The 53,537-nt window shown below is 38.2% G+C and carries 40 protein-coding genes and 2 tRNA genes; 22 read left to right on the forward strand and 20 right to left on the reverse strand.

Features of this window, described 5'->3' with window-relative positions:
• From AB1444_08550 to aat, 4 genes are all read left to right on the forward strand, one after another.
• On the forward strand, positions 1–645 hold a 645-nt coding region (locus AB1444_08550), incomplete at its 5' end, for a transaldolase family protein (protein ID MEW6526700.1).
• A 71-nt stretch (positions 646–716) separates the two neighbouring features.
• Entirely contained in the window at positions 717–1,028 is a 312-nt protein-coding gene (gene clpS / locus AB1444_08555) for an ATP-dependent Clp protease adapter ClpS (protein MEW6526701.1), read from the forward strand.
• Between the two features lie 25 nt (positions 1,029–1,053).
• Positions 1,054–3,282, forward strand: a complete 2,229-nt coding sequence (gene clpA, locus AB1444_08560; GenBank protein ID MEW6526702.1) for an ATP-dependent Clp protease ATP-binding subunit ClpA — start codon at positions 1,054–1,056, stop codon at positions 3,280–3,282.
• 1 nt (position 3,283) lies between these two features.
• Positions 3,284–4,015 (forward strand): leucyl/phenylalanyl-tRNA--protein transferase, encoded by a 732-nt coding sequence (aat, locus tag AB1444_08565; GenBank protein MEW6526703.1) that lies wholly within the window; start codon positions 3,284–3,286, stop codon positions 4,013–4,015.
• Here aat and AB1444_08570 read toward each other — a convergent pair.
• The 6 genes from AB1444_08570 to AB1444_08595 all read right to left on the reverse strand — a co-directional run bounded on the left by AB1444_08570 (position 3,996) and on the right by AB1444_08595 (position 10,611).
• Complete coding sequence (locus AB1444_08570; protein ID MEW6526704.1) at positions 3,996–4,898, reverse strand: DnaJ domain-containing protein; 903 nt, start codon at positions 4,896–4,898, stop codon at positions 3,996–3,998. The genes aat and AB1444_08570 overlap by 20 nt on opposite strands.
• 20 nt (positions 4,899–4,918) lie before the next feature.
• Entirely contained in the window at positions 4,919–5,305 is a 387-nt protein-coding gene (locus AB1444_08575) for an STAS domain-containing protein (protein ID MEW6526705.1), read from the reverse strand.
• Between the two features lie 28 nt (positions 5,306–5,333).
• The gene (locus AB1444_08580) at positions 5,334–5,711 is read right to left on the reverse strand and encodes an STAS domain-containing protein (GenBank protein ID MEW6526706.1); all 378 of its coding nucleotides are present in this window, start codon (positions 5,709–5,711) and stop codon (positions 5,334–5,336) included.
• A gap of 63 nt (positions 5,712–5,774) precedes the next feature.
• The gene (locus tag AB1444_08585; protein MEW6526707.1) at positions 5,775–8,483 is read right to left on the reverse strand and encodes a SpoIIE family protein phosphatase; all 2,709 of its coding nucleotides are present in this window, start codon (positions 8,481–8,483) and stop codon (positions 5,775–5,777) included.
• Position 8,484: 1 nt separating this feature from the next.
• Complete coding sequence (locus tag AB1444_08590; GenBank protein ID MEW6526708.1) at positions 8,485–9,564, reverse strand: hypothetical protein; 1,080 nt, start codon at positions 9,562–9,564, stop codon at positions 8,485–8,487.
• Between the two features lie 36 nt (positions 9,565–9,600).
• A complete protein-coding gene (locus AB1444_08595) occupies positions 9,601–10,611 on the reverse strand; it encodes a hypothetical protein (protein ID MEW6526709.1) in 1,011 nt (336 codons plus the stop codon).
• A gap of 590 nt (positions 10,612–11,201) precedes the next feature.
• Here AB1444_08595 and AB1444_08600 point away from each other — a divergent pair.
• Positions 11,202–11,274 (forward strand) — tRNA-Lys (locus tag AB1444_08600).
• A gap of 56 nt (positions 11,275–11,330) precedes the next feature.
• A tRNA-Glu gene (locus tag AB1444_08605) sits at positions 11,331–11,403 on the forward strand.
• Between the two features lie 283 nt (positions 11,404–11,686).
• Here AB1444_08605 and AB1444_08610 read toward each other — a convergent pair.
• Together AB1444_08610 and AB1444_08615 are read right to left on the reverse strand one after the other, a co-directional pair.
• Positions 11,687–12,145, reverse strand: coding sequence for a thioesterase family protein (locus tag AB1444_08610; GenBank protein MEW6526710.1), 459 nt, complete (start codon positions 12,143–12,145; stop codon positions 11,687–11,689).
• A gap of 147 nt (positions 12,146–12,292) precedes the next feature.
• The gene (locus AB1444_08615; protein ID MEW6526711.1) at positions 12,293–13,351 is read right to left on the reverse strand and encodes a 4Fe-4S binding protein; all 1,059 of its coding nucleotides are present in this window, start codon (positions 13,349–13,351) and stop codon (positions 12,293–12,295) included.
• A 328-nt stretch (positions 13,352–13,679) separates the two neighbouring features.
• On the opposite strand from AB1444_08615, the gene AB1444_08620 reads away from it, so the two are divergent.
• From AB1444_08620 to AB1444_08640, 5 genes are all read left to right on the forward strand, one after another.
• Positions 13,680–14,303: a TetR family transcriptional regulator C-terminal domain-containing protein gene (locus tag AB1444_08620; GenBank protein ID MEW6526712.1), complete on the forward strand. Its 624-nt coding sequence runs from the start codon at positions 13,680–13,682 to the stop codon at positions 14,301–14,303.
• A gap of 44 nt (positions 14,304–14,347) precedes the next feature.
• Entirely contained in the window at positions 14,348–16,588 is a 2,241-nt protein-coding gene (locus AB1444_08625) for a molybdopterin-dependent oxidoreductase (GenBank protein ID MEW6526713.1), read from the forward strand.
• Positions 16,589–16,632: 44 nt separating this feature from the next.
• Positions 16,633–17,202, forward strand: a complete 570-nt coding sequence (locus AB1444_08630) for a formylmethanofuran dehydrogenase subunit E family protein (GenBank protein MEW6526714.1) — start codon at positions 16,633–16,635, stop codon at positions 17,200–17,202.
• Positions 17,192–18,388, forward strand: a complete 1,197-nt coding sequence (locus tag AB1444_08635; protein ID MEW6526715.1) for a putative sulfate/molybdate transporter — start codon at positions 17,192–17,194, stop codon at positions 18,386–18,388. The genes AB1444_08630 and AB1444_08635 overlap by 11 nt, the downstream gene beginning before the upstream one ends.
• Before the next feature lie 154 nt (positions 18,389–18,542).
• Positions 18,543–19,727: an OmpA family protein gene (locus AB1444_08640; protein ID MEW6526716.1), complete on the forward strand. Its 1,185-nt coding sequence runs from the start codon at positions 18,543–18,545 to the stop codon at positions 19,725–19,727.
• Between the two features lies 1 nt (position 19,728).
• Here the strand turns inward: AB1444_08640 and AB1444_08645 are convergent, their stop codons facing one another.
• The 4 genes from AB1444_08645 to AB1444_08660 all read right to left on the reverse strand — a co-directional run bounded on the left by AB1444_08645 (position 19,729) and on the right by AB1444_08660 (position 23,266).
• Positions 19,729–20,472, reverse strand: a complete 744-nt coding sequence (locus AB1444_08645) for a hypothetical protein (GenBank protein MEW6526717.1) — start codon at positions 20,470–20,472, stop codon at positions 19,729–19,731.
• 149 nt (positions 20,473–20,621) lie between these two features.
• A complete protein-coding gene (tsaD, locus tag AB1444_08650; protein MEW6526718.1) occupies positions 20,622–21,617 on the reverse strand; it encodes a tRNA (adenosine(37)-N6)-threonylcarbamoyltransferase complex transferase subunit TsaD in 996 nt (331 codons plus the stop codon).
• Entirely contained in the window at positions 21,610–22,974 is a 1,365-nt protein-coding gene (locus AB1444_08655) for a S41 family peptidase (GenBank protein ID MEW6526719.1), read from the reverse strand. Before AB1444_08655 ends, tsaD begins: the two co-directional genes overlap by 8 nt.
• A gap of 16 nt (positions 22,975–22,990) precedes the next feature.
• Positions 22,991–23,266: a hypothetical protein gene (locus AB1444_08660; protein MEW6526720.1), complete on the reverse strand. Its 276-nt coding sequence runs from the start codon at positions 23,264–23,266 to the stop codon at positions 22,991–22,993.
• A 1,278-nt stretch (positions 23,267–24,544) separates the two neighbouring features.
• Between AB1444_08660 and AB1444_08665 the strand changes: the two genes are divergently transcribed.
• Complete coding sequence (locus tag AB1444_08665) at positions 24,545–25,144, forward strand: transposase (GenBank protein ID MEW6526721.1); 600 nt, start codon at positions 24,545–24,547, stop codon at positions 25,142–25,144.
• A 10-nt stretch (positions 25,145–25,154) separates the two neighbouring features.
• Here the strand turns inward: AB1444_08665 and AB1444_08670 are convergent, their stop codons facing one another.
• Genes AB1444_08670 through hypF form a run of 7 tightly spaced genes read right to left on the reverse strand, consistent with a single transcriptional unit; the run spans position 25,155 to position 31,672 of the window.
• Positions 25,155–25,757, reverse strand: a complete 603-nt coding sequence (locus tag AB1444_08670) for a CoA pyrophosphatase (protein MEW6526722.1) — start codon at positions 25,755–25,757, stop codon at positions 25,155–25,157.
• Complete coding sequence (locus AB1444_08675; protein ID MEW6526723.1) at positions 25,750–26,277, reverse strand: FumA C-terminus/TtdB family hydratase beta subunit; 528 nt, start codon at positions 26,275–26,277, stop codon at positions 25,750–25,752. Before AB1444_08675 ends, AB1444_08670 begins: the two co-directional genes overlap by 8 nt.
• On the reverse strand, positions 26,274–27,110 hold the full coding sequence (locus AB1444_08680; GenBank protein ID MEW6526724.1) for a fumarate hydratase: 837 nt from the start codon (positions 27,108–27,110) through the stop codon (positions 26,274–26,276). The genes AB1444_08675 and AB1444_08680 overlap by 4 nt, the downstream gene beginning before the upstream one ends.
• Positions 27,111–27,344: a HypC/HybG/HupF family hydrogenase formation chaperone gene (locus AB1444_08685; GenBank protein ID MEW6526725.1), complete on the reverse strand. Its 234-nt coding sequence runs from the start codon at positions 27,342–27,344 to the stop codon at positions 27,111–27,113.
• A gap of 17 nt (positions 27,345–27,361) precedes the next feature.
• Entirely contained in the window at positions 27,362–28,360 is a 999-nt protein-coding gene (gene hypE / locus AB1444_08690) for a hydrogenase expression/formation protein HypE (protein MEW6526726.1), read from the reverse strand.
• Complete coding sequence (gene hypD / locus AB1444_08695; protein MEW6526727.1) at positions 28,360–29,421, reverse strand: hydrogenase formation protein HypD; 1,062 nt, start codon at positions 29,419–29,421, stop codon at positions 28,360–28,362. The genes hypE and hypD overlap by 1 nt, the downstream gene beginning before the upstream one ends.
• Positions 29,414–31,672 carry a carbamoyltransferase HypF gene (gene hypF, locus AB1444_08700; protein ID MEW6526728.1) on the reverse strand — a complete coding sequence of 753 codons (2,259 nt, stop codon included), beginning with the start codon at positions 31,670–31,672 and terminating at the stop codon, positions 29,414–29,416. Before hypF ends, hypD begins: the two co-directional genes overlap by 8 nt.
• Before the next feature lie 475 nt (positions 31,673–32,147).
• Between hypF and AB1444_08705 the strand changes: the two genes are divergently transcribed.
• The 7 genes from AB1444_08705 (at position 32,148) to AB1444_08735 (ending at position 42,283) form a co-directional block, all read left to right on the forward strand.
• Positions 32,148–32,552 (forward strand): cytochrome c3 family protein, encoded by a 405-nt coding sequence (locus AB1444_08705; protein MEW6526729.1) that lies wholly within the window; start codon positions 32,148–32,150, stop codon positions 32,550–32,552.
• Positions 32,553–32,574: 22 nt separating this feature from the next.
• Positions 32,575–33,042, forward strand: coding sequence for a HyaD/HybD family hydrogenase maturation endopeptidase (locus AB1444_08710; protein ID MEW6526730.1), 468 nt, complete (start codon positions 32,575–32,577; stop codon positions 33,040–33,042).
• Positions 33,043–33,066: 24 nt separating this feature from the next.
• Positions 33,067–34,071, forward strand: coding sequence for a hydrogenase small subunit (locus AB1444_08715; protein ID MEW6526731.1), 1,005 nt, complete (start codon positions 33,067–33,069; stop codon positions 34,069–34,071).
• On the forward strand, positions 34,064–35,629 hold the full coding sequence (locus AB1444_08720) for a nickel-dependent hydrogenase large subunit (GenBank protein ID MEW6526732.1): 1,566 nt from the start codon (positions 34,064–34,066) through the stop codon (positions 35,627–35,629). The genes AB1444_08715 and AB1444_08720 overlap by 8 nt, the downstream gene beginning before the upstream one ends.
• 597 nt (positions 35,630–36,226) lie before the next feature.
• Complete coding sequence (gene hypB, locus AB1444_08725; GenBank protein ID MEW6526733.1) at positions 36,227–36,895, forward strand: hydrogenase nickel incorporation protein HypB; 669 nt, start codon at positions 36,227–36,229, stop codon at positions 36,893–36,895.
• A 102-nt stretch (positions 36,896–36,997) separates the two neighbouring features.
• Positions 36,998–37,924: a TerC family protein gene (locus tag AB1444_08730; protein ID MEW6526734.1), complete on the forward strand. Its 927-nt coding sequence runs from the start codon at positions 36,998–37,000 to the stop codon at positions 37,922–37,924.
• Between the two features lie 57 nt (positions 37,925–37,981).
• Positions 37,982–42,283: an acyl-CoA dehydratase activase gene (locus AB1444_08735; protein ID MEW6526735.1), complete on the forward strand. Its 4,302-nt coding sequence runs from the start codon at positions 37,982–37,984 to the stop codon at positions 42,281–42,283.
• A 4-nt stretch (positions 42,284–42,287) separates the two neighbouring features.
• On the opposite strand, the gene AB1444_08740 is transcribed toward AB1444_08735, so the two are convergent.
• Positions 42,288–42,662, reverse strand: coding sequence for a hypothetical protein (locus AB1444_08740; protein ID MEW6526736.1), 375 nt, complete (start codon positions 42,660–42,662; stop codon positions 42,288–42,290).
• A 133-nt stretch (positions 42,663–42,795) separates the two neighbouring features.
• On the opposite strand from AB1444_08740, the gene AB1444_08745 reads away from it, so the two are divergent.
• The 3 genes from AB1444_08745 to AB1444_08755 are packed head-to-tail and all read left to right on the forward strand — an operon-like array spanning position 42,796 to position 53,476.
• The gene (locus AB1444_08745; protein ID MEW6526737.1) at positions 42,796–45,519 is read left to right on the forward strand and encodes an AsmA family protein; all 2,724 of its coding nucleotides are present in this window, start codon (positions 42,796–42,798) and stop codon (positions 45,517–45,519) included.
• Positions 45,516–46,112, forward strand: a complete 597-nt coding sequence (locus AB1444_08750) for a DUF1318 domain-containing protein (GenBank protein ID MEW6526738.1) — start codon at positions 45,516–45,518, stop codon at positions 46,110–46,112. Before AB1444_08745 ends, AB1444_08750 begins: the two co-directional genes overlap by 4 nt.
• Entirely contained in the window at positions 46,109–53,476 is a 7,368-nt protein-coding gene (locus AB1444_08755) for a tetratricopeptide repeat protein (GenBank protein MEW6526739.1), read from the forward strand. The genes AB1444_08750 and AB1444_08755 overlap by 4 nt, the downstream gene beginning before the upstream one ends.
• Positions 53,477–53,537 lie beyond the last annotated feature (61 nt).

The raw sequence follows: 53,537 nt of genomic DNA on the forward strand, positions 1-53,537 counted from the left end.
AAACCCAACCCGGTAAGTTTAGAAGTAACCAGGCGAACTGCCAGAGAAATGATAGAGCAGGGACGTAACCTGTATAAGCGCTTCAACAGTGTTGCAAACAATGTTAATATTAAAATTCCGGTTAACCCTGCTTTGAAAACCGATGAGCAGTGCCATTTTGATGGGATTAATGCAGTGAAGGTGTTACAGTCGGAGGGCATTCCGGTTAACTGCACTCTTGTCTTTACTCCTGAGCAGGCTTTACTGGCGGCAAAGGCAGGAGCTGCATACATAAGCCCGTTTGCAGGCCGCATTGATGACCTTATCCGCAGCAGGGCAAATATCAAATTTGGTAAAAGTGATTATTTCCCTGAAGAAGGCATGGAACAGAATGGCGTATTATTGAATGATAATGGCATTATTTCAGGGATTGATCTGGTTTCACAATGTGTGGAAATACTGGGATATTATGACTATCAATCCCAGATAATTGCTGCATCACTGCGCAATCCACGGCAGGTAAGAGAAGCTGCGCTTGCAGGAGCACATATAGCAACAGTACCATTTGGGGTGATAGCTGACATGCTGAAACATGAAAAAACATTTGAAGGTATGCAGAAATTTACTGAAGATATTGTGCCTGAATATGAAAAGCTGATTGGATAAGATAGTTGCCAAATTCTGAATATTTTTTTATATTTTGTATGTTAGCTCTATTATAAACCACGGGGATAACCATGGCACATACATTTGATAATCAAGGTGATCTCCAGGTAAAGAAGGATATAAAAGTTAAAAAGCCCAGGATGTATAAGGTCATACTTCATAATGACCATTATACAACCATGGACTTTGTTGTTGAGGTTTTAGTTAAAATATTCCATAAAAACATTATGGAAGCTACAGAGCTGATGTTACAGGTTCACAGGAATGGTTTTGGTATTTGCGGAGTATATACCTACGACATTGCGCAGACCAAGGCAAACCAGGTTCATTCATTAGCACGGCAACGAGAGTTTCCGCTCAAGTGCACAGTTGAGGAAGCATAATTACAAAGTTTTGAGGCTTTTGCCAATGGAAATAAGCACAGTACTTAATCAGATATTAATGGCTGCCTATAACGAGGCAAAAAACCGTAAGCATGAATATCTTACACCCGAACATGTATTATTTGCATCTTTATACTTCCCGGAAGGCAGGGAGGTAATAGAAGGGTGTGGCGGTAATACAGAGCAGCTCAAACGTAATTTGGATAAACATCTTTCAACACGCATACCGGTTGTTGAAGAAGGTGACCCAATTCAATCTGTTGGGTTACAGCATGTCATTGAACGTGCTATTATGCACATTAATTCTGCTCAAAAAGAGATATTGGACTTTGGCGATATCATCATTGCCATCTATGAGGAAGAGGAGTCGTTTGCATCATATTTTTTAGCTCGGGAAGGGATAACACGGTATGACCTGTTAAATTATATTTCTCACGGGGCACAATTTGATGAAGATGAACTGGAGGACTTTGGCGACGAAATTGAAGAGGATACTGGGAAGAAAAGCAAGGTACTTGAGCAGTTTACCGTTGAATTGACTGAAAAGGCACGTAAAGGTGAGCTTGATCCACTCATTGGTAGAGAGGATATATTGGAGCGAACGATGCAGGTGCTATCGCGCAGGCTTAAAAACAACCCTGTCCATGTTGGTGAACCCGGCGTGGGCAAGACCGCAATTACTGAAGGACTTGCACAGCGGATAGTTGAAGGTACCGTGCCACCTGTTCTTAAAGATGCAAAGATTTACCGGCTTGATATGGGAGCTCTTATAGCTGGTACACGATTCCGTGGTGATTTTGAAGAACGTCTGAAACGGGTAATTGCAGAATTGCAGAAAAAAGAAAAGGTAATCCTTTTCATTGATGAGATACATACCATAGTGGGTGCCGGAGCCGTCAGTGGTGGTTCAATGGATGCTTCTAATATATTAAAGCCTGTGCTTGCTGATGGCAGGATACGGTGCATTGGCACCACCACGTATGATGAATATCGAAAGTACTTTGAAAAGGATGGTGCATTATCGCGGCGTTTCCAGAAGATAGATATTCATGAGCCATCGCATGAAGATACAATACAGATATTGCAGGGGATAAAATCGCGTTACGAAGAGCATCACAGGGTTATCTATACCGATGAAGCATTACAGCAGGCGGTGGAACTTTCAGCACGCTACATTACTGAACGAAAGCTGCCTGATAAAGCTATAGATGTTATAGACGAAGCGGGTGCATTTGCACGGATGTATGCTCATGATGATGAAGAGCCGGTTATAACCGCCCATGACGTTGAACGCGTCATTGCAAAGATGGCCCGCATACCTGAACGTACAGTATCAGCAAGCGAAATTGAAAAGCTTCAGTATCTTGAAGATGAGCTCAAAGCACAGATTTTTGGGCAGGATGGTGCAGTGCAGAAAGTTGTAGAGGCCATCAAGCGATCACGCGCAGGATTCAGGGAAGCCGAAAAGCCCATAGCATCGTTTTTATTTGTTGGGCCAACAGGAGTTGGCAAAACCGAGCTTGCACGGCAGCTATCGCTAATAATGGGCATTGAGCTTATACGTTTTGATATGAGCGAGTATCAGGAAAAACATACTGTGGCACGGCTTATAGGAGCTCCACCGGGATATGTTGGGTATGAGGAAGGTGGGCAGCTGACGGAAGCTATACGCAAACACCCATACTGTGTATTGTTGCTTGATGAGATAGAAAAAGCGCATCCTGATGTATTCAATGCGCTGTTGCAGATAATGGACTATGCAACATTGACGGATAACACAGGACGAAAGACTGATTTCCGCAACACCATTATTATTATGACATCCAATGCAGGTGTGCGCGAAATGAACAAAAGAGTCCTTGGTTTTGAAATGGCCACCTATAATATGGATGCGGTTAACAAAGAGTTAGAGCGCCTGTTTGCGCCAGAGTTTAGAAACCGCCTTGATGCCATAGTGTATTTCAATGGCATCAATAAAGAAATGATGCGCAAGATAGTTATGAAGAAATTAAATGAATTTGCAAAACAGCTTGAAGAAAAAAATGTGCAGCTTGTGTGCACGGATGCATGTATTGACTGGATTTCAGAAAAAGCATATTCTCCTGTATTTGGCGCACGTGAGGTTGCACGCATCATACAGGAGCATATCAAGTCATACTTTGTGGATGCTGTGTTATTTGGTTCACTTAAGAATGGTGGTAAGGCAATAGCTGATGTAGTCAATGATTCGGTATCCATAACTATCGAACAATAATATGTTGTATTACTTAGATAAAGATGTAATCTGGTTCCCGCCTGTAGAAGAAGCCATTGAAGAAGGGTTGCTGGCATTTGGCGGGGATTTGACACCACAGTGGTTGCTTGAGGCCTACAGCAGAGGCATTTTCCCATGGTTTAACAGTGACAACTCTGAGATATTGTGGTGGAGCCCCGATCCGCGTTTTATTTTGTTCCCTCAGGAATTAAAACTACACCGTTCGTTAAAACAGGTAATGAAAAAAAAGATTTTTACGGTAAGTATGGATAAAGCATTCCAGCAGGTTATAGCTGAATGTGCCATGCCCCGTAAAAAAGAATCTGGTACATGGATAACTGAAAGAATGCAAAAAGCATATACCAGGCTTCATACTATGGGTTTTGCACATTCTGTTGAGGTGTGGCATGACGACAGGCTTGTTGGGGGCCTGTATGGAGTGTCACTGGGGAACGCATTCTTTGGAGAATCCATGTTCACCAGTGTTGATAATGCATCAAAGATTGCTCTGGTAACTTTGATTGCAGTTATGCGGCGATTAGGTTTTGCATTTATTGACTGCCAGGTGTATACAGATAATCTGAAACGGTTTGGCGCACGGTTTATTGAGCGAAAAGAATTTATTTCCCTCCTCAATGCTTCTCTGAAATATTCAACACATCAGGGAAGCTGGAGTTCACTGGTACTCAATGGCTATGATTATTTAGAATGCCTCAATGGAGCAGGAGCTTAGACTCAAGTAAATTTTCTTTTGTTGCTTTTATCTTTGTGTAACGGATTTTTGGGTACTCCACTAGTGCGGTTACAAAAACAGAAAACATAAAATATAGTGACAGTGAAACAACTGCAACTGCAATCACACCAATAACAAGAATAATTATTCTGGAATAGGGTACTGAACCAAGAAGGTATACTGAAGCAATAACTGCACCCGCATATCCCAGTAAAAGCATGAATACTGAGGTAAACGTCCCGTAGAATACCATTTTGCCCACCTTCATTGGTATGCCTTTAAGCTGAGCATTCATCCAGGCAGCGCCATTTTTCACATACTGTTTGAAAAGCTCAGCAATAATTTCAACCAGCCGTTTTATCATCAGTGCAGTTATGATTATTCCAGCAATGATTGATGAGTATGATGCTATTGCTATGGCAAAAACAAAAAGAATAAGCAGGGCGATAGATACTGTAATAAGAATGCCTGCCATGACCAGAAGAGGAATGCATATACTGATAACAATTGACTTAAATGAGGCTTTAATCAGTGCGATGGTGCTTTCAAAACGGCTTAAATAATCGTCAGGGTGAAGAACAAAGTATTCCCATTCCTGTGCGTATCGGTCGTCAGGGGGACCAAAATCTTCAAACAGTGTTCCCATTTCTTGATTTTGTGCATGGTATTTCTTCCATACTGTGTCATAGCTTGTACGCTGTGAAGGGTTTGTTAAAATATCGTATGCTTCACGGATAAGAACAAACTGTGCATAATTATTTTCTTTTGTGCTGTCAGGATGGGTTTCCTTTGCTTTTTTTCTGAATGCTGATTTGATAGTATTACTATCTGCATGGGAGGGAATATCAAGAATCTTATAGTAGTCTTTAAATACTATGTTCATAAGCAGCAGGTGATGTTATGTTATATAGTTATATATCTGAAGTACTGAACAGCATCCACATCAGTATTGAATATTTTTATAAAGCTACCAACCCTTACCACATCTAAAATATTCAGGATAGATTCATTAACACGAGCTAGCACCAGGTCGCCATTATTTTTTCTGATTTGTTTTGTAGCCGAAATCAGAGTGCTGATACCACCGCTATCAATTTGAGATACCTTTTTTAAATCAATAATTATTTTTTTTGCACCACCAGTGATCAGGGTGCTTAAAAAAACCCACAATTGCCTTGAAGTTTCAATATCAATTTTTTCAGGGTAGGTCACATAGAAGACAATTGTTTCATAATCAATTTTTTCTTTGTTGATGAACGAGAGGTTCAATATTTCAACTTCAAAACTCATACATTACCACCATTTAATAATATATTAATTAAATATAACGAAAATAATGCAGTGCTTCATCTATTGTATTAAATATCTTCATGAATTTTTGAAGCTGTATTGGTTTAAATACAAGATGAATTCTTTCTGCTACATTTATCAGCACAGCATCTCCATCCTTTTGCTTGCGTAATAATTTGGTAATTTCAATTAATGTTCCCATACCATAACTATCGATAAATTCTACTTCCGCCATATCAAATATAACTTTTTTTAGGCCACCGTTGATCAGGCAGGACAAAAGCATAAATAGATCGTCATTTTTGTCCATATCAGCAACGTCAGCTAATTTGATAATCAGGACAACCCGGTTAAAGTTGATATCCTCGCTTTTTATACCCGGCAATTCACATATTTTGCATTTCATAGATATATTGTGTTAAATTATTATCATAAAAAATCAACAATAAAATAGAATTATCTACCATAATCAGGATAGTTCCGCTAAAATTATAGTAACATCATCATGAAATGAGTCGGATTTATTCATTTCTCCCCATGTATATAATGCATTAATTAGTCCATTGATAAATGTTTGAGGATTTATGAGATAGTTATGGTTAATATATTCTGAAAGCCTCTCAAAGCCAAATATTTTGTTATCTGGATTTCTTGCCTCTATTATTCCATCAGTGTACAGTAAGAATTTATCACCAGGTGAATAGGTAGTGGTTGTTTCTTCATATTTACCATCTTCTACCCATCCAATGGGAAAACCTTTAGCCCAGTTGTTGAATATAGATCCATTTTTTTTAATAAGCAATGGGGACCAGTGACCTGCTGAAGATACTGTTACTGTTTTGTTTTTTGTATCTATGAATGCATATGCAGCAGTGATGTAATTTTCCTTTATGTTATTACATAAATCTTTATTCAGTGTGCTGAGTAACTGCGCCGGATGTTGTGCAAATTCCTTATTGTTAGCAAAAGCCATTTTTAGCATGGCACAGACAAGAGCGGCAGGAATGCCATGACCTGTTACGTCAGCTATCATAATTCCGGTTTTTTCTTCATCAATTTTAATAACATCATAAAAATCACCGCCCATCTCTCTGGTAGGGATGTAAGCGTAGGCAAAGTCCATATGTTTTATCTTGGGTATATCCTGTACTACAACTGAACTGTGTATCTCGTGAGCAAGACGTATTTCATGTTTTATCATGACAAATTCATTATGCTCTTCTACTGATTTTTTCAGTGCAATAAGATTTGTAATCCGTGCAATTAATTCATCTTTGTTGAAGGGTTTGCTGAGATAATCATTTGCACCAATTCTGAAAGCGGTAACTATTTCCTGAGTGCGGTGCTTTGAAGTAATTATAATTATTGGTAGTTCATAGAGCGAATACCGTTTACGTATTTTTTCACAAACCTGAAATGCAGAGGTTCCTGGCAAAATTGTATCCAGCAGTACAATATCCGGCAGCTTATCTTGATGTAAAATAGAAAATAAACCAGAATCTTCATGTGAAAATTCCACATAATAGCCTGCATCTGTCAGCATATCATATAATATTTTGACATTAACAGGATCATCATCAACAATATAAATAAATCCCTGTGATTTTTCAAATTGACTTACCGTATAATGTTCATCGTTGCCTGAAGGCTGTATTGTATATTCAATATATGATTTCGTTGCCGCTAACTCTTTATCAACAATGATTTCATCATAGGGGAAATACAAAGTTACCGTTGACCCTTTGTCAGGTATTGATTCTAATGAAATTGTACCATTATGCAATTCAATAAGTTTTTTTGTAATAACCAGCCCAAGCCCCAATCCTCCATAGGGGGTTTCTTGAAGTTTACTATCGTATCCAAAATCATCAATATGATGAATTAATTGCTCTGGAAATCCTCCCGCACTATCCTGTACTACAATAGCCAGAGTATTGTCATTGTGTTTTTGTGTAGCTATGGATATGGTACCTTTTTGTGAATATTTAACTGCATTGCCAATAATATTTAAGAGTACCTGTTGCAGCCTTTGTTCATCAGCAATAACGTGGGTTGCTTCTTTATCAATATCTAGTGAAATAGACAGGGATTTGCTGCTAATAACCGGCTGTAATATTGATAATACAAAATTAACCACACCTGCTATATCAACAACCTTCTTATTGAGGATAATATCATTATTTTTTAAGCGTGTAAAATCCAGTATGTCATCAATCATATAAGACAATCGTAAGGCACTGTTAGAAATCATTTCCAGCGAACTGGTAATAGCAGCAGTGTCACCGGTAGAGTAGCTGTGGATAATAGAATTGGTTAAATGTGTTATGCTTTCAAGGGGTATTTTAATTTCGTATGAAATATTGGCCAGAAAATCATCTTTGAGTTTATGAAGCCGTAACAATTCCATATTGGTTGAGGTTAATGCCTTTATTTCTAAATTAACCATATCTAACAGGTGCTGAGTTGTAATTGCAAGTTTCCCAATTTCGTCTTTCTGGTTTAATACAGGAATCTGAATGGATGTTGTACCTTCATCAAATTTCTTTAACGCATTGATGATGACCTCAACAGGTTTTGAAAATTTATAACTGAATCCAAGTGCAGTGATATATGCAATAATTATGATGGAAGCAATACTGATAATGAACACCATATAATTGTGATATACAGGCTGTAGCATAACTGATTCATTGTATACTATATGAGTTACACATGCTATTGCACTGTTTGCCAGCGATGTTTGTTCAGTGAATTCAAGCAGTTTTGTTTTCTGTATGGTTGAATAAAACACAGTTGGTTTTTTTTGAATAGTTTGCAAATGTTCGGGTGATATACGTGACAGTGTTTTGCCCTGAGGAATATCAACAAGCAGTATACCATTATATGCTGGATTTGGTGTAATGAGAATAACCTGCAGTGAAACAACCCCTAAGGCAGATAAAGGCTTAAAACTGCTTATATATTCATGGGCATCTATACTTGTCTGTGACACATTGCCACTATTTATTAACAGCATGGAAAGGACTGCATGTGATATCTGTTTTGCTTGTATAGTCCCTTCGGTAATAATATTGGCATGATGTTGTTCAATCTGTCTGTTGAGTATATATATGGGTACAGGAGTGGTAATGGCAATAATGATGATAAATGCAATAAAGAATTTATACCGTATTTTCATGTTATTGCAGCTTCTTTATGGTTTCTTTTATTCGTTTTGACCGTACAATGTATCCTTTAGCAACCGTATTATCAGGATCAATCAAAAGTACTATATTCATTTTTGTTATACATTCGTCATAATCTTTGTTATTAAATGCTTCAATGGCTCTGTTAATGAGATCGGGAATATCGGGTTTATGTTTTTGTTGTAATTGCGTATAGAGTTTTTCTGCATCCATAATGTAGTGTGATGCAGCATTGATTAATGGCAGTGCCTCAAAATCTTTATTGTGCGCTATTAAACGTACAGCACTATCATACTGTTGCATTGCCTGATTAATTGTAGCAACATATTCACGTGATTCCTTATGGTTTGGGTCAAGCGATAGTACCTGGGTAAAATAGCGCAATGCACCGGAAGCATCTTTAGCCTGTATATGTTCAACGCCTTTATTAAAAGATTGCTGTATCTTGTGTTTTATCAGTGCTTCTTTTTCTTTCTCTTTTGCAATATAATACTCAGGTGGATGCAGCGCAAACTGATAACCACATTTGAGTGAAAATGTAACTGTCTGGAATTTTTTGTGTGATAGTTCTGATAAAGCATATCCACATTCTGCAGCAATAAGTGTATGGGTAAATATATTTTTAGAAACACCTGCACGTATAACCAATCCAGCTTTTGCTGTGGAATCAGACTTATCTGTTTTAATTGCAGAAAGCGTATAGTACTGTAATGATATGCCAGTACCTGCATATACTGTGAAGTGGTATGGGAATATATAAAACAAAGAAGGTATTATACTTATACCAAACACCTGCATACTTGAATTACTGCTTTCTGCAAGGGAGAACCTGTTATAGGTGATGCCGCCATGAACCATGCACCAATCACACAAGGGCACAAAAGAAAAAAAACCAGCACCAATTCCATTATTAAGACTATCTGCATAATGGCCGCTAATTATGGAATATTCTGACTGTGCACCTACTGTAGCATACCCTGCAAAATGTTGGGCAAATCCATTGTGCGGGAACAACAGTAAATACACTAGTAGCTCAGTAATGAATACGAATTGTATTGCATAAAAGTTTTTCACAGGGTATCCCTTAATAAAATAATGAAAGTACATCAATCACCAGCAAAGGCCCAAAAGGTGTAAGCTATCCTGGCAATTTCTATCATTACTGTAGATCCATTCATTATTGTACCTGTTATGAGCACCGCTTCTTCCAGTGAGTACTGGTGTTACTGCTAATGTAGTATTTGATGTTGTGGCAGAAGTATGTGTCCAGCCATCACAGGTATAGCCACTATCGCAAGAACCATCCTGTAGACTACCTGACCACCAGTAACCACTACATACCCCTAAAGTATCTAGTGTGTCAATTATTGTGCCATCAAGCAAATCATACCAGTTATATGCAACAAGAGCACCCCCTGGAGAATAAATAGCCCAATCTGTTGGAACGCCATAGTGTTCAGGGAAATTAATAATTGCATCAGTACTGTCAATGCTAATAAAGGCAATATAATTATCCTGTGGTAAAGTAGGATAATCGTTGAGTAACGATTTATGCACAAGATCATTGATTTCCATACGTGCGCTGCTTAGTGATGAAGCCATTGCGCCATTGTATGTAGCAGCGCTAAAGAGAAATATTCTTCCTTTTGTGATAAATGTTGCAGGATAATAAATGGAAATATTATTATCAGGGTCACGTACACAAACATTGACAAAATATTGCTTCCCAAACAGTAAATTTGTTACTATTTGCTCGGTTATAGGCTCATTGGACCATTTATCTTCTTCAAGAAGTCCAGACTGAAGAATTTCTTCCAATGAAAAAAGAGTCAATGTACGGCTAACAACAACCTGGTATTGTAATGATTCAGAGGGAGAGTTGTCAGTTGCTAACGTCCATTGTACTTTTGCTGAATTTTCTGTAATATTCCCTACTATTAAGAGGCCATTATTCCCGGGTATGGGTGCAGTACTATTTGAAAAAGTAGTAGTATAAGCATTTTCCTGATCTATAATAGTATTAAAATTGTCATTTGTACATGAAATAAAATATATAATAGAAATGACCATTAATGCAATAATGGTAATCCTCTTTTTGAAATGTATGAATCTATTTGTCATAAAAATAACATAGTAAAAATTGCAATTAATTTAAAATCACCCCAAACCATATTAAAGTAATAAAATTACCAATATTTTACAACTTTTTTAGAAAATATTTTTAAAAATTTTAAAATTCATAGGTTATTTATATCATAAATATATAAATATAATTTGTAAATGTGTACATTAATGCTTATTGAGGCAGTTTTTTCCTGGTTTCATGGATTAAAAATTATGGGCACCTATTAAAACTGCTTTCGTCGGAAATTATTCATACAACGGAAAACGGTTTTACCATTTATATGGTGACTACAAGGAAACATCCGAAAAAACAATTTTTAGAATTTTCCCTATTTGTTTTAATAAATAAATACATATATCAAATATTATAAAAATTGAATGGAATGTACATGGGGTGTACACTATATTCATTATGAAATTTTTTAAGGAATTATTGCTGAAAAATTTCCAAAATGATGTAATTTTTTGAAAAGTAGGAATAATTGAAGTATTTTTTATTTGACACTAAAATACTATTATTTATATAAGGTTCATTCTTTTTCATTATTTACAGTTTATTGTAATATTTACAAAACCGTTTTTTGCAGGAGTCGCTAGCTCAGTCGGTAGAGCAACTGCCTTTTAAGCAGTGGGTCCGGAGTTCGATTCTCCGGCGACTCAATAAAATAATATTGACAGTTTCAATATTATTTTTTATCTGGTCAGCATAATTAATTGTCCCCGTCGTCTAGGGGTCTAGGACACCGGGTTTTCATCCCGGCAACAGGGGTTCGAATCCCCTCGGGGATGCATAAAAAAGCACCGTTTACAAGCGGTGCTTTTTTGCTATTATGCTGATACTATTCATAAATAAAATGTAATTTCTGGGATGTGATTCAGTTAAAATATAAAATTTATGAACACCTCTAAAAATTGCTTTCTTCCGAAAACATTCATATAATAGAAAGTGGTTTTATCCTTTATATTGTGCTCACAAGGGAATATAAGAAAAAACAGTTTTTGGTAGTTTCCCAATGAATCATTAGATAATAGTTAAAGAGCTAACGTTACCATAGATATGGTTTATTAGTTTTTATACTGGGGAGATTCTTGTCATATGTATATCAGAAAAACTAACTATTTTATTTAAAAATTCTTTTGATATAAATGTGGGTTTTCGATTAGTTCTGTCTATCACCACTGCACCCATTTCTATAATAGCTGCAATGGAATTATCATGACAAACTTTATGGAAAAATCTAAAGCTTTTATTCCCAATTTCACCAATTGCGGTTTCAATTATTATTTCATCATCAAGATGTAATTCCTTCATGAGATTTATAGCAACATCAGCTATAATAAGAGCAGAATTGTTGCCTAAGTCATTTTCATCAAATCCAAGCGAACCAAGTACATCTCTTCGTACTATATGAATTATTGAAATAATTTCTGGGATACCCATATGTCCCCAAAGATTAATGTCATTTACATTAATCTTATAATAATATGAAAAACTGTAAGACTTGAGAGCATTAAGTTGTATTCGTGGCATATAACAACAACCTTACGTTTTATTTTAATTATTTTGTAATAAACCAATTGTTATATATCATTGTCAATAGGAATTTAATCATAATAATAATCATTATGCGTAGTATGAATGTAATGAATACAGTGTATTTTGGTTTTGGGTAATATATTAAAAAGTGCTTCGTGATTTACTTTTTTTCCTGTACCAGTCATCCTGATCCTTTGGTGGCAATGTATCCTGTGATTTGTCTTTATGTATAAGGCTAATTGCATTATTTTGACAGGTAGAAACACAAAGCCCGCATCCAATGCATTTGTCCTGTATAATAGAACGAATTCCATCCGTATTCTGTATAGCCTGAATCTGGCACCGTGTTTCGCAGGTGCCGCATTGAGTACACAATTCAGGATTAATGGCTGCATAATAGTGTGCATTTACTGTCTGTGGCATACCAAACCGGGCAGCAATCAGCTGAACACAACAACAGCCGCAGCAATTGCATATAAAGTAATGCCCTTCCTGTATATTGGCTGTCATATGAACAAGTGCAGCATCCTCTGCCATCTTGAGTATTGATAGCGCTTCCTCTTTGGTAATAATTCTTCCTGCATGTGGGTGATTATCAAAATCATTGGGTAATTGTGAGATAGATAAGCATACTTCTCGTGGCTTATTACATCCTCTGTTAAGAAGGGCCGTCTGCTTTTTGCATATACATTCATTGACCGCAAATGATCTTGAGTTATTAATTATGGCAGATAGCTGCTCATATGGCATGGGTGATGAATGAGATTGCACATGCTGTTCAATGGGGATTACCTGCATTATCTGAGGTTTAGGCGTTAAAAAGTAAGGACCGACAGTTTTTATGTATTTTGCATGAAGGCGTGCAAATTCCTGGTCTATAAACTTTTGCTGCAATTCGTAAATGCCCAGTATCCATGGGACGGCATTATAGGTTTTGATGTTGCCAACAGTATGGCATTCAATAAGCCCACGGTTCCACATACTTTCTAAGTGGTTCGATAGATATTCTTTATTCAGACCGGTACGGGTAGCTATCTGATCTACTGTTTCCTTTTCCAGTGTAAGTTTGCAGAAAAGTTCAGCGTCCTGGGGTGTAAATATTTTCTTCAAAAGCTCAAGTTCAATGCCAGTATCAGTACGGGGGAACCCGTTTGGCATTGAATTGAGATAATCAGCTAATATATGATAACTATCGCTCATAAAAACATCTGAAGCCTGGTAGTAAATTTATAAGACCCATGCATGTAAGTGTTCCATTATTTATAAATAATTACCGGCATAAACAAGAAACACAACGAATAATTTTAAAAAATGCATTGAACAATAAATACAGCAAACTCCATGATCATGATAATGACATGTATAAATTGAAGATAGTGTTGTTTTGGGCATACATTGGTAAAAAGTTGGGAAATGCTATAACGTGAAAATTTTTTTAAAATTTTACAATAGCAGTAGAAAAAATTCTTGACAAGGAAACGACCGGTCTACTATATAATGAATTGGAAACCATTAAAGGATAAGTGCTATGCTTCAAAAACAGAATACAAAACATGATATTGTTGCCATAAGCGCAAGCCTTATGCATTTAAAGGGTTTTAATAATACCGGGATTCAGGAAATACTACAAAAAGCTAATATCCCCAAAGGCTCATTTTATCATTATTTCAAAAATAAAGAGGAATTAGGTCTTCACGTTATTGATTATTATACTAAAATTATTACTTCAATATTTAAACAGTATTTACTGGATACCACCGTTCTGCCGCTTGAAAGACTGGATAATCTCATTACATTTTACGCGCAGCATTTTAAAAAGATGAAATACAAATTGGGCTGTCCCCTTGGCAATTTTTCATTGGAGATGGGCGATCTGAGTGAAGAATTCAGAGTAAAACTGTATGGCTCAATAGATACGCTTATTTCGATCATTGAATCCTGTCTACAGGAAGCACAAACAGGAGGCCAGATTGCTGATACTATTGATACGCGTAAGGCTGCTGAATTTATTTTCCAGAGTTTTGAAGGGGCGTTGCTTCACATGAAGGTTTCTAAAAGTGACAGGCCTTTACTGGTATATAAAGATGCCGTTAAGCTCTATTTACAGGGAAAAAGAGCAATCGTCATCAAGAGCGGTACCGGGTCATCCTGAGCAAAGCGAAGGATCTCTTACTTTTATAGGAGGAGGAGGGAAATATGGGTCAGTGGAAAAAAACAGGTTGCGTGCTATGCCCACAAAACTGCGGGCTTGAGGTTGAAATAGAGAATAACACAATTGTGAAAGTGCGCGGCGATAAAGATAATCCCCGCAGCAAAGGGTATGTGTGCAGGAAAGGAACCAATATAATGTATCATCAACACCATGATGAACGATTGCAATATCCATTAAAACGAACTGATAAAGGTTTTGTGCGTATTTCATGGGATCAGGCAATCGAAGAAATAGCTGCAAAACTAAAAGAAATTATTGCCACCTATGGTCCTAAATCATTTGCATACGTTGGTGGCGGCGGGCAGGGCTGTCATTTTGAGGCAGCCTTTGGTGTTACTTTAATGAGAGCTATCGGCTCTCAGTATTACTACAATGCGCTGGGGCAGGAGCTCACCGGCTTATTCTGGGCATATGGCAGGGTGGCAGGAAAGCAATACAAATTTATGATTCCCGACGAACATAATACCGATGTACTGGTAGCATGGGGATGGAATGGGATGGTAAGCCATCAGATGCCAAGAGCGCCGCTTTTTTTGCGTGAATTTGCAAAAAATCCTGAAAAGCTTCTTGTGGTGATTGATCCACGAAAATCAGAAACCGCAGAAATTGCCGATATTCACTTGCCAATACGGCCCGGTACCGATGCCCTGCTTACCAAAGCCATGATTGGGCTCATACTGCAGGAAGACTGGGTTGACCATGCGTACATTGACAAACACGTAAATGGATTTGAACAGATTACAAAGTGGTTTTCAAATTTTGATGTCAAAAGAGCCATTGAAGCGTGTGGCCTCACGTACGAAGATGTAAAGGAGGTATGCAGGCACATACGGTTTAAAAAGGCATGCGTTCACCCCGACTTAGGTGTGTATATGAATAGACACAGCACGCTGACTACATATTTACAGATAGTGCTATTTGCTATCACCGGAAACCTATGCGTCCCTGGCGGGAATGTAATACCAGGAACGCTGATGCCAATAGTATCGCATAGTGATGAGCGCGATGAAAGAACCTGGCGCACCGTAGCAACCGGATATCCGGCTATTGCTGGGGTGTTCCCACCCAATGTACTCCCGGAAGAAATATTAAACGATAACCCCGAACGAATCAGAGCGGTACTATGCACACAGTGCAATCCGCTGCGCTCGTTTGCCGACACGGCCATGTATGAAAAAGCTTTTAAAAGCCTTGACCTTCTGGTTGTTGCGGAAATTGCGATGACTGAAACGGCAAAGCTGGCTCATTATGTGCTCCCTGCCCGGACGGGATATGAATCGTGGGATGGGACATTTTTCACTTGGACATGGCCGGAAATTTATTTCCAGATGCGGCGTCCGGTTGTTGAGCCTGAGGGTGAGCAGATTGAACTGGGCGAGATTCATTTACGCATTGCCGACAAAATGGGCCTTATACCTGAAATACCTCAATCGCTTCAGGAAGCAGCGGATAAAGATAGACTAACATTTGGCATGGCGCTTATGGAGTATATCAATAAAAATCCACTATCATTGAAGGTTATACCCTTTATAGTTGGGAAAACGCTGGGCAGGGTAATGGGTTCCGTTCATCTTGCTAGTTTGTGGGCGCTTTTAATGAACGCACCAAAAAGCTTTAAACAATGTGCAGCACGCGTGGGGTTTTCAAAGGGGCCGCTTATGGGTGACGATATATTTAAAGCAATCATCGATAATCCACAGGGCTTGTGGATTGGCAAGTCTGATCCTTTAGACAATTTTTTCGATTTAAGTACTGATGATCGAAAATTGCATATCTATATACCGGAGATGGATGATCGGTGCAATGAGGTCACGGTTGAAAATGAAATCAGGGAAATTGAATCCCGAAAAGAATATCCATTTATTCTATCTGCGGGAAGACATTATCCGTATAATGCAAATACATTAATGAGAAATCCCGCATGGAATAAGGGAAAGAGAGTATGTACCTGTATTATGCACCCTGATGATGCAAACGAACTCAATATGAAAGACGGCGATATGGTCAGGGTAATAACCGAAGCGGGTTTTGTTGAACTGGAATTGGAAGTGACCGAGCAAACTGCGCGAAAATACCTAATGATTCCTCATGGGTTTGGGCTTGAGTATGGAGGCAAAACAACAGGAGTTAATGTCAATTCTTTGACCAGAAATACTCACCGCGACAGGTTTGCCGGCACACCGTTTCACCGGTATATTCCGTGCAGGGTGGAAAAAGTTTCATAATAATTTGGGCGATAGTTATGTGGATTATATAATAAGGATTTCTTATGAAAACAATCTGCGGCTACTCAATTGAAACTTACATGTCCATGGTAGAGAAATTTCATGGCAGCGTTTCGCCGGGAATCATTATTGGTGGTTTTATGGTACATACACTATGGCAACACCGCAATCCTGAAAAACTGTACGACTTTCTATGCGAAACATCCGTGTGTCTTCCTGATGCGATACAACTGCTTACTCCCTGCACGTACGGCAACGGATGGCTCAAGGTGGTTCACACGGGCCGCTTTGCCATGGCTATGTTTGATAAGCATACCGGCGCCGGAAGACGGGCATATCTAGACGCACAAAAATTGGAACCGTATGAAGCAATTAAAGACTGGTTTTTTAAATTAAAGCCAAAAAAGATGCAGGATAAAGACCTTCTCATTCATCAAATAATTGACGCAGGGGAAACAATAGTATCGGTACAGGATGTACACATTGGACAGGCTTACCTTGGAAAAGAAAGATTGGGTTCGGTGGGGATATGTCCAGATTGCGGCGAAGCATATCCGCAAAAGGACGGCAACCGGTGCACTGTTTGTCAGGGACTGCCCTTATATGAAAAGTAATAGAACACAATGGCTTGCCACAAAACTCCAATCTATTGTCAAAGATATCTCATTTGATAGAAATGAACTCTCCGGAGCATTTGGCGATATTGGCACAGTTATCCCACTGGTGGTGGGTGTTTTACTGTCAACAGGAATGGATGCTGGTAAGGTGTTTATGGCCTACGGCCTGATGCAATTCATAACTGGATTGTTGTACAAAATACCCATGCCGGTACAGCCGCTCAAGGCAGTGGCACTGATTGTAATAACACAAAAATTAAGTGCTGATATACTACTATGTGGAGGGCTTGTTATTGGCATCTTGATGCTCGTATTTACAGCATCGGGATTGATTGATAGTTTTACAAAAATAATACCAAAGGCAGTTATACGGGGAATTCAATTTGGGCTGGGCTTGCAGCTTGTCATACTGTCATTAAAAGAGTATATCCCCTCAGAAAGGTTTTCGGATTATATACTTGTGGTTATTGCATTTTTAATTGCTATCGCTTTCATGGGCAACAGACATATACCACCGGCACTGGTTCTTATACCTGCGGGCATTTTTTACAGCATGATATTCAATACGGGGATTCATTATCAGAAACTATCACACACTATTACTATTGTTGATGCCCTGACATTTGAGAATATAGTAAATGGCATTGTGATACTTGCATTACCACAAATTCCATTATCATTGGGAAATTCAATTTTTGCAACAAGCCAGTTAAGCCGCGATCTATTCCCTGCAAAAAGCGTACAACCGCGTAAAATTGCTTTCACCTACTCATTAATGAATATTATTAATCCTTTTATTGGTGGGATAGCCGTATGTCATGGTAGCGGAGGCATGGCGGGCCATTATGCATTTGGCGGGCGCACAGGTGGCTCGGTAATTATATGTGGCGTTTTGATGATTATCACCGGTTTTATTTTTGGATCAGATGGTATTTATATTGCACGCTTGTTCCCGTTGCCCCTGCTAGGGGTTATTTTATTTTTTGAAGCACTTACACTTCTGATACTCATTAGTGATGTTATTCATAACAGCTTCGATATGAAAATAGCATTGACAGTGGCAGCATTAATTGTGGCTATTCCCTATGGATATGTAGTTGGGATGGGCATCGGTATATGCGCCTATTACCTGGCTAAATGGAAAAAAGCTGAAAAGCTGGTATCAGTTAATGGTAAGGCATAAAAAAAGAAAAGCCATACCGGCAAACTATGAAACTACCATGTGTAACACCTTTATGAGCACATGACCTTGTGCATTTGTAATCATAAAAAATGTATTGCATGAATTATTGGTATACAGTATTATTTTAGATATACATATTACAAAAGAGGCTGTCATGCGATTACACTATATTATTATAGTAGTTATGGCATTTATATTGTATAAGCTACCCGTGGTTTATGCTATTACCCTTACCTGGGATATACCACAAAATGAAAAGCTTGAGTTTATGTATGATGCCAGTATTGAGTATTTTGAAAATGGCATTCTTCGTAAAATATATAGTGAACGTAACATCATTGATTTATTGTGTTATGAAAAAGACGCTAAAGGCCAGGCAGTCAGGGGATCTTTTTCAGTATATAGAAAGAATATCAATGATTTTGTTTATAGATTGGAAGAACAATATTTTTCTGACTTTTATATTAATAGCAATGGTACTTTTGTTGTGCCTGAAGGCATTTTTATGCCTAACTTACGGCATTTGCCAACATTTCCCCCCGGTGATGTGCATGTTGGAGAAGTGTGGAAAGCACCTGTTAACATAGTATTTAATAATTTTTCAGTCCCTCTCATATTACTACTTGAGGCACAATATACTCTGCTGTTTATAAACAATCAAACCAATGAAGCCTTTATACAGTATTCCATACTTATAGATAAAACATTAAAAGATAAACTGTATCCTGAGGATTTACCCATTAAAATATATGGGCAATATGCAGGCCAGGTAACATGGGATATACAGAAAAATCAGCCAAAAAAATCAATTAATGCATATAACCTGCTATTGATTTTTGGCAGAACCGGGGAGTTAAGCACCATTGAATTCAAGATGTCTATAGATCAAACCAATAAGGCATATCTCCATGTACCAGATGAAGAAAAAAAGAAGCAGCAAAAGGAAATAGAAAAAGCATTACAGCAGGATGGTGTTTCTGTTGATTCTGATTCCCGGGGTATGATTATACGATTTTCGGATATTCTTTTTGATTTTGATAAATATAACCTGAATGCTGATGCACGCAAAGTGCTGGACAAACTGGTTGAAATAATAAAAACAAAATATCCTAACAATGAGATCATCGTGGAAGGGCACACTGACAATATTGGTACTGACGAGTATAACCAGAATCTTTCTGAAAAGCGTGCCCAGACTGTGGCTACCATTCTCAAAAATAAATTAGGGCATGATAAAGTATCCTACCGTGGGATGGGAAAGAGCAAACCTATAGATGACAATTCAACGGCTGCTGGGAGACAACGCAACCGAAGAGTAGAGATTATTATAAAGATGTAAATTATTGCAAAATTCTTTGTGTCCTTCGTGTAAAACGTTTTGCTTCTGTCTTAAAAACTTTTGCAAGTTCTGTCAGCTCATCAAACCTTTTAACAACAAATAAAGATTTCAGCAAGTTTTTAATCTTTGTATCATCATTTAGTTCATGAATCTGTTTATTGGATGCAATAAAAGTTTCATTGCAGAAGTTAAAATTTTTTTCAATAAGCTGACCAACCGGTTCAGATATCTTTGCAAAAGGCATTCCTGTTTTAAGATGAACATTTTTTAGTATAAGTGCTATAAGTGTTTTGATGGTGCGTTCTTTTGTGGCCTGTATATCCTGTTGCATCTTTTGAAATGCATTCAGTACCATCTGGTTTCTTTCTTTTATTAATTTTATAATTTCTCCTTTAATATCAGGTGGCATCTTGGAAAATGTTGGGCTGTGATGTGGAAATGCATATTTAAGGTATGCTGGTTGCAGCATGATACGTGCACACAACGTATCATTGAGATTTTCTCCCTCAACCAATGGTCTAATGTCTTCAGGTGTTAGTTTTAATAGCCCCTTTTGCTTTATAACATCAGGAATAGGCAATTGGTAAATATACCCCGCAATGGCTTTGTTTTCAGATGTTTCCTCAACAAAAAAATATTCACAGAGAAGTCTGGGAAAGCCCTTGGCGGGGTCACGTGAATCGGGATCTTCTTCAATATCAATAATCGCATCAATAAGGTTATGGTATGTAGTATGTGTTTCCATAGTATGATAGTTGACCTGAATGTATTCATCAACATATATTTGTTACTTGAAAAAGGGTAAACATTACAGCTTAACGCAGAGCATACAGAATTTGATATAGTAACTAAAATGAATAGTACAATGATGTAATGAAAAAAGCAATTAAATTTTTAAGGCCTGGCTTTTACATCAATTGATAAAGGGCTGTATATACCCTTTTTATAATACTGATATCCTATCCCTGCAACCATAGCACCATTATCAGTGCATAATATGGGTGATGGGAAAAATATTGTATGGTAATCCTTTTTTTTCTCAATGATTAATTCACGTAAACGTTTGTTGCTTGCAACACCACCTGCTATGACCAGAGTATGTATTTTTAACCGTTTTGATGCATCAAACAGCCTGCGGACCAGTATTTCCAGTGCCCGTTCCTGAAAGCTATAGGCGATTTCACATACATCAGCATCAGGATTATTGTGCATATAGTTAATGACAGCAGTTTTGAGGCCACTATATGAAAAAGAATATGTGTCATTGCTATCGGCAAGAATTTTAGGGAATATGGGTTTTTTTAACGTTGCCTGGCCTGCAAGCTTTTCTATTATTGGCCCTCCAGGATATCCTAATGACAAAAATTTTGCAACTTTATCAAATGCTTCTCCAACGGCGTCATCAGTAGTATTGCCCAAAAGCTCAAAATTTCCGTAATCATGCACACAGTATAAGGCAGTATTGCCACCCGAAACAAGTAATCCAATAAAAGGGAATTCAATACCATGTCCTTCCAGAAACGGGGCATATAAATGCGCTTCTAAATGATGTACGGCAATCAGTGGTATTGACAGTGTATAGCTGATAGCCTTTGCTGATTGCAATGCAACCAGCAATGAACCAACAAGACCTGGCCTGTAGGTGGCAGCAACATATGAAAGATCTTTGAATGTAACCTTTGCTTCTTTAAGGCAATGGTCAATTAAATCATTAATGACCTCCAAATGAGCACGTGATGCAATCTCGGGAACTACTCCATAGTATTCTTTATGAAGATGAATCTGGCTGTAGATTGCATGAGACAATATTGTTTTTCCATCAGCAACTATCGCTACAGCTGTCTCATCACAGGAACTTTCTAACCCTATTCCTAAAATTTTATTACTCATTAATTATTTTTACTGCCTCATTTAACTGATTATCAAATTCAAGGTCATACAGCGGCCGTTTTGTATAACGGTATATTTCTGATTTCAAAATAAAATGTGCTGTTGAATCTGAAAGCTTTATAGAATTCTTTTCTAAAAGTTTTTTAAACTCCAGTTTTGTTGGCTCATCATATTTTGTGTGTGTACTTATAAATTTTTCCAGTATCTTTTCTTTTATCAGTATATTTATCTGCTTTTGTTCGTCTTTGGAGATAGTTGCCATGGGAACTACGTAATCTGGTTGAATTCCTATACCGTGAATTGAAATGCCTGAAGGTGTGTAATATTTAGCGATAGTCAATGTAACGCCTGTATTGTCATCTAAGTTAAAAAATTTTTGCACTGAACCTTTGCCAAATGTTTTTTCACCTACTAGTTTAGCACGGTTGTTATCCTTTAATGCACCAGAAACAATCTCTGAAGCTGAAGCACTCCCTTTGTTGACAAGGATAACGCATTTACCAGTGAATAATGGATTTGAAGATGCACGATATTCTTGCAATGTTTCTTTGCCACCTCTTCCTTTGGTTGATACAATCATTGTTCCTTTGGGTAAGAACATATCACTTATGGTAATAGCCTGGTCCAATAACCCCCCAGGATTCCATCTGAGGTCGATGATACATTTTTTAATATTGTTGTTTTGAAAATACTGTAATGCTTTTTTCACCTCAGTTGCGGTATCTTCACTGAAGACTTTTAGTCTGAGGTAGCCAATGTCGGTGTTATCGATAACAGCATAATTAACTGTTTGAAGCTTAATGGGTAATCGTTCAAGTTCAATATCAATGGGTTCGTCAATACCTTCACGAATAATAGAAAGAATAACTTTTGTATGGGGTTTGCCCCGTATCATGGAAACGATATCATTAATGTTTTTATTCTTTATTGGCTTATTATCAACTTTATAGATAATATCGCCGGGCTGAATACCTGCTTTCATTGCAGGTGTTCCTTCAATAGGCGACACAACAATGATATCACCATTTTTTGCAGAAATTTCAATCCCCACGCCAATAAACTCACCACTGGTTTCTTCTTTTAGCTGGCTGTATTCCTGTTCATCTAAAAAACGTGAAAAAGGGTCATTCAGGGATGCAATCATGCCGCGAATAGCACCATAAAAAAGGGTCTTGGAGTCAGGCTGTTCTACATATTCATTGCTGATAAGCTGGTAAACCTGATGAAAGAAATCTAAATATTTAAATGAAGGTTCCTGCGCAGAAACAGTAAATGCAATATTAACGCCAATAAAAATTCCTGCAAGAAAGGCTATAAAAGCAATATGAAATGACCGTTTGCGTAACCACTGTATCATAGTATCCTCACTTGGTTTAAGGGTTTACATCAAAAAGCTTATATTTATCAGGATGTTTTGTTTTACAGTAACTGTAAAATGCCTGCTGGCTCACTTTAAAATCCTGTAACACCGTATCCATAATTTCACGGCGTTGCTTGGATGATTGTTGTTCGTCAAAACTTTCAATAAATTCGCGTGATAGGTATTCCTGCCATAAAATTGCAAATTCTTCTTCGGATAACTTTTCACCAATACAGGCTGTAAAGTATGCCAGTATAATACAGAGTATAAGGGCAAAAATTTTCTTCATTGTTACAACCCTAATATATAAAATTTGACTTTAAATATTTTCATCATTTCCTATATTACTATACTTTGTATTAAATATGAATTTTATATCACTGTGAACAACTGCAGAATGGTACATGTTTTCATATTTTGTTCATAATAGGATATTTAAGTAAAAATAATAATATAAATTAATTATAATTATAAGTGTTTAAAATTGTAAAGATTTTTATTAAGTAGTTTAAATAAAATCTTTTGATTTTAAAGCTCTGACCCCTTACAATAATATATATCACCCTTTCGGGGTTTTAAAGTGAATAACAGGATGTCATCCTGAACCATCTCCTGAATTTATTTCAGGATTGATTCAGGATCTACTTATTAGGCTCTGACCCTCAAATCCCACTACCTCCCTAATAACTCTGCGTACTCTGCGTGATGCATCAGTTGGTCTCACGCAGAGACCGCAGAGATGGGGAGAGTGTGGCTCTGACCCCTTACAATAATATCACCCCTTCGGGGTTTTATAGTGAATAACAGGTGTCCTCCTGAACGTGATTCAGGATCTACAGTGGTGAGGATAAAGATTCCGTCTCAAGCCCGGAATGACGTATTACTTTGTCATTTCGAAGGAACGTAGTAACTGAGAAATCTTAAAGTGGGAGGCAAAGATTTCTCGCTGCGCTCGAAATGACAAAAAGAGATGACCGGAATGACGTATAGGCAACAAGTCATCCTGAACTTGATTCAGGATCTACTTATTAGGCTCTGACCCTCAAATCCCACTACCTCCCTAATAACTCTGCGTGATGCATCAGTTGGTCTCACGCAGAGACCGCAGAGATGGGGAGAATGTGGCTCTGACCCCTTACAATAATATCACCCCTTCGGGGTTTGCATGATGTTGTGATGGGGTTGAGATAGTATGCTCTGACCCCACTAAGGATCTTACATATCTTCCTATCATTAAGGATTTGCCCCCTCAAAATCCCACTATCTCTCCAATAACTCAGTACACTCTGCGTACTCTGCGTGTTCCATCAGTTTTTTTCACGCAAAGACCGCAGAGATAGGTAGAGCCTGAGCTCTGACCCTCTTACAATAATATCACCTCTTCGGGGTTTAAATGATGTTGTGATGGAGATAGTATGCTCTGACCCCATGGTTTAACAATTTTTCTAACTTTTTTATCAAAAAGTACAAAATTTTTCCCAATTCCTTTTAATTTTTCCCACCAAAAGCGTTGTATACAGTAGAAGCGTAATGTGCATATTACTACTACACTTATAGGAGGAATACTATGGCACGGAAATTGCGGGTACAGCTACCAGGGTTAACCTATCATATCACTTCCCGCTGCATAGAGTGGAAATCTATGTTGCAGGAAGACTTTTTTAAGGCTTGCTTTGTAGAAATACTAAACAAAGCTAAAGCTAAGTATCACTTTAAGCTCATTGCCTTCTGTATTATGGATAACCACATACACTTAGTCATTCATACAGTAGATGATGGTGCACCAATATCCCGTATTGTGCAGTATATTAAGGCACGATTTGCAGAATTGTATAATAAACTAACAGGAAGAACTGGACCATTCTGGAATGAGCGGTATAAGGATAGCATTATACAGTTTGCTAAAGATGGGTTTCACTATTTGTTGTGGTTGTTGTGGTATTTGGCGTATAACCCAATACGCAAAAGATTATGCTCTGACCCCACCAAATACCACTACAGCAGCATACAGGCATATTTAGATGAAAATGCCGATGTAGGAGTTCCCATAGACCATCATGAGTATTTTATAGAGTTAGGGGAAACCTTTGCCAAGAGAGTGGCTGTGTTTATGCGTTATGAGGAATATTATAAAAAGAAGTATTCCATGATATGTGAGTGGGTGTGAAAAAAAAGGGTCAGAGCTTAATACTTCTTATTACTTTCCGTGAAAAATCAGTGAGAATGCGAGCGGTTAAACCCCATATGGTATAGCCATTGTAATGGTAATAATAAATGGCGTATGGTATGCCTTCATAGGTATAATATTTTACATCATCAAATTTTTCTTCTACAAACAATGAAAGGGGCACCTCAGTATATGATTCAATTTCATTGTAGTTAATGGTAAGCTGGTAAGGATACGGTATAATCCCAACAAACGTATATACATGAAAACCATATATTGATATAAAATGGTCAAATTCACCCAATACGGTTACATCATCAGGCTTAATACCAACTTCCTCAAACGTTTCCCGCAGTGCTGTATCAAGTGGTGTAGCATCATCTTCATCAATTCCACCGCCGGGCAATGAAACCTCACCCTTATGAGTGCCAACATTATTTGTACGTTTGGTAACAAGTACATGTGGTTGATTGTCTTTGAAAAGAATAGGAATGAGCACTGCAGCATCCTTTAGACTTTTTCGTTCAATTGACCGGGGCGGGCGCTGGTGCAATACCTGCTTTATCCTGTCACAAAATATCATAAATTCGTTATAATCATTGAAATTAAGCATACAGGTCACCGCCATATGTATCATTGATTACTATAGCAGGAAATTTTTCAACGGTTAATTTATATATGGCTTCAGGGCCAAACTCTTCAAACGCAATTATCTGCGCATCCACAACACATTGATTGAGATAGGCAGCAGCACCTCCAAAGCTTGAGCAATATACCGCTTTATAATTAACAAAAAGTTTTTTAACTTCGCTGCTGCGAGATCCCTTGCCTATAAACATCCTGACGCCTAATGACAGCATGATGTCCGTATAGGCATCCATACGGTATGATGTTGTGGGGCCGATAGCTCCAATAGGCATCCCTGGTGGTGCAGGGCTTGGTCCAGCGTAGTAGAGTACTGCATTGGTAAAATCTATGGGGAGAGATTTTTGCTGTGCTATAAGTTCTGCAATCTTTTTATGAGCTTTGTCACGGGCAGTATAGATGGTACCGGATATGGTTATAAAGTCCCCTGCCTTTAACTGTTGTAAATCATAATCTGAAATAGGTGTATGTAAATCAATAGTTTTCATAGTATTGTGGACCTGTACCGTAGTGAATGGCAGTTAAGGTTGAGTGCAACGGGAAGTGTTGCAATATGAGTAGAGGCTTCTTTTATCCTGACCATAGCAACAGTATGGTTGCCACCAAAACCTAAAGGACCAACACCTGTGTTATTGCACCGTTGTAATATAACCTCTTCTAGTTTACGATATTCTTCTTTGGGATGCGGTTCTTTTTGCAATACAGCCTTTTTTGCATTAAGCATGGCAACATCAGCAGTCCCGCCAATCCCTATGCCTAAAAAAAGTGGCGGACAGGGATTAGGGCCAGCCTGCTTAACAGTTGTCACTATATAATCAATAATTTCTTCACTATCTGCTGTTGGAGTAAACATTTTGATTGAAGACATGTTTTCTGATCCACCACCTTTTATGTATACTGTAATGACAACAGAATTCCCTTCAGCAATTTCGGTGTGGATGAACGCCGGTGTATTAGTTCCGGTGTTGGTTCTGTCAAACAGTGGATCTTTTACTATGGATGGCCGTAAATAGTGACTTTTGTAGGTATCGGCAACTGCTCTGTTTATTATTTCTTCTAGGTTGCCATCAATGGTAACGCCGGTGCCTATCTGCAAAAATACTATAACTGAACCACAGTCCTGACATAAAGGAATATGCTTGGTGGCAGCAATGGTGGCATTTTGTAGCAATATATTCAGGGTTTCTTTTGGTAAAGGTTTTTGTTCACTATTACGCATGTGAGATAGTGCCTGTACTACGTGGTCAGGTAAGTGAAAATTAGCCTGGACTACAAGGTTTGCAACAGCAGTGTAAAGCTCTTCCTGAGAAATGGTGCGCATTTACTTATGTTCTTGCTCCAGCAATGTTGTGTATTCATCCCACGTTGCTTCTATTTCGCGGGCTGCTTGGGGGTCAAGTATTTCTATGATAAAGCCTGCATGGACAATAACTTTATCGTTGATTTTAACGTCAGGGGTCAGAGCAATGTCAACTACCTTCTCAACTCCCATGGATTCAACAATTGCTTTGGTCCCTTCAATTTTTTTTACTGTCATCGGTATTGCAAGACACATGGTATCCTCCTAAAGTTTCAACATATTCGTGGCAGTTGTTCTTCAATTAATACAGGTAGTATTCTTTTTCCACCAATTTTAGTTTGAATATATGTTTTACCGGTAAATTCGTTTGTAATATGACCAATTATGCATGCATCTTTGCCTTCAGGATGCTTTTTCATAATTTCAACAATACCTTGAGTATAACTTTTGTCAGCAATGATTACAACCTTGCCTTCATTTGCAATGTATAAGGGGTCAATGCCTAATATATCTGCAACGCCACGTACTTCATTTTTTACCGGCAGATTATCTTCTATCAGTTTAGCACCAAATGGGGCGTTTTTCGTAATTTCATTGAGTACGGAAGCAACACCACCTCGCGTGGCATCGCGCATAAATTTAATGGCATCAGGATAATAACGTATTACATCCTCAATAAGATGATTGAGTGCAGCACAATCTGATGAAAGGCCTTTTGAAAATGTAAGATTGTTGCGCAGTGCCATTATGGTGGTGCCATGATCGCCAATGCTGCCGTTAATGATAATGGTATCGCCAGGCTTTATCTCTCTTCGCTGGGGTGGATTTGTAAACACTCCTATGCCCGCTGTGTTGATATAAATACGGTCGCCTTTGCCTTTTGGCACAACCTTGGTGTCACCGGTAACTATCGCCACGCCTGCTTTCATGGCTGCTTCTTTCATAGAAACTAGTATGCGTTTGAGTGTTTCTATTTCAAGTCCCTCTTCCAGTATCAGTGCACATGAAATATACTGAGGTGTAGCTCCCAGTACTGCTAAGTCGTTGACGGTGCCGTTTACCGCTAAGCTTCCAATGGTTCCACCGGTAAATTCAATTGGTGTAATAGTATAGCTGTCAGTGGTGAATGCAATGCTGTCTGTAGCAAGTTTAAGATGTGCTGCATCATCTAATTGTATGGTTTCATTGCCAAGAGTAGATTTTATGAGGTTATTGATAAGATCATTCATCAGTTTGCCGCCACTACCGTGGCCGGGAACAATTATATCCATTATTTCCTCCCGTATTTGTAGTATGCTGAGCACGGGCCCTCTGATGAAACCATGCATGGACCAATCGCATGTTCCGGTGAACAAGCTTTGCCAAACAGCGGACAATCAGTTGGTAGTATCACACCGCGCAAAAGCTCGCCACAGCGGCATCCGGGATGTTCTTTGGGCGGAGGCACATCCACAGGGAATTGTCTATATGCGTCAAAATCTGCATATTCTTCTTTTAAATCAAGGCCACTTTCAGGAATGACTCCAATCCCCCGCCAGGTAGCATTGCCTTTTGTAAAAACGCTATACAGTATTTCTAACGCCTTTGGGTTCCCTTCGTTACGTACAACACGGGGATATTCATTCAGCACTCTGGGTGTATTTTCTTTAATAAGATCAAGCAACATGAGTGTTCCGCGGATGAGGTCGTGGTCTTCAAAACCTGCAACAACAGCAGGTTTGCTATAATCGGTAGCAATAAAATCCCACGCATTTTTGCCAATGATAGCGCTCACATGTCCTGGTAGTATAAAACCATCTATGTTTACCTCACCGGAGTCAAGTAACACTTTCACGGCGGGTACCGTTAGTTTGTTGCCAGGTAAAAGAAAGAAATTTTTTACATTTTTCTTTTTTGCTTCAAGCACACAGACAGCCTCAGCAGGTGCAGTGGTTTCAAAGCCAATGCTCAAAAAAATAAATTTTTTATCAGGGTTTTTTTGTGCCATATCAACGGCATCCATGGGGGAATAGACAACCTCAACCTGCAGCCCTTTTGATTTTTCCTTTGCAAGTGAACTGTATGACGAAGGTACTTTCATCATATCGCCAAAAGTGGTAATAACACAGTTATGCTGCCAGCCAATAGCAATAGCGGTATCTAAATAATCATTAGAGGTAACACATACAGGACAACCTGGGCCATCAATAAGTCGTAAATTTTGTGGAAATATGTCCTTAACCCCCGTGCGGAAAAATTCAGTTGTATGTGTGCCACATACTTCCATTATGGCAACAGGTTGGGGCAATGTATACTGTGATAAGATAGCAGCTTCTTTTTTAATATCAGACATGAATATTCTCCCTGGCAATAGCAATCTGTCCTAAGGCAATCCCGCCATCATTACACGGTAGTTTGTGCGGTGTATATACGTCAAATGATTTTTTTTGTAGTCCCTGTACTATAAGGTGAAGCAATATTCTATTGTGAAACACGCCCCCTGAAAGGGCAACCTTATTTATTGAATAGCGTTCCCTGAGTTTACATGCAGTAGCAATAGTAACTTCAGCTATTGCTCTGTGAAAACGCATGGCAATGGCAGCCACGGGGATACGTAGTTCTATCATATTTACAATTTCCTTAATAATATGAGTAGTGTCAATGACAAGCCCGTGTCCCTGCTTGATGGGGATTGCAAACGCTGAATTGTCTTCTATTGCTTCCAGTGCTCTTTCCTCTAAAAGCATAGCAGCTTCGGCTTCGGTACTGATGTGATGCGCAATCCCTAAGATAGCTGCAACACCATCAAAGAGCCTTCCAATGCTGCAGGTTACCGGGCAGTTTATGTTTTTATGGACTATCTCTTTTACAAATTCTTTTTCCTGTTTTTGAGTAAAAAAAGTGGAATCATCAATGGATGCTGCCATAAGCAGGGACAGGCCAATCTTCCATGGGTCTTTGATGGCATTTTCACCACCAGGTAGGCCAAAGTAGTCACAATGTGCTGCACGGATAAATTCCTTTGAGTCTGCAATTAAGAATTCGCTTCCCCACAGTGTATGGTCGGTTCCGTATCCAGTACCGTCATAGGCAATGCCAATAACAGGTTCATAAAGCCTGTGTTCTTCGCAAACCGAGGCAATGTGCGCATGATGATGCTGCACTGCAACTGTTTGTATTGTGGTATGCTCCTGTGCAAACATGGTGGTGAAGTAATTGGGGTGCATATCGTGGACAATGAGTTTTGGCTTAATATCAAAAATTTTACAAAAATGGGCGATAGTTTTTTTGTAAAGGTCATTGCCCCACGGAGTGGCAAGGTCGCCCAAAAACTGACTTACGATAGCAACATTATTTCGTGCAACAGCGAAGCTATTTTTTAAATCACCGCCTGTTGCAAGGATATGAAGGGGTGTTTCTTTTATGAAAATAGGTGCAGGGACATAGCCACGAGATCGGCGCACAAAATATGGCTTTTCGTCAATAACATACATTACTGAGTCATCAGTGTGCGATAGTATCTGGCGATTATAGGTGACAAAGTAATCAGTTATTGTGTGTAATCGGTCAAAGGCATCATCGTCATTGTATATAATGGGCTCATCGGATATATTGGCACTGGTCATGACGTATATGCTTTCTTCATTGTTTGAAAAGAGCATATGCTGGAACGGCGTATAGGGAAGCATAACACCGATGTAGGTGAGTCCTGGTGCAACGTATGGGCTTAGAATATTTTTTTGTAATTTTACAAGAACAATGGGGCGCTCTTTACTCTGGAGCAGTTCTTTTTCTTTTTGTGTCACAACACAGAATGTTTCTAAAAATTCTATAGATGATACCATAATGGCAAATGGCTTAAAAGGCCTTTGTTTTCGCTGGCGTAATAGCTCAACACAGTGGTCATTGGTGGCATCGCACGCTAAATGATACCCCCCAACGCTTTTGAGAGCAACAATGTGGTGTTGTAAGATTTTCTGCAACTGGCTGATTATGGCATCAAATTGAGATTGGATTACCTTACCGGAACTATCGCACAATACTATTTGAGGACCACACTGTGGGCAGGCATTGGGCTGTGTATGGAACCTGCGATTGAGCGGATTTGTATATTCCTGGTAGCATTGCGGGCACATGGGAAACGGCTCCATGGCGGTGTTATCCCGGTCATACGGGATGTCGTCAATTATGCTAAAGCGAGGGCCACAGTGCGTGCAGGTGGTAAAGGGATAATGGTAGCGACGGTTGTGCACGTCAAAAAAGTCTTCCAAGCACTCATGGCATATAGCTACATCAGGTGGTATAAATACATCGCGTGTGCCTGTTGTAGTGCTTTGCAGTATCGTAAAGCTTTTAAATCCATTGGGTGGGAGTTGGGTGATTTTGATATCAATAATCTGGGCAAGCGGAGGAGGATTATTCCGTATAATGTCAATGCATTGTTTGATAGCTTCTTCAGGTCCTTCTAAATGGATTGTTACTCCTTCTGTGTCATTTGAAACGCTACCATATAGATTGTGCTCTGTGGCGATAGTATACACAAATGGCCTGAATCCCACGCCCTGGACAATGCCTTTTACCTGTATGTGATAATGATGTGTCATAGTAAGCATTGTAGCACAAAATATTCGGAGCCTGCAATTCATATATAAAAAATTGATCTACAAAAACCTGTAGGCATATAAACAACGTGATTCTTTGGTTATGCTGGTAAAGTACATACTCATCCTTAAGGGAGATTTATTATGGATGCACGATTACTTTATTGCGTTACTCATTTCTATGAAACTATACAATGCAGTGTTGTTTCATGGTTAATGGAAGTTAATAATTTTATATAATTCTAAATTATAGTTGACAAATTAATATATCTGTTATATGATAGCACTATTGATAATTTAATTGCTTGCTGGTCAGGGATGATAGATGTAACAACTATTATAATTTTTTAAAAAATTGATAAATCAATTATTTGGTTGACTTGCTACACATATTAATAAAATCTATATTTTAATTGTTTTTTACGCCTAATCTATAAAATTTATCATTATCAAACTATACAGCGTAAGGAGGTAAAATGTGAGTAAAATCAGGTTGTTTGTGGTTTGTATGGGTATACTTGTCATTGCAGTAATTATTGGTTGCTCTGAGGGAACAACCAATATCAATCCCAGTCCAACTGATGTTGTTACAGTAACAGACATTAATAAGTTTATTACTGAAAAGGACAAGCAAGCTGGGATTGGTGCAACCATGAATGCAATGGATCCTGTTGCAATGCCACATAAAAAGCATGAAGATGCAGGCATTAAGTGTGTAGTATGCCATCATAAAGCTGGCAATGATGACAGGATCAAACAGTGTGCAGAATGCCACAAAGGTGCAAAGGGTGAGGATACCATTCATGGTCTGTGCATTAATTGCCATGCTCAGTCCAAAAAAGGCCCTGTGCTTTGCAATGAGTGTCATATTGCTAAAGAATAAAAGCGTGTAGCTTAAAAGCACAATGAAACGAGGTAAAAAAACATTAATTCTTGGCATAGGAAATCTGCTTCAAAAGGATGATGGTATTGGAGTACATGTGGTGCAGTATATGCAGAAAAATAATGTTACCCTGCCTGATAATGTGGAACTCTTAGATGGTGGAACTGCGGGATTTGATCTCATTCCATACATGATAGATTTTGATAAGCTGATTATTATTGATGCATTAAAAGTACAGGACAGGCCAGGTAGCATTTATAGATTTGATGGAAAGCATTTAAAAGCACAGACGCCTAACGTTTCATTGCATGAAATGGGAATTGCCGAGGTGCTGCGGGTGTTGAAAGTTCAGGGTTACAGTCCTGAGGTGGAAGTTATAGGGATTGTCCCTGAGAATATCAATACACTGGATATTACACCAAGCCCTTCGGTAGCAGAATCAATTCCAAAAGTTGTGGATTTGATTCTTGATAGTGTTACTGCTTATTAACCTGATACATTAGGAGGTTGTTACATGTCGCTAAATAGAAGAGAATTTTTAAAAGTCATGGGTGCTACTACCGCTGCGGTAGCATTCCCAAGTGTACTTATTCAGGGTTGCAAAAGGGCATTACAAAAAGCTTCAGAGCGTACCAATGTAATCTGGATTCAGGCACAGTCATGTTCTGGATGTTCTGTTTCACTTTTGAATAAGCTTGAGCCTGATATTGCAACCGTTATTACCGAATACATAAGCCTGAACTATCACCAGACATTATGCGGTGGTACCGGTCATGCTGCCATACAGGTTCTTGAAAATGCGGTCAAGACAAACCGCAAAGATTTTATATTAATTGTTGAAGGTTCCATACCTACAAAATCTGATGAATACTGTACCATAGGCGAGATGGATGGCAGAATCATTGGTGCACGTGAATGGATTGAAAAATTGGGTAAAAATGCAATAGCACTGGTTGCTGTTGGTTCATGTGCAACATTTGGTGGTATACCTGGCGCAAAGATACGGGCAACAGGCGATAACCCAACAGGTGCTATATCATTACAGAAGATGTTCCCTGATAAGAAGGTAATTAATATCCCTGGATGTCCGCCACATCCAGACTGGATGGTGGGAACACTTTTACATGTATTACTAAAAGGCATGCCAGAGCTTGATGAGTACAACAGGCCACTCATGTATTTTGGAACAACTGTTCATGAAAAATGCTCACGACTTCCCGATTATAAGCGTGGACGTTTTGCAAAACACTGGGGTGAAGAAGGCTGTTTGTATTTATTAGGCTGTTTAGGTATGGATACGGGATGTGATATTCCAACCCGTGGCTGGGTAGGTGGTATGAATACCTGTACTGGCTGTGGTTCAGGATGTATAGGATGTACAGAGCCTCCATTCCCAGATTATGGCAACAGAGGTATTTATAAGCATCTTGTAGCAAGCAATGATGAATTACAAACGCTACATCCTGAAATTGCCAGCACTGTAGTAAAACTTAAGAATGGAGGTGTCATCAATGGCTAAGGTATTATTGGATCCCATTACCAGAATAGAAGGTCATCTTTCTATTGAGATAGATGTTCAGAATGGCAGGGTCGTTGATGCAAAAAGTAAAGGGGACATGTTCCGTGGTTTTGAGATGATCTTAAAAGGGCGAAACCCTGTTGATGCAAATCAGATTACACAGCGTATATGTGGTGTGTGTCCTGTTTCCCACGGTATTGCATCAAGCAAGTGTTTAGATGCAGCATTTGGTATAGTGCCCAATAAAAACGGGCGGTTACTCAGAAATTTAGTTTTTGGTGCCAACTATCTGCAGTCACATATATTGCATTTTTACCATTTAGCTGCATTGGACTATGTAGACATCACCGCTATCCTGAAATACAATGGCTCTGACAAAAAGCTTCTTGCTTTGCGTGACTGGGCCAAGAATGAGCTTGAAGTAAAGAAAGGTCGACAGGATGCTATTACTGCTGTTGCGCCATTTTTACCACGGTATGAAGGTGATTTTTATATCAAAGACCTTGATTTGAATATTGCAGCCATAGCTCATTATGTACAGGCGCTTGATATGAGGATGAAAGCTCATCAGATGGTTGCTCTTTTTGGTGGAAGAGTACCGCATCTTATTGGGCTTGTACCAGGCGGCGTTACTCAGGTTCCTACACGAAGTGCTATACGTCAGTACAGAAAGCTTTTGAAACAGGTTGAAGAATTTGTAAATGAAGTGTATATCAATGATGTAATAGCTGTGGCAAAAGCTTATAGCGATTATTTTAAGATTGGTCGGTATACAAACTTCCTGTCATATGGTGTATTTGAAGAAAATCCAGAGCAGACAGAATTCTTCTTTAAACGGGGAGTCTTTGATGGCAAAAAACTACAAGAATTTGATTCATCAAAGATTCGTGAACAGGTACGGTTTGCTCGCTACAACTCTGGAAGCAACCTGCATCCATACCAGGGTCAAACTAATCCTGATCCTCATAAAGCTGGTGCATATAGCTGGCTTAAGGCACCACGCTATGATGGTATGCCAATGGAAGTTGGCCCATTAGCACGTGTAGTGGTCAATTATTTAGGTGGCAATGCAGGTGTAAAGAAAGAGGTTGATGCATTGCTCAAAGTGTTTAATGCTGATATCGATGCAGTGTTCTCAACATTGGGACGCCATGCAGCTCGCGCTATAGAATGTAAACTTCTTTGCCAGAGAATGTATGAATGGCTTGATGATCTGGAAGTTGGGGAAATGCCACGTTCAACCTATGAAATACCAGACAAAAGCCAGGGTGAAGGCTTAACTGAAGCACCACGCGGTGCATTGGGTCACTGGATTGTTGTTGAAGACAAGAAGATAGCAAATTATCAGTGCGTGGTACCAACCACATGGTTCTGCGGTCCACGAGGCGATGATGGCAAGTTAGGACCGGTTGAACAGGCGTTATTAGGTACACCAATAGCTGATCCTAAAAATCCAATTGAGGCGGCACGTGTAGTTCGTTCATTTGACCCATGTATTGCTTGTGCGGTACATGTTGTTGAAGGGGATAAGGAGATAGGAACCTTCAAGATTTGCTAAGAAAACATACTGATTTTCATAAAGGGCTATCATCTGCTGGTGATAGCCTTTTTTTATACTAGTGCATCGAAAGAATTGAAACTATACAGAAATGTTTATCCATACAGTATATAGCATATATCACTGATGGTATAAAAGATCGTTTTAATACAAATGTATCATGGATTAGTGATTGGCTTTACTGCTCAATGTGACAAATTTCTATGGAAATAGGTAAAGTATCTATATAAATGTTTTAGATATTCACTTAAGTGACCTTTTTTTGATAAACCTGTGAACAGTTATGCATGTATAAAAATTTGTCACTAATTATTCCTAAATGTGGAAATTTGAATAAAATATAAAATAGTGTATACCCCCGCCGCCTTCGACGGCGGGGGTATACACTATATTCATCATGAAATTTTTTAAGGAATTAATGCTGAAAATTTGTTAAGCAATAATTAATAATTATGAAATTTTTAAATAATGATATTTATGTGATAAAGTAGTTGAATAATATGGTAACGGTGATTATTGTGCATTATCTAAAAAATGAATGCTTACAATAACTATTTTTTAGTATATCCAATTTTTTAATTTTTAGGAGAATACATCATGGAAATCCAGGTATTACAGAACATTTATGAATCAAATATTCAGAAGGCTGAGGAAATTAAAAAATTGCTTGGCCAAAAAAAAGTATATATGTTTGATATCATGAGTTCGCCCGGTGCAGGGAAAACCACTATCACCGATAGAATAATCAATGACCTTATAAAAGATTACAATATAGCCCTGATTGAAGGCGATATTGAAACAACCAATGATGCAAATCGGCTTGCAAAATATAATATTCCTATTGTTCAGATTGAAACAAAATTGTTTGGGGGCGCCTGCCATTTAGAAAGCTCATGGATAATGGGTTGTTTGGAAAAATTTGATTTAGATGCTGTTGATGTGGTCATCATTGAAAATGTTGGCAATCTTGTATGTCCTGCTGAATTTGAACTTGGTGATGATGAACGGGTTGTAGTATTAAGTGTTACCGAGGGTGAAGACAAACCAGTGAAATACCCGTTAATGTTTAATTCTTCGCATACACTGTTGATTAATAAAATTGACCTTTTGCCCTATCTTGATTTCAATATGGATGAGTTACTGGCAAATGTAAAGCGCACAAATCCAAAGATGGAAGTACACAAGATAAGTGCCAAAACCGGTGAAGGCATAGAAGGATTCTTAAAAGCACTGCGCTCACGGATAAAAAATAAAGTTGGCAAGTAACTTTATAATAAAAGTGTCATGTAGGGGACATCTTTGCCGCTTTCGGATGTGCTAATGTATGCTTCCCTTAAGATATAATGTACTATGTACAGGGAGAAATAGATGACCAAAACTCTCATGTGGGTTGGTTTTAATGTTTTTGTCCTGCTTATGCTTCTTTTAGATTTAGGTGTTTTTAATCGTAAAGCACATGAAATTAAAGTAAAAGAAGCGGTACTGTGGACAATATTCTGGATAGCGTTGTCCCTGATATTTAATGCAGGCATATATTTTTACGCTGGATACCATAAAGCCTTGCTATTTTTCACTGCCTACCTTGTTGAAAAATCATTAAGCATGGATAACATATTTGTATTCTTGATGCTGTTTACCTATTTTAAAGTAAATCCAATGTATCAACATAAGGTGCTTTTTTGGGGTGTGCTGGGTGCTCTTATCATGCGTGCCATATTCATTTTTGCTGGCATTGCGTTAATAGAAAAATTTGACTGGATACTGTATGTCTTTGGAGCATTTTTAATCTATACTGGATACAAGATGATGAAAGAAAAGGATAAGGAGATCCATCCTGAAAAAAATCCAGTGTTAAAATTAGCACGCACAATGCTACCCGTTACCAGCGACTATCGTAATGGGTATTTTTTTGTTAAAGAAAATGGGAAACGCTTTGTTACACCGCTTTTTATTGTCTTGCTGGTCATTGAATCAACGGATGTTGTGTTTGCGGTTGATTCAATTCCTGCCGTGCTTGCAATAAGCCATGACCCGTTTATTGTGTATACATCAAATGTCATGGCCATATTAGGGTTAAGAGCACTTTATTTTGCACTGGCAGCAGTCATGCGTCTATTTAGATTTCTGCATTATGGATTGTCGGTTATCCTGATATATGTTGGCTGTAAGATGATAGCAGCCCAGCTTGGCTATCATATCCCCACCGAGATATCATTGGGAATAATTGCATTTGTATTGACAATTTCAATAGTTACCTCTATCTATATCCCCGAAAATAAAGAAAAATTACAGTAACAAATACAAAGGCAATTGCACCAAGACAATAGCTGTGTGATTTATGGAGGTGTGGTTATGGTCACTGTAGGTATTAATATTGGTTCTACCAGTGTAAAAGTTGTAGTATGTAACAGTGGAGTTGTTAATACATTTAACATAATGCCCCATGAAGGTGATGTGCCGGGTACGCTTACCACCATCCTATCGCAATTAAAAATTCCTGAAGATGCACGGGCGATAGTTACCGGAAATGAAGGAAGGTTTTTATTACATCTGCCCCGAGTCATAGAATCTGTGTGCATTGAGGAAGCGCTAAAACACAGTGATTACAACCCGGATGCAATAGTATCTATGGGAGGCGAGGACCTTGTAGTCTATACTGTTGATGAGCATAAAAAGATTAAGAATAATTTTTCAGGAAATAAGTGTGCTGCAGGTACAGGTGAGTTTTTCAAGCAACAATTGGCCCGCATGGATATGACACTTGCTGATATTCATTCTATTCCAGAAAAAAGCAAGGTATTGCGATTATCAACACGCTGTTCAGTATTCATGAAAAGTGATTGTACCCACAGGCTCAACAAAGGTGAAGCCACTAAAGGTGATATAGTTCTTTCACTTTCCAATGTGATGGCAGTTAAAGTTATAGACTTTTTAAAAAAGGCACGAATTCACAAGGGCATTGTGATTCTAACCGGTGGTATAACACGCAATCCATATATATTACAGTTTATTAAAGAAAAATTGCCTCATGTTGAGTTTATCATACCAGATACCGCTGCTTATTTTGAAGCCTATGGTGCAGCGCTATTAGCAGAGCAGTACGGTGAACCAATTGGTGATACTCTATTTGAAAAACATACTATAAGTTTTCCGCGATTTAACAGTTTAAAAACAGCGCTCAATAACGTTACGTATATCCCCTCAAAGCGTGGAGTTGCAAAACCCGGTGGGGAGTATATATTGGGTGTTGATGGAGGATCTACCACAACAAAAGCATGCCTTGTTGATATACACACTCATGAAATTGTAGCTGCACACTATGGAAGAACCCATGGTGATCCGGTTAAAGCATTGAAGCAGTGTATTGTTGAAATACAAAAACAGCTAAAAGAACAGATAGGGGATAGCCCCATCATTATTTCATTGGCAGCAACTACTGGCTCATCACGAGAAATATTAGGAGTCTTTTTAGAAACACCAGCTATCTACAATGAAATCATTGCCCATTCAGTTGGTACTACCTACTTTAAGCCAGATATTGACACAATATTTGAGATTGGTGGTCAGGATGCAAAGTATGTATATTTAAAAAATGGTGTGCCCATTGATTATGCAATGAATGAAGCCTGTTCGGCAGGAACCGGTTCGTTTTTGGAAGAATCAGCTCAAGGCGATCTGAACATTGCCCATGCATGGGAGATAGGTGATATTGCATTGCAGGCAGAGCATCCACTCAAATTTGGTGAGCACTGTTCAGCATTTATCAACTCTGATATTCGCAAAGCCATTCAGCAGGGAGCAAGCCGGGAAGACATCACTGCGGGTTTGGTGACATCAATCGTTGCTAACTATCTCAACCGTGTTGTAGGAAACAGAACTATTGGCAATTCCATCGTGCTTCAGGGAGGAGTTGCAAAAAACAAAGCTGTACCGCTTGCATTTGCCATGCTTCTTGGAAAACATATAACAGTGCCACCGGACCCGGAACTGATGGGCTGTTTTGGCGTGGCGATAGTTGCCTTAAATAAGCTTACGGATGGCCTGTTACAAAAAAAATTCTATTCACTTGATGCAATTCTTAATACAAACATTGTCTATGAGCGCGAGTTTATATGCAAGGCTTGCGATAATTATTGTCCCATTCGGGTACTCAATGTTAATGGCAACAGGTACATGTTTGGTGGCAGGTGCAATAAATATGCAAATATGCGAAAAAAGCGCGTTATCCATGAAGAGGAGGTTGTTGATTTTATTGAAAAAAGAAATGAGTTATTGTTTGGTGAATGCGCACCACAGGAAATGCCACACAATGCCTCTATAACGGTTGGCATGCCGCTGTGTTTTTCAGCATATACCTTGTGGCCGCTGTATTCATGGTTTTTTAAAGAATTAGGTGTGGCGATAGTTACCTCTGATGAAATCTCAGAAGAGGGAAAAGCTAAAGTTGAAAGTGCTTATTGCTTTCCTGCTGAGATAGCGCATGGTGCGGTTAAAAATATTCTTGATAAGAATGTTGATTATATCTTCCTGCCGCACATTAAAGAAATGAAAAGCTATCAGAATGATGCCCGTGCAACGTTTTGCCCTATTACTCAGGGATTACCATATTATATTGAAAAGGCATTTGATGAAATTCCTAAAGAAAAAATACTTTCGCCAGTTATTAGTTTCGAACTGTCAGATGAAATGACGGAAAATTCATTTATCCATGTGGCTGTAAAACTTGGCTTTTCACCGGAAGAAGGAAGAAGGGCATTTGGGCTTGCGTTACAAAAGCAAAACGAATATTTTGTAAAAGCCAGAAAATTAGGGGAACAGGCTCTAGAGTTTGCACGGAAACTTAAAAAACCTGCCATAGCATTACTGGGGAGGCCCTATAATGCATTTACAAAAGATGCAAATATGGGCATTCCCAAAAAATATACCAGTATTGGGTATACGGTTATTCCGTTTGACATCCTTCCCTTTGAGGATGAAGAAATATTTCCTAACATGTACTGGTTTTATGGACAGCTGGATATGAAAGCAAGTGTCATGCTTGCAAAAGAAAATAATATTTATGTGACATTTATTTCTAATTTTTCGTGTGCGCCTGATTCGTTCATGCTGCATTACTTAAAATGGATTATGGGTTCCAAGCCTTTTCTTATCTTAGAGCTTGATTCCCACACAGCTGATGCAGGAGTTGATACACGTATTGAAGCTTTTCTGGATATTATTGAGGGCTACAGACAAAAATGTATGGGTGAAGAAACTCAGCGCTATGATAATGGCCTGCGTTTTGTCATTGAAGATAATGAATTGTACGTACGTAATATAGTTACCAATAAAAAGATACCTGTGCGCAATAACAAAAAGGTTACATTACTTTTAGCAAGCATGGGGCGTTTAGGAGCAGAACTTCTGGCAGCATCATTGCGTTCGGCTGGTATTAATGCTGAGGCAATGCCTGTGCCTGATGCTAAAACATTACAACTGGCCAGACAATTTGTGTCAGGCAAGGAATGTCTGCCTTCACATCTGGTGCTGGGAAGTGCGCTGCAGTATTTTTCTTCATCGCGATATAAAAAAGATGAAATATATCTTTTATTTGTACCAACAACCCAGGGGCCGTGCCGTACAGGGCAGTACTTTGTATTTTATGAAAATCTTTTTAGGGACATGCGTTTTGATAACGTTTGTGTTGTGACGCTGGATTCATCACATTCATATACAGAATTAGGGCCGCATTTTTCAAAACATGCATGGTGGGGAGTTGTCATCAGTGATTATATGAAGGACATTGAAACTTCGCTCAGAGCCTGTGCCAAGGATCCCGTTAGTGCAATGGCTCTGTATGACCAACTATGGCAGGAGTTAATCTCAGTTGCCGAAAAGGATGTAACCAGGGTTATCCCGGTGTTAAAAAAGATTGCTGTAGCTATCAGCAACATTCCATTACAGAGAACTATCGCACAATGCCCAAAGGTGTTGATTGTTGGCGAGATCTATGTACGCAGGGATGATTTTGCTGTTGACGAACTTGTTAAGCACTTCAGTAAAAAAGGGATTATTGCAAAAGTTTCAGGAGTGAGTGAATGGATCTATTACTGCGATTTCGTACGTGAGTATGAATATAAGAAGGCCGTTAAACTGGCTCCATGGTATAAAAAGCTATTTATCCCGGAGGCAAGGTTATTGTTGAAATTTTTTATTGAGCAGTGGTACAAACACAGAGTTGAGAAAAAAGTTAAACGAGCGTTGCAACACACACAGCTAATCCCTAAAACCCCCCATGATATGCATCATATCATGAATATGTCACAAAAACATTTTGTGGATCTGGAACTGCAATCTGAGATTACCGTTTCAAGTGGTGTGGCAGCGGCGGCTATGCAGGATGGCTATTCGGGAATTGTCAATATATCACCGTTTGCCTGTTTGATTGGTCGTGTCATCGAAGGAGTTTTAACGCCATGGGCACGTACCAGAGGATATCCGGTGATGTCGGTTGAAATTGATGGTAATACTATCCCCCCTACAACGCTGAACAAACTTGAAATATTCATGTTAAATGTCATGCGATTTAAGGAAAAGCCGGAAATGAAAGAAGTTATTGAACATCCTGCACAAACGGTAGTTGCAATTGATAGGAAAATAATTAAGAATTTATAATACTCTAAGCTTTTTTAGTAAAAGCTATTGCTTCATCAACAGTGTGAAATACTGCAAAAAAATCAAACATTGCAGGTTGTTCTATCATTATTTTTTGCAGCAGATCATCAGTCATCACAAGTAATGCATAACCACGTGTCTTTTTCCAGAATTGCAGTGATTTCATTAACACGCCAATAATAGGATTGGAAACCTCCTGTACTGATAGCACATCAAGAATGAAATGCTGGTGGTCGGGGTAGTTTTGTATATCTTGCTTGACAAATTCTAAGATTTGATTAGCCTCTTCTTTGTTGATTGCAGGCTTTTTGATCTTCCCAATGAGAATAGCATTATCTTTTAAAAATTCAGAAGAAAAAAGATCATTTAATGTGCTCATAGTTTACCCTTATGTATAAATATTTATGTCATGATACAAAGCCAACAAATGATATGTCAATGAAAAAAAGTTTTAATACGTTGGCTTACAGTATATTGATTATGCTTTTTACTTCAGAATGTGGAGCAATAGCTTGAAAACATTCATACAGTATTGTATTAAGATTCTTTCATATAGTTTTATAGCACTATGTAGCTTTGTTGTTTTAGTGGTGCTGATTCTTTTTATTGCTGATCTTGTGTTAACCACTGATAGGGTGTCAAAAATTGTTACAGACCAGGTAGAATCTCATCTCAATGCAAAGACTTCCTTTACTATAACACATTTTTCTTTGTTCAATGGCTTTGAAATTAAAAATTTTATTCTGAGAGGTACTGACAGTGAAAAACCTGTAATAGCCTTTGATACATTTCGATTGCGGTATAGTTTTTTTCCTTTTTTAATAGGAAAAATCAAAATATATGAAATTGGATTATACAATCCCTCTGTATATCTTGAAGAGCAGAAAGGGATATGGAACATTCAAAAATTGGTAAAATCTTCTGAAAAAAAAGAAAAAGAAAAAAAAGAGGAGGCTAAGGAGGAAAAAGAAAAAAAGAATGAGATCACTTTGCCAATACCAGTAGAAATACTTTTTGGGTTTGTATTGGAAAATCTTACAGTAACAGTACACAGTAGTACTTACAGTGCAACATTAAAAAATTTTTCTAGCTCTATCAAGCTACACATCCCACCGGCGCGTCACATTCCGTTAAACATACTGGCATTAAGATTGTTTGATGCATTAAACATTACTGTAAATCCAGAAGAAACGTTGTCGTTTTCTTTTGTTTCCAGGGATATTTCTGCCGGTCCACCGTTGCTATTTACATTTAATCTTGTATATAATCCTGAAGGAAAACAGTTGTTCAGTAGCTTTAAGTGTGGAACATACAATACACCTGTCAGGTTTTCACGAAAACATGTAGCTCCACTCAATGTCAGGATAGAATATGATATCGCATATAATTCATTAAATGATGCAGTCCACTGTAAAATTCTACGAGTTGTATTTGGTACATCAGTATGGATTTCATTTGCAGGTACTATCGAACATGTAAACAGTGAACCAGAAATACAGTTTGCCATGCTTGATAGCAATATCAAGCTTAACGAAATGTATCAGTATACCAATGTGCTTCTTGGGCCAAAACCGTACTTTAATGGTTCCATTTCAATTTTTCCACTTACAATACAGGGGAACATTCATACATTAACAGTGAAAGGTGCAATACGCGGGCAAAAGGTTGCATTTGCTACTGATGGATTTTCTGTAACTATTCCCTTAATTGAAATACCATATTTGGTAATACTGCGAAATCCTGTTGTTGAAGCATCCATTGATATTGGGATCCCTCATTTTGTTTATGCACTGGATGAAAACAGGTCACGGGATAATAGTATTAGCTTACAATGCAATGTAGTATATAATCTCAATAGCAGCATGCTGGATATTCAAAAGGTGGTTGTAGTACACAGGGCACCTGAGATAGCAGCAGAGACTATTCGAGTTGAGGTTTCTGGTTCAGTGAATTTGGGTGATGTTGTGGCAGCAAGTATTGGTGTGTCCACATTACGGTTTGATATTCCATCAATAGCTTTTTCTTTACCTTCCCCATTGAAACAGTCCCTGACATCAAGCCCCATAACAAAGCCTGTGACAGTAAGACTTAAGGCCGATGTAATTACCTCTGCACAAACAAATAGTATCAATCTAAATGCTTTTGGTAAAATTCCGGATTATTCTATTGATGATTTAACTATTGCAGCATCAGTTACGCAGAAGCCGCAAAAAGGGAAGATTGATATAGCATACTGTGAAGTATCTAGCAAAAAGCATTATGCCAGTATTCATATTAAAGGGTCTGTGGTTACAAAAGATGAGGTGTCACTTGACGTGGATGCAGGAGTACATGTTGCTCCACGGGTACCAATTTCTTTTGGCAACTATACAGTAAACGGCATTTTAAATGTATTGTTACGTCTTAAAGGGACTATGCAATCATTGGTTGCTAAGGGGAATTTGCAATCTCAAAAGTTGATACTCAGTAATGATGCTGGTAAACTTTTTGTTGGCCCGGTTGATATGGATATACCAATAGCATATACAATGGGGCAAAGTTTTAAGATGCCATTTGATTCTGCTGATGTTATGAATATAGAGCTGTTTAAGCAAAAGGAAAATTTTTCCATTGGCAAGATTGTGGCACTACATCCATCGCGAAATATTGCTTTTGAATATGTTACGAATGCGCATGGGTATATTGGGTTCAAGCGTAACATAATGGAAATCAAAAATTTGCAGGCTGAAGTTTTACGCGGGACAGTTACTCTAAAGGAATTAAATTTCAATCTGGCTGATCTTAATCCGCAACACATGGAGTTTAGATTAGCGCTCAATGCAAATGATATAGATATTGGAAAGCTGGACAAACCCGAATCGATAAGGATTAATAAAGATGCACTGTTATCACTTAATGCGCAGGTTATGGGTAAAAACCTCAACATTGCACAGGATTTTGATATATCAGGATCTATTAACATATATAAGGTTGGGGAGGATTTTGCAAACAGGCTTTTTAAAGGCATAAATGAAGAACGGGGAAAGTCAAAGTTAGGGATGGGACAATTTGCCGTGGATAACTCGCTCATTATTACCGGATTTGATTTTTATATGGATAAAGGTCTGGTATACCCAACAGTCTTTTTCAAAAAGAAGGTGCTGGGTGTTTTTGTTACTGTTAATAATGAACAGGTGCGCTATGAGCGTATCCCGGTTGTGGAATTTTTTAACAGGGTAAGGGAGGAAACATTATGAAACATATAGTGGCGATAGCTCTAGCTATCGTTGCCGGCATATTGTATTCACAGGCACGATGTAGTTCTTCCAGTTGCCTGAAAGGAGTACCCAGCTGTATTGAAATACACCCCCCTGCAATACAAATTACTGGCGAAAAGACAGCGCTTGAGCGCCAGCTTGTAGGCGAATACAGAGAAATTGAAAAGGATGCATGGGTTACGTCAACCGTTATGGTGCCATCAAAAGGGGAGCGCCGTGCAATGGTTACTGCTGATGAGACTATGCTGCAGGCAATTAAGTTAAGAGAATTCAATGAAGATAAGATACGTATATACAAGGATATGGGAATCATTGGTGAAATGAATAATGGATATGTGGGAATAGTAGATGAAAAGAAATTACAATCCATGAAGGAGGCTACAGTCATACGTACACTGATTAATGATGAAAACAATGCACGACAGATTATATTTATAAAAAGTTCAGATTCAAAGGATTCAAAAGATCCTACAGCCATTCAGTTTGGCTATGATTTTGCCAGAGAACAACAGGCAAAAGCAAAAAAGGGTGACTGGATACAGAAAGAAGATGGTCGCTGGGTGAGAAAATGAAACGTATAGTATGTGCTCTATTTGCATTACTTTTGATAGGATGTGCATCAACAGCATACCGTGATATACCGTTTGATTATTCACAGGTTTTGACCAAAGAATTCCGTTTTGGTACAGGTCGATCAATTCCGCTTACCTTTGAGCGTTCGGTAAACGTAAGTGGAAGTATCACCGCTGATGGTAAGTACTTTGTGTATGCATCAAATAAGGAAAGAAGTAATTTTGATATCTACTTACGGGCACTGAACAACATCAAAACTGTTCGTTTGACCATCCATCCTGCCAGAGATTTTGCACCTGATGTATCGCCTGATGGTAAATGGTGTGCATTTGTTTCTACTCGTGATGATCCTGAAGGTGATATCTTTATTATGAAGCTTGATCCTGAAAAAATTATAACGCAGGGTGACCAGGAAGTACCATCTAACAATATCACTGCAGTACGGGATCCGCTTTCGGGAGCTGTCACACCGATACGCGACGCTTCACCCTGTTTTTCTCCTGATGGTAAGCTAATTGCATTTTCCTCTACACGTGATGGTGAAGAATCCATCTACATTATAGGAAAAGATGGGACTGGCATTCGCAAAATTACTGAGGGGATGCAGCCGCGATTTTCCGGCGATGGCAAAGAGCTCATCTTTGTGAAAAAAACTAATACGGGAAGTGATGTCTTTACAATTAATATTACTACCGGCACGGTGAAACAAATCACCAGTAGCCTATACGTTGAGCTATCGCCCTGCTTTGGGAAAACCAGTAATGATATATATTTTATGCGCATTCAGTATGATACCAATGGTGATACAAGACTGGATTCCAATGATAAAGGCATGCTATTTGCCTATGATGTGCAAAAAAAAGAGGAGTATCCTCTGACGTTGATTGAAGAGCCTTCAGCCACACCACGCTGGGTGTCGTATGCTGATGGTGTAATTGTGTACAGCATCGTTGAAGGCCAGTACATCAATATTGCAATGATTCCGCATACAGGCATTATCCCAAAACAGAAAAATGCTCTCAGACAATATGAGCTGGCACTGAAGTATAAAGAAGATTTTGACGATAGTGACCGCTACCAGCGCTGTCTGTTTGCCACATATTACTTTTTCAAAGAATCCAGTGATATTGATTCGCAGATAATAATTGCCAGAGCTCTGTATGAATTATCGTCCATACAGCAGTATTCATTCGTTACCAATATACTGGCAGATCTGAGTAAACGAAGCAAGCCAGCGCAAATTTATATGCGCTATCGTAGCGTGAAGGATAAAGAGAAGCTGACATACCTTGAGCAGGTTGTTAAGGAGTTGTTGGCACAAAACGAAGAAAAGATTGCACCCTTTTTTATGGAAGAGCTTGCTGACCAGTATGCACGCATACAGATGAAAGCAAAAGCCAAAGTTTTGTATAATGAGATTATTGCTCGATATCAAAATTATACTCGTTTAATGTATATACGGTATAAAGCTGGTGAACTGGTATATAAGGAATTCAGTATCCCTGAAGAATGGATTACTGTACTTCAGTCTTCCTATACATACCTTAAAAATGCAATAACGGTTTCAATACTTGAACAAACAAAAAATATCACATCTAAGGTTAGGTATGAATATGCTAAAACATCAGCTGAAAAATACAATGTGCCTATCATTAAAGCTATTATGAACTATGTAGCTGCAACTGCCCTTATGGAGCTTTCACAGAATGATGATGCAATACCATTGCTAAAACAGGGCTTGGAGCATACCAAAAAGCTGGATGTGGCGTACTTTTTGATGAATGTAACCTTAGGAAAATTGTATTATGCAAAACAAAGTGATGAGTGGGTTGTGTACTACGAAGCTGCTGTCAACAATTATCAGGCACAGTGGAAGCAGGACATACGGCCTATTATTGAACAACTTGCAGAATATTTTGAAAACACAGGGCAAAGGCTCAGCGCTGAAGGAAACTTCAAAGATGCAGTAGCATTATATAAACGCTCAATAACCATGAATACACTGCTCCATCTTAAACGCCGTTACAAAGATATATACAGTGCCAATGCACCTGGCGCTCATATAGGATATATTAATGCAATGCTGGCAGTATCACAGGACAAAGCTGTGGGCACTATTGAAAAGGAATACTTAGAACGATTGCCCATTGCACGGATGGATTTTGATAAGGCACATATATATGGCTTGGGATATATCTATGTAAAGCAGGCTACAGCGCTGGCTCCTTCACCAGATGCCATGGATGGCAAGTCCTCTCATGAATTTGAAATGCTCCTTGGATTGTTCACTAATGCCCTGCAACACATTGACTGGTCACTATTTATAGATGATACGTTTGTTGATGCATATTTGCTCAAAGGATGGATATATCAGTATATTGATGAATTGCGTGTTCGTTTTCCCTCAAAGAAACGTATAATTGATTCATATTTCCCTGAGTATTTATGGGAAAAATCCATTCCCCTGTATGAAAAGGCACTGGAAGCTAACAATAAAAACCTGTTCCCCCAAAAAGAGGCGGATATCCATTGTAACATAGGAAACATCTATTTTCTTTTAAAAAATTTTAATTTAGCTTCACGGCATTATGCTGAGGCAATTAAATATACAAAAACTTTTTCAACATTGAAAGAAGAAGCTCTCTTTTACTATCACTATGGGTATTGTTTGTGGCAGCAGGGTAATTATAATGGGGCATATTTGTCAATGCAACAGGCATTTACTATTTACAAGGCGATAGCTCAAAAGAATGAATCTGCAATTGCAAATACGCTCTATGTGCTGTACAGGTATTTTGCTCTCTTTGAACGAATGCAGGGTAATTACCAAAAGGCTATAGAGTGGTATAAGAAAACATTAGAACACTGTGCACAATTTCAATGTGGTGATAGCCCATCACGTATTTACATAGAGATAGCTGAATGTTATCGCAGATTGGAGCAGGATACACAAGCGCTTGTATATCTGGAACTTGCTAAACGGTCATTGCCGCAAAAAACTTCAGCGCAGTATACGATTGGCTGGAAATTTGCTGGATTTGGTCCTGTATATTTTTATGACCTTGGACAGGATACTGTTGTTATTGGTGAGGGAAAAATTGTTTCCCCTCTTTCAGGTTGGGAGATGGAAATACTTATCCAGAATATGCGCGCAGATATCTATGCAAAAAGCGGCAGGTTTGGTGATGCTGCAGCACAATATCTGGATTTAGTCAAGGTAACACAAAAGCAAAAGACTTCATTGATGGCTGATGCCCATATTACCGCTCTGTATAATGCAGCATATTGTTATTCCCGTATGGGGAATGTGCAGAAGGCACTGGAATTATATGATACTGCTCTGTCAATTGCTCAGGATACAAATGTTGCAATTGGTAAAATATATCAGGCCATGGTTCAATGGGCTTACTGTTATATTTCAAGCCTACAAAAAGCCAAAGTGCAAAACCTTGATACAGCAATACATAGAATAGAGCAGTATAAAAAAGATATGTATGATAAAGTATATAATACCCTTCTTGATGATTATACCAAAAAGATGAAGGCGCAAAAGAAAAAGCCAGCTGATGAAGAGATTACAGCATTGAAACAGCAGGCATCTAAACAGGCTGAGGCGTACAGCATTAAATTTGATGCACTGACTGCCCTCTTGTACATGCACAAGGCTTCGATTCTGCAACAGGATATACCATCTGATAAAAGTACTGAATACTATGTCCCGACACATGAAATCATTGGCTATTACTCCGAGGCTCTCAGGTTATATTCGCAGGCAATCAGCTACTATGGCAATGATGCTTTTCATCAAGAATTTGTTATTAAACTTCTCATCAATAGAGGAATATGCAGAATACATTTGGGGCAGTTCAGGGATGGATACGATGATATCATAAGTGCTCGATTTAAAGCTAATAAAATTCAGTCAAAAGAGCTGGTGTGGTTTGCTGAAGCAACACTGTGGGATTTAGCATACACGTATAAGGAAGTAAAGCAGCTCATCGATAATCCTGACAGGCTCATAGATGGAGTGCTGTCACGGGTAGAATTGCTGCCGCCTCTGTATACTATGAAGAAAGATTTTATTCTAAGGCTCTATGATACCTATACTGATGAACTTATACAGAAAAAGAAATACAAAGATGCGTATGCTGTTCAACAGCGCCGGCAAATAATCACAATAGCGTTCAATGGACTATCAATACCAAATTTTTATAAAAAAAGCGATAATACCATATACAGCAAATTTTTACGTACATGTTTTGCCATACAGGATCTTGAACAAAAATTAACCAGTACGATAGTGAATGAAGAAGAGTCAAGTGTTATTGAAAAATTAACCTCTTCTATTTCATCACAATATAAAAATCTTGCTGGATACAGGTTGGCTGCCTCAACATTTCTATTACCCTATCTTGGAGTTTATACATCAAAAGGTTCAGAATATCCCGTAGTACATTTCTATACATTTAATAATAAACTCTATGGATGGGTAAATAAAAATACTATTGATTGGGTTTTAATTTCTGACTCACTGCAACCAGAAAGATTGACTGAAGATGTTAATAAATTTGTACAGTCATTTCATGGGAAAATATATATTGTGCTTAACGACACATTCTTTGCATTGCATAAATATATGAGCAATTCTGTGTTATACGCAATAGGGTGTGTGCCATTTGCTTCACGTGTGGATGATATCGAGCACCTGGTATGGTTGCCAGCAGATGTGGTTGCAACCGACATAAAACTTCCCAGCAGTATAAAAATTACCACAGACATTAAAGAATCAGAGTATATAGTTGATACTGACAATCCAGATATTGCTATAACACCATCTTACTGCTTTGCTAACAAACTGGAATGCTCTGCTGTTTTTAAATCCATAGAGAACATGAAAACTGATGAGCTTATGCTATTAGCAGATTCAAGCATATATTCACACGTTGCATCTGTTATCCTGTATTCGGGAAATAGTGTTGGTACTCTGGTTGCAGCAGTCGTACATAATGATGTAGGCCTTATTAATTCGCTGAAAACAAAAACTGTGGTGCTGGGAAAAGTTCCAGACACAGTAAATGACAGAGAACAAAATGCAAAGATAGTTTCTCAGAAAAAACAAAAAGAATATACTCAGGCTTTAGAACGTGGGGAATATGATACAGCCATGGTTGCTTTAGAGCGCTGGAAAAGGGCTGGATTAAAACAACAAGAATATTATGACAAGAAAATACTTGTTCTGGTTTACCAGAATAACATAGAAGAAGCACTCAAAGTTATGGAGTCATACAGCAGTGCTTTTACCAGTTCATTTGCTGTGTATGTATATTTATTAAAAGGTGATGTTAGTAGTGCGGAAAAGCTTTTGAAAGATCCCCGATTGGGAAATACATTTGATTATACAATTTATGAAGCCATCATTAACGGCTATAAGCATAAAGGAAAGCTTCCTCTTATTAAAGACGTATCCAAAAGCACTGATTCAATTTTGCCAGCTAACCAATTATTGTTATTATATGCTCAGGAAGCTTTTTTATTAGGGGAAAAAGAAAAATCCCAACATATAATGAAATTCTATCAGGCTGACTATATTCCTTCTCAACGTGAGTTGCTGGTTGCATACAATTTAGGTTATTCAAAAGCTTCATATGGTAATACAGTTGCATACAGGATGTTAAAAGCTATTACAGGAGATAGCAATAGCAGTAATGTTATAAATACTATTAGCGATTATAACAACCTGTTGCTTTTTGGAATACTGGAAATGATTAAAAACAGACCACTTATGCCCGATGAAGAATGGAAGCGTATTATGCTGATTGCTGAAAAGGGCAATCACACAGGGATTGATGTGCAATTTACAACAGCAAAAATAGCTGAAATATTGCAGGATGTAATTCCAGCAAGGGTGCTTCAGTACATAGAAACCGTTGCTTCAGACAGGGGAAAGATTGTATCACCTATAGCAGCCCTGTATGCAATCAATGCCTATCAAAAGACAGATAATTTTAAAAATGCATATACTGCATGCAAATCCTTAAAGCAACTGCCTTATACACTGGAGCAGTTATGGTACAGCTATTATATCTATTCAGCGATAATGTTAGGAAAAACTGATGAGGCACAGGATCTTTTAAACAATAGTCAAATAGTTACAAGGGATACTGTTTTATATAATCTTTTTAATGTCAGTATCCAGATGCAAAAGGTTGTAGCATCAAAAACAGCAGATAGCACTGTGTTACAAACTATCGCCCAAAATATTGATCTGTTGATTTCAAGCTTGCATGATGAATCAGTACGATGGTATTATTCTGAGTATAAATATTTATTCGTTAAACTTATCAATTATGCAATATCGTATGCAATGAGCAGGGGTAATCAACGAGATGCTCTGAGGTATGCTGAATTACGAAAGATGATAGAAGGAATTGCATTATTTGATGAAAACACCAGTTATAAAAGTATATATAATGATCTTGTTGGAAATAAATTTCCAATTATGGAAATTCAGAAGAATATTCCTCGCAAGACAGCTGTATTGTATACAACAAAGAATGAAAACGATATATTTGCCTGGATTATAACAAGAACATATATACAGCCAGTACGCCTGCATAATTCTTATAAACAATTATATGATATTATTCACAGCTATTATAATGATGTTGGACTGCTTCAACAGGTATTTGACAGGGAAGCAGCGATTAATGATATAATGAAACCTGTAATAAAGGAACTGGGTGGTTATACTACCATAATTGTTATTCCTGATGCATATACTGAATCCATACCATATGAAATAATTCAGTATAATAAAGATGATACAGCAATAGTTTTTATGCCATCTTTGATGGGATCCATGGATGAATCATTGTCTGTTCCCCCTATGGCATATATTGATGTGAACAATACAAAAAAGGATCTTATAGTATCAGCTCTAAAACAATCTGACTTTTCTTATACATTTGATGCCATAGCAAAGGGTATCATGATTACCGATAGACAGATTAGTTATAATACTGTTAAAAAAGGGTTGATGATTAATGGTAATATGATACAATCAGAAAATGTGTTCATCAATATAGCCAATATATCGCAGGTGTCATACTATTATTGTTTGTTTATGATACAGAAAGAAATAGGAATTAGTGTACTGTTGAATAGTGCTGTTACAGATGTTAATAGTATTATCTTCATTCGTGAATTCTGTAATACAATTAAAACTGATAGTTTTTTAAATGCTTATATATCAGCATATCAATATTTGAAGAAAGATAAACGTTTTAAAAATCCTGCCTACTGGTTGGGAATTCGTTTTTATAGCCGCACAATAAAAGGTATACATGATGGTGTCAATAGATGAAAGGAAAAGAAATGCCAACAGCGGTAATTATTGATGATGAGGAGATGGTTAATGAAGTCTT

The organism is Spirochaetota bacterium (assembly GCA_040756435.1).
In the GTDB taxonomy this organism is placed as follows: domain Bacteria; phylum Spirochaetota; class UBA4802; order UBA4802; family UB4802; genus UBA4802.

Excerpts from the sequence above, each read along its gene's own strand:
- AB1444_08640 (MEW6526716.1), top strand. The coding sequence starts at position 18,543 with ATGCGATTACACTATATTATTATAGTAGTTATGGCATTTATATTGTAT.
- AB1444_08655 (MEW6526719.1), bottom strand. The coding sequence starts at position 22,974 with ATGATACAGTGGTTACGCAAACGGTCATTTCATATTGCTTTTATAGCC.
- clpS (MEW6526701.1), top strand. The coding sequence starts at position 717 with ATGGCACATACATTTGATAATCAAGGTGATCTCCAGGTAAAGAAGGAT.
- AB1444_08680 (MEW6526724.1), bottom strand. The coding sequence starts at position 27,110 with ATGCGCACCATTTCTCAGGAAGAGCTTTACACTGCTGTTGCAAACCTT.
- clpA (MEW6526702.1), top strand. The coding sequence starts at position 1,054 with ATGGAAATAAGCACAGTACTTAATCAGATATTAATGGCTGCCTATAAC.
- AB1444_08730 (MEW6526734.1), top strand. The coding sequence starts at position 36,998 with ATGACCAAAACTCTCATGTGGGTTGGTTTTAATGTTTTTGTCCTGCTT.
- AB1444_08595 (MEW6526709.1), bottom strand. The coding sequence starts at position 10,611 with ATGACAAATAGATTCATACATTTCAAAAAGAGGATTACCATTATTGCA.
- AB1444_08665 (MEW6526721.1), top strand. The coding sequence starts at position 24,545 with ATGGCACGGAAATTGCGGGTACAGCTACCAGGGTTAACCTATCATATC.
- AB1444_08575 (MEW6526705.1), bottom strand. The coding sequence starts at position 5,305 with ATGAGTTTTGAAGTTGAAATATTGAACCTCTCGTTCATCAACAAAGAA.
- AB1444_08740 (MEW6526736.1), bottom strand. The coding sequence starts at position 42,662 with ATGAGCACATTAAATGATCTTTTTTCTTCTGAATTTTTAAAAGATAAT.
- hypB (MEW6526733.1), top strand. The coding sequence starts at position 36,227 with ATGGAAATCCAGGTATTACAGAACATTTATGAATCAAATATTCAGAAG.
- AB1444_08625 (MEW6526713.1), top strand. The coding sequence starts at position 14,348 with ATGGGTCAGTGGAAAAAAACAGGTTGCGTGCTATGCCCACAAAACTGC.
- AB1444_08635 (MEW6526715.1), top strand. The coding sequence starts at position 17,192 with ATGAAAAGTAATAGAACACAATGGCTTGCCACAAAACTCCAATCTATT.
- AB1444_08750 (MEW6526738.1), top strand. The coding sequence starts at position 45,516 with ATGAAACATATAGTGGCGATAGCTCTAGCTATCGTTGCCGGCATATTG.
- AB1444_08710 (MEW6526730.1), top strand. The coding sequence starts at position 32,575 with ATGAAACGAGGTAAAAAAACATTAATTCTTGGCATAGGAAATCTGCTT.
- AB1444_08715 (MEW6526731.1), top strand. The coding sequence starts at position 33,067 with ATGTCGCTAAATAGAAGAGAATTTTTAAAAGTCATGGGTGCTACTACC.
- hypE (MEW6526726.1), bottom strand. The coding sequence starts at position 28,360 with ATGGATATAATTGTTCCCGGCCACGGTAGTGGCGGCAAACTGATGAAT.
- AB1444_08615 (MEW6526711.1), bottom strand. The coding sequence starts at position 13,351 with ATGAGCGATAGTTATCATATATTAGCTGATTATCTCAATTCAATGCCA.
- hypF (MEW6526728.1), bottom strand. The coding sequence starts at position 31,672 with ATGACACATCATTATCACATACAGGTAAAAGGCATTGTCCAGGGCGTG.
- AB1444_08610 (MEW6526710.1), bottom strand. The coding sequence starts at position 12,145 with ATGCCACGAATACAACTTAATGCTCTCAAGTCTTACAGTTTTTCATAT.
- AB1444_08580 (MEW6526706.1), bottom strand. The coding sequence starts at position 5,711 with ATGAAATGCAAAATATGTGAATTGCCGGGTATAAAAAGCGAGGATATC.
- AB1444_08620 (MEW6526712.1), top strand. The coding sequence starts at position 13,680 with ATGCTTCAAAAACAGAATACAAAACATGATATTGTTGCCATAAGCGCA.
- AB1444_08755 (MEW6526739.1), top strand. The coding sequence starts at position 46,109 with ATGAAACGTATAGTATGTGCTCTATTTGCATTACTTTTGATAGGATGT.
- AB1444_08660 (MEW6526720.1), bottom strand. The coding sequence starts at position 23,266 with ATGAAGAAAATTTTTGCCCTTATACTCTGTATTATACTGGCATACTTT.
- AB1444_08735 (MEW6526735.1), top strand. The coding sequence starts at position 37,982 with ATGGTCACTGTAGGTATTAATATTGGTTCTACCAGTGTAAAAGTTGTA.
- AB1444_08570 (MEW6526704.1), bottom strand. The coding sequence starts at position 4,898 with ATGAACATAGTATTTAAAGACTACTATAAGATTCTTGATATTCCCTCC.
- AB1444_08630 (MEW6526714.1), top strand. The coding sequence starts at position 16,633 with ATGAAAACAATCTGCGGCTACTCAATTGAAACTTACATGTCCATGGTA.
- AB1444_08645 (MEW6526717.1), bottom strand. The coding sequence starts at position 20,472 with ATGGAAACACATACTACATACCATAACCTTATTGATGCGATTATTGAT.
- aat (MEW6526703.1), top strand. The coding sequence starts at position 3,284 with ATGTTGTATTACTTAGATAAAGATGTAATCTGGTTCCCGCCTGTAGAA.
- AB1444_08585 (MEW6526707.1), bottom strand. The coding sequence starts at position 8,483 with ATGAAAATACGGTATAAATTCTTTATTGCATTTATCATCATTATTGCC.
- AB1444_08685 (MEW6526725.1), bottom strand. The coding sequence starts at position 27,344 with ATGTGTCTTGCAATACCGATGACAGTAAAAAAAATTGAAGGGACCAAA.
- AB1444_08720 (MEW6526732.1), top strand. The coding sequence starts at position 34,064 with ATGGCTAAGGTATTATTGGATCCCATTACCAGAATAGAAGGTCATCTT.
- hypD (MEW6526727.1), bottom strand. The coding sequence starts at position 29,421 with ATGTCTGATATTAAAAAAGAAGCTGCTATCTTATCACAGTATACATTG.
- tsaD (MEW6526718.1), bottom strand. The coding sequence starts at position 21,617 with ATGAGTAATAAAATTTTAGGAATAGGGTTAGAAAGTTCCTGTGATGAG.
- AB1444_08670 (MEW6526722.1), bottom strand. The coding sequence starts at position 25,757 with ATGCTTAATTTCAATGATTATAACGAATTTATGATATTTTGTGACAGG.
- AB1444_08675 (MEW6526723.1), bottom strand. The coding sequence starts at position 26,277 with ATGAAAACTATTGATTTACATACACCTATTTCAGATTATGATTTACAA.